Origin of the sequence: Furfurilactobacillus milii (assembly GCF_009864005.1) — a bacterium.
GTDB lineage: Bacteria > Bacillota > Bacilli > Lactobacillales > Lactobacillaceae > Furfurilactobacillus > Furfurilactobacillus rossiae_B.
This window is the reverse complement of record NZ_WEZQ01000006.1, coordinates 1-57,671: the sequence shown is the minus strand read 5'-3', so window position 1 is coordinate 57,671 and position 57,671 is coordinate 1. Positions and strand designations below refer to the sequence as shown.

The 57,671-nt window shown below is 43.5% G+C and carries 59 protein-coding genes and 1 tRNA gene; 42 read left to right on the top strand and 18 right to left on the bottom strand.

The window, feature by feature from the left end; translation table 11 throughout:
- Positions 1–33 precede the first annotated feature (33 nt).
- On the bottom strand, positions 34–1,098 hold the full coding sequence (locus GB993_RS05795) for an ABC transporter permease (protein WP_161003451.1): 1,065 nt from the start codon (positions 1,096–1,098) through the stop codon (positions 34–36).
- Between the two features lie 190 nt (positions 1,099–1,288).
- Here GB993_RS05795 and GB993_RS05790 point away from each other — a divergent pair, with 190 nt between their 5' ends.
- Both GB993_RS05790 and GB993_RS05785 read left to right on the top strand, forming a co-directional pair.
- A complete protein-coding gene (locus tag GB993_RS05790; protein WP_161003450.1) occupies positions 1,289–1,522 on the top strand; it encodes a hypothetical protein in 234 nt (77 codons plus the stop codon).
- 244 nt (positions 1,523–1,766) lie between these two features.
- A complete protein-coding gene (locus GB993_RS05785) occupies positions 1,767–2,753 on the top strand; it encodes an aldo/keto reductase (protein ID WP_161003449.1) in 987 nt (328 codons plus the stop codon).
- A gap of 83 nt (positions 2,754–2,836) precedes the next feature.
- Here GB993_RS05785 and GB993_RS05780 read toward each other — a convergent pair whose 3' ends face one another.
- Together GB993_RS05780 and GB993_RS05775 are read right to left on the bottom strand one after the other, a co-directional pair.
- Entirely contained in the window at positions 2,837–3,331 is a 495-nt protein-coding gene (locus GB993_RS05780) for a GNAT family N-acetyltransferase (protein ID WP_161003448.1), read from the bottom strand.
- Between the two features lie 139 nt (positions 3,332–3,470).
- Positions 3,471–4,430, bottom strand: coding sequence for a helix-turn-helix transcriptional regulator (locus GB993_RS05775; protein ID WP_347877350.1), 960 nt, complete (start codon positions 4,428–4,430; stop codon positions 3,471–3,473).
- 118 nt (positions 4,431–4,548) lie between these two features.
- Here GB993_RS05775 and GB993_RS05770 point away from each other — a divergent pair, with 118 nt between their 5' ends.
- The 7 genes from GB993_RS05770 (at position 4,549) to GB993_RS05740 (ending at position 8,367) form a co-directional block, all read left to right on the top strand.
- Positions 4,549–4,824: a Mor transcription activator family protein gene (locus GB993_RS05770; RefSeq protein ID WP_161003446.1), complete on the top strand. Its 276-nt coding sequence runs from the start codon at positions 4,549–4,551 to the stop codon at positions 4,822–4,824.
- Between the two features lie 73 nt (positions 4,825–4,897).
- Complete coding sequence (locus tag GB993_RS05765; protein ID WP_161003445.1) at positions 4,898–5,161, top strand: Mor transcription activator family protein; 264 nt, start codon at positions 4,898–4,900, stop codon at positions 5,159–5,161.
- Between the two features lie 128 nt (positions 5,162–5,289).
- Positions 5,290–5,559, top strand: coding sequence for a Mor transcription activator family protein (locus GB993_RS05760; RefSeq protein WP_017263001.1), 270 nt, complete (start codon positions 5,290–5,292; stop codon positions 5,557–5,559).
- Positions 5,560–5,572: 13 nt separating this feature from the next.
- Positions 5,573–6,178: a DUF805 domain-containing protein gene (locus GB993_RS05755; protein WP_161003490.1), complete on the top strand. Its 606-nt coding sequence runs from the start codon at positions 5,573–5,575 to the stop codon at positions 6,176–6,178.
- A 12-nt stretch (positions 6,179–6,190) separates the two neighbouring features.
- Positions 6,191–6,823 (top strand): hypothetical protein, encoded by a 633-nt coding sequence (locus tag GB993_RS05750; protein ID WP_161003444.1) that lies wholly within the window; start codon positions 6,191–6,193, stop codon positions 6,821–6,823.
- A complete protein-coding gene (locus GB993_RS05745; protein WP_161003443.1) occupies positions 6,824–7,762 on the top strand; it encodes a zinc ribbon domain-containing protein in 939 nt (312 codons plus the stop codon).
- Between the two features lie 20 nt (positions 7,763–7,782).
- On the top strand, positions 7,783–8,367 hold the full coding sequence (locus GB993_RS05740) for a hypothetical protein (RefSeq protein ID WP_161003442.1): 585 nt from the start codon (positions 7,783–7,785) through the stop codon (positions 8,365–8,367).
- 176 nt (positions 8,368–8,543) lie between these two features.
- On the opposite strand, the gene GB993_RS05735 is transcribed toward GB993_RS05740, so the two are convergent.
- A tRNA-Asn gene (locus GB993_RS05735) sits at positions 8,544–8,615 on the bottom strand.
- 237 nt (positions 8,616–8,852) lie between these two features.
- On the opposite strand from GB993_RS05735, the gene GB993_RS05730 reads away from it, so the two are divergent.
- Positions 8,853–9,680, top strand: coding sequence for a mechanosensitive ion channel family protein (locus tag GB993_RS05730; RefSeq protein ID WP_161003441.1), 828 nt, complete (start codon positions 8,853–8,855; stop codon positions 9,678–9,680).
- A 17-nt stretch (positions 9,681–9,697) separates the two neighbouring features.
- Here GB993_RS05730 and GB993_RS05725 read toward each other — a convergent pair whose 3' ends face one another.
- From GB993_RS05725 to GB993_RS05710, 4 genes are read right to left on the bottom strand one after another with little or no spacing between them, the layout of a single operon-like run.
- On the bottom strand, positions 9,698–10,594 hold the full coding sequence (locus GB993_RS05725; protein ID WP_161003440.1) for a polysaccharide deacetylase family protein: 897 nt from the start codon (positions 10,592–10,594) through the stop codon (positions 9,698–9,700).
- Positions 10,575–10,892 (bottom strand): hypothetical protein, encoded by a 318-nt coding sequence (locus tag GB993_RS05720; protein ID WP_161003439.1) that lies wholly within the window; start codon positions 10,890–10,892, stop codon positions 10,575–10,577. Before GB993_RS05720 ends, GB993_RS05725 begins: the two co-directional genes overlap by 20 nt.
- Entirely contained in the window at positions 10,892–12,106 is a 1,215-nt protein-coding gene (locus GB993_RS05715; RefSeq protein ID WP_161003438.1) for a glycosyltransferase family 2 protein, read from the bottom strand. Before GB993_RS05715 ends, GB993_RS05720 begins: the two co-directional genes overlap by 1 nt.
- A gap of 18 nt (positions 12,107–12,124) precedes the next feature.
- Positions 12,125–13,270: a family 20 glycosylhydrolase gene (locus tag GB993_RS05710; RefSeq protein ID WP_161003437.1), complete on the bottom strand. Its 1,146-nt coding sequence runs from the start codon at positions 13,268–13,270 to the stop codon at positions 12,125–12,127.
- Positions 13,271–13,618: 348 nt separating this feature from the next.
- Between GB993_RS05710 and GB993_RS05705 the strand changes: the two genes are divergently transcribed.
- The 8 genes from GB993_RS05705 to GB993_RS05670 all read left to right on the top strand — a co-directional run bounded on the left by GB993_RS05705 (position 13,619) and on the right by GB993_RS05670 (position 21,999).
- Positions 13,619–14,554, top strand: coding sequence for a phosphate/phosphite/phosphonate ABC transporter substrate-binding protein (locus GB993_RS05705; RefSeq protein WP_161003436.1), 936 nt, complete (start codon positions 13,619–13,621; stop codon positions 14,552–14,554).
- A gap of 71 nt (positions 14,555–14,625) precedes the next feature.
- The gene (gene phnC / locus GB993_RS05700) at positions 14,626–15,408 is read left to right on the top strand and encodes a phosphonate ABC transporter ATP-binding protein (RefSeq protein ID WP_161003435.1); all 783 of its coding nucleotides are present in this window, start codon (positions 14,626–14,628) and stop codon (positions 15,406–15,408) included.
- Positions 15,405–16,190: a phosphonate ABC transporter, permease protein PhnE gene (gene phnE / locus GB993_RS05695; protein ID WP_161003434.1), complete on the top strand. Its 786-nt coding sequence runs from the start codon at positions 15,405–15,407 to the stop codon at positions 16,188–16,190. The genes phnC and phnE (GB993_RS05695) overlap by 4 nt, the downstream gene beginning before the upstream one ends.
- Entirely contained in the window at positions 16,187–16,993 is an 807-nt protein-coding gene (phnE, locus tag GB993_RS05690; protein ID WP_431188878.1) for a phosphonate ABC transporter, permease protein PhnE, read from the top strand. The genes phnE (GB993_RS05695) and phnE (GB993_RS05690) overlap by 4 nt, the downstream gene beginning before the upstream one ends.
- A gap of 19 nt (positions 16,994–17,012) precedes the next feature.
- Entirely contained in the window at positions 17,013–17,948 is a 936-nt protein-coding gene (locus GB993_RS05685) for a nucleoside hydrolase (RefSeq protein WP_161003433.1), read from the top strand.
- Positions 17,949–18,206: 258 nt separating this feature from the next.
- Positions 18,207–20,579, top strand: coding sequence for an ATP-dependent DNA helicase (locus GB993_RS05680; protein WP_162854065.1), 2,373 nt, complete (start codon positions 18,207–18,209; stop codon positions 20,577–20,579).
- A 1-nt stretch (position 20,580) separates the two neighbouring features.
- The gene (locus tag GB993_RS05675) at positions 20,581–21,195 is read left to right on the top strand and encodes a uracil-DNA glycosylase (protein WP_161003431.1); all 615 of its coding nucleotides are present in this window, start codon (positions 20,581–20,583) and stop codon (positions 21,193–21,195) included.
- A gap of 162 nt (positions 21,196–21,357) precedes the next feature.
- Positions 21,358–21,999, top strand: a complete 642-nt coding sequence (locus GB993_RS05670) for an SDR family oxidoreductase (protein WP_161003430.1) — start codon at positions 21,358–21,360, stop codon at positions 21,997–21,999.
- A gap of 141 nt (positions 22,000–22,140) precedes the next feature.
- Here GB993_RS05670 and GB993_RS05665 read toward each other — a convergent pair whose 3' ends face one another.
- The gene (locus GB993_RS05665) at positions 22,141–23,001 is read right to left on the bottom strand and encodes a VOC family protein (protein WP_161003429.1); all 861 of its coding nucleotides are present in this window, start codon (positions 22,999–23,001) and stop codon (positions 22,141–22,143) included.
- 117 nt (positions 23,002–23,118) lie between these two features.
- On the opposite strand from GB993_RS05665, the gene GB993_RS13180 reads away from it, so the two are divergent.
- From GB993_RS13180 to GB993_RS05645, 4 genes are all read left to right on the top strand, one after another.
- Positions 23,119–24,471, top strand: a complete 1,353-nt coding sequence (locus tag GB993_RS13180; RefSeq protein WP_161003428.1) for a GHKL domain-containing protein — start codon at positions 23,119–23,121, stop codon at positions 24,469–24,471.
- A 1,160-nt stretch (positions 24,472–25,631) separates the two neighbouring features.
- Positions 25,632–26,786, top strand: coding sequence for an MFS transporter (locus GB993_RS05655; RefSeq protein ID WP_161003427.1), 1,155 nt, complete (start codon positions 25,632–25,634; stop codon positions 26,784–26,786).
- Positions 26,787–26,803: 17 nt separating this feature from the next.
- The gene (locus tag GB993_RS05650) at positions 26,804–27,679 is read left to right on the top strand and encodes a GNAT family N-acetyltransferase (RefSeq protein WP_161003426.1); all 876 of its coding nucleotides are present in this window, start codon (positions 26,804–26,806) and stop codon (positions 27,677–27,679) included.
- 743 nt (positions 27,680–28,422) lie between these two features.
- On the top strand, positions 28,423–29,349 hold the full coding sequence (locus tag GB993_RS05645; protein WP_161003425.1) for a cation diffusion facilitator family transporter: 927 nt from the start codon (positions 28,423–28,425) through the stop codon (positions 29,347–29,349).
- Positions 29,350–29,433: 84 nt separating this feature from the next.
- On the opposite strand, the gene GB993_RS05640 is transcribed toward GB993_RS05645, so the two are convergent.
- The gene (locus GB993_RS05640) at positions 29,434–29,652 is read right to left on the bottom strand and encodes a P8 family protein (RefSeq protein WP_161003424.1); all 219 of its coding nucleotides are present in this window, start codon (positions 29,650–29,652) and stop codon (positions 29,434–29,436) included.
- 134 nt (positions 29,653–29,786) lie between these two features.
- On the opposite strand from GB993_RS05640, the gene GB993_RS05635 reads away from it, so the two are divergent.
- Together GB993_RS05635 and lplA are read left to right on the top strand one after the other, a co-directional pair.
- On the top strand, positions 29,787–30,101 hold the full coding sequence (locus GB993_RS05635; RefSeq protein WP_161003423.1) for a DUF7671 family protein: 315 nt from the start codon (positions 29,787–29,789) through the stop codon (positions 30,099–30,101).
- A gap of 442 nt (positions 30,102–30,543) precedes the next feature.
- Positions 30,544–31,572, top strand: a complete 1,029-nt coding sequence (gene lplA / locus GB993_RS05630; RefSeq protein ID WP_161003422.1) for a lipoate--protein ligase — start codon at positions 30,544–30,546, stop codon at positions 31,570–31,572.
- A 552-nt stretch (positions 31,573–32,124) separates the two neighbouring features.
- Here lplA and GB993_RS05625 read toward each other — a convergent pair.
- Positions 32,125–34,428 (bottom strand): cation:proton antiporter, encoded by a 2,304-nt coding sequence (locus GB993_RS05625; RefSeq protein WP_161003421.1) that lies wholly within the window; start codon positions 34,426–34,428, stop codon positions 32,125–32,127.
- Positions 34,429–34,831: 403 nt separating this feature from the next.
- On the opposite strand from GB993_RS05625, the gene cysE reads away from it, so the two are divergent.
- Both cysE and cysK read left to right on the top strand, forming a co-directional pair.
- Positions 34,832–35,404, top strand: coding sequence for a serine O-acetyltransferase (cysE, locus tag GB993_RS05620; RefSeq protein WP_161003420.1), 573 nt, complete (start codon positions 34,832–34,834; stop codon positions 35,402–35,404).
- A complete protein-coding gene (gene cysK, locus GB993_RS05615) occupies positions 35,397–36,314 on the top strand; it encodes a cysteine synthase A (protein WP_161003419.1) in 918 nt (305 codons plus the stop codon). Before cysE ends, cysK begins: the two co-directional genes overlap by 8 nt.
- Positions 36,315–36,364: 50 nt before the next feature.
- On the opposite strand, the gene GB993_RS05610 is transcribed toward cysK, so the two are convergent.
- The gene (locus GB993_RS05610) at positions 36,365–36,952 is read right to left on the bottom strand and encodes a MarR family winged helix-turn-helix transcriptional regulator (protein ID WP_161003418.1); all 588 of its coding nucleotides are present in this window, start codon (positions 36,950–36,952) and stop codon (positions 36,365–36,367) included.
- A 124-nt stretch (positions 36,953–37,076) separates the two neighbouring features.
- On the opposite strand from GB993_RS05610, the gene GB993_RS05605 reads away from it, so the two are divergent.
- From GB993_RS05605 to GB993_RS05585, 5 genes are all read left to right on the top strand, one after another.
- The gene (locus tag GB993_RS05605; protein WP_161003417.1) at positions 37,077–37,514 is read left to right on the top strand and encodes a hypothetical protein; all 438 of its coding nucleotides are present in this window, start codon (positions 37,077–37,079) and stop codon (positions 37,512–37,514) included.
- Between the two features lie 381 nt (positions 37,515–37,895).
- Entirely contained in the window at positions 37,896–38,741 is an 846-nt protein-coding gene (locus tag GB993_RS05600) for a hypothetical protein (protein ID WP_161003416.1), read from the top strand.
- Positions 38,742–38,807: 66 nt separating this feature from the next.
- Positions 38,808–39,932, top strand: a complete 1,125-nt coding sequence (gene mutY / locus GB993_RS05595; RefSeq protein WP_161003415.1) for an A/G-specific adenine glycosylase — start codon at positions 38,808–38,810, stop codon at positions 39,930–39,932.
- 7 nt (positions 39,933–39,939) lie between these two features.
- Positions 39,940–40,773 (top strand): ribonuclease H family protein, encoded by an 834-nt coding sequence (locus GB993_RS05590; protein WP_161003414.1) that lies wholly within the window; start codon positions 39,940–39,942, stop codon positions 40,771–40,773.
- Positions 40,774–40,796: 23 nt separating this feature from the next.
- Positions 40,797–41,225, top strand: coding sequence for a hypothetical protein (locus GB993_RS05585; RefSeq protein WP_161003413.1), 429 nt, complete (start codon positions 40,797–40,799; stop codon positions 41,223–41,225).
- Between the two features lie 63 nt (positions 41,226–41,288).
- Here the strand turns inward: GB993_RS05585 and GB993_RS05580 are convergent, their stop codons facing one another.
- Positions 41,289–41,969, bottom strand: coding sequence for an SDR family oxidoreductase (locus GB993_RS05580; protein ID WP_161003412.1), 681 nt, complete (start codon positions 41,967–41,969; stop codon positions 41,289–41,291).
- A 267-nt stretch (positions 41,970–42,236) separates the two neighbouring features.
- Between GB993_RS05580 and GB993_RS05575 the strand changes: the two genes are divergently transcribed.
- Positions 42,237–43,112: an alpha/beta hydrolase gene (locus GB993_RS05575; RefSeq protein ID WP_161003411.1), complete on the top strand. Its 876-nt coding sequence runs from the start codon at positions 42,237–42,239 to the stop codon at positions 43,110–43,112.
- A 553-nt stretch (positions 43,113–43,665) separates the two neighbouring features.
- Here the strand turns inward: GB993_RS05575 and GB993_RS05570 are convergent.
- Together GB993_RS05570 and GB993_RS05565 are read right to left on the bottom strand one after the other, a co-directional pair.
- On the bottom strand, positions 43,666–44,043 hold the full coding sequence (locus tag GB993_RS05570; RefSeq protein WP_161002202.1) for a hypothetical protein: 378 nt from the start codon (positions 44,041–44,043) through the stop codon (positions 43,666–43,668).
- A 56-nt stretch (positions 44,044–44,099) separates the two neighbouring features.
- Positions 44,100–44,831 (bottom strand): demethylmenaquinone methyltransferase, encoded by a 732-nt coding sequence (locus GB993_RS05565; RefSeq protein WP_347877349.1) that lies wholly within the window; start codon positions 44,829–44,831, stop codon positions 44,100–44,102.
- A 155-nt stretch (positions 44,832–44,986) separates the two neighbouring features.
- Here GB993_RS05565 and GB993_RS05560 point away from each other — a divergent pair, with 155 nt between their 5' ends.
- The 7 genes from GB993_RS05560 (at position 44,987) to GB993_RS05530 (ending at position 51,135) form a co-directional block, all read left to right on the top strand.
- Positions 44,987–46,744 carry a sensor histidine kinase gene (locus tag GB993_RS05560; RefSeq protein WP_161003409.1) on the top strand — a complete coding sequence of 586 codons (1,758 nt, stop codon included), beginning with the start codon at positions 44,987–44,989 and terminating at the stop codon, positions 46,742–46,744.
- Positions 46,725–47,459, top strand: coding sequence for a LytTR family transcriptional regulator DNA-binding domain-containing protein (locus GB993_RS05555; protein WP_161003408.1), 735 nt, complete (start codon positions 46,725–46,727; stop codon positions 47,457–47,459). Before GB993_RS05560 ends, GB993_RS05555 begins: the two co-directional genes overlap by 20 nt.
- Positions 47,460–47,776: 317 nt before the next feature.
- Positions 47,777–48,232, top strand: coding sequence for a CidA/LrgA family protein (locus GB993_RS05550; RefSeq protein ID WP_017260747.1), 456 nt, complete (start codon positions 47,777–47,779; stop codon positions 48,230–48,232).
- A gap of 15 nt (positions 48,233–48,247) precedes the next feature.
- The gene (gene lrgB, locus GB993_RS05545; RefSeq protein ID WP_017260748.1) at positions 48,248–49,027 is read left to right on the top strand and encodes an antiholin-like protein LrgB; all 780 of its coding nucleotides are present in this window, start codon (positions 48,248–48,250) and stop codon (positions 49,025–49,027) included.
- Between the two features lie 245 nt (positions 49,028–49,272).
- Positions 49,273–49,731 carry a CidA/LrgA family protein gene (locus GB993_RS05540; protein ID WP_161003407.1) on the top strand — a complete coding sequence of 153 codons (459 nt, stop codon included), beginning with the start codon at positions 49,273–49,275 and terminating at the stop codon, positions 49,729–49,731.
- A 9-nt stretch (positions 49,732–49,740) separates the two neighbouring features.
- Positions 49,741–50,520: an antiholin-like protein LrgB gene (gene lrgB, locus GB993_RS05535; RefSeq protein WP_161003406.1), complete on the top strand. Its 780-nt coding sequence runs from the start codon at positions 49,741–49,743 to the stop codon at positions 50,518–50,520.
- A gap of 93 nt (positions 50,521–50,613) precedes the next feature.
- The gene (locus GB993_RS05530) at positions 50,614–51,135 is read left to right on the top strand and encodes a GNAT family N-acetyltransferase (protein WP_161003405.1); all 522 of its coding nucleotides are present in this window, start codon (positions 50,614–50,616) and stop codon (positions 51,133–51,135) included.
- Between the two features lie 443 nt (positions 51,136–51,578).
- Here GB993_RS05530 and GB993_RS05525 read toward each other — a convergent pair whose 3' ends face one another.
- The gene (locus tag GB993_RS05525) at positions 51,579–52,691 is read right to left on the bottom strand and encodes a glycerol dehydrogenase (RefSeq protein ID WP_161003404.1); all 1,113 of its coding nucleotides are present in this window, start codon (positions 52,689–52,691) and stop codon (positions 51,579–51,581) included.
- 256 nt (positions 52,692–52,947) lie between these two features.
- A complete protein-coding gene (locus GB993_RS05520) occupies positions 52,948–53,577 on the bottom strand; it encodes an HAD family hydrolase (RefSeq protein WP_161003403.1) in 630 nt (209 codons plus the stop codon).
- A 165-nt stretch (positions 53,578–53,742) separates the two neighbouring features.
- Here GB993_RS05520 and GB993_RS05515 point away from each other — a divergent pair, with 165 nt between their 5' ends.
- The 3 genes from GB993_RS05515 to GB993_RS05505 all read left to right on the top strand — a co-directional run bounded on the left by GB993_RS05515 (position 53,743) and on the right by GB993_RS05505 (position 56,388).
- Entirely contained in the window at positions 53,743–55,170 is a 1,428-nt protein-coding gene (locus GB993_RS05515) for a C69 family dipeptidase (RefSeq protein ID WP_161003402.1), read from the top strand.
- Between the two features lie 332 nt (positions 55,171–55,502).
- A complete protein-coding gene (locus tag GB993_RS05510) occupies positions 55,503–56,216 on the top strand; it encodes a zeta toxin family protein (protein ID WP_161003401.1) in 714 nt (237 codons plus the stop codon).
- Positions 56,206–56,388, top strand: coding sequence for a hypothetical protein (locus GB993_RS05505; RefSeq protein ID WP_161003400.1), 183 nt, complete (start codon positions 56,206–56,208; stop codon positions 56,386–56,388). Before GB993_RS05510 ends, GB993_RS05505 begins: the two co-directional genes overlap by 11 nt.
- Positions 56,389–56,479: 91 nt before the next feature.
- On the opposite strand, the gene gap is transcribed toward GB993_RS05505, so the two are convergent.
- Positions 56,480–57,487: a type I glyceraldehyde-3-phosphate dehydrogenase gene (gap, locus tag GB993_RS05500; RefSeq protein WP_161003399.1), complete on the bottom strand. Its 1,008-nt coding sequence runs from the start codon at positions 57,485–57,487 to the stop codon at positions 56,480–56,482.
- Positions 57,488–57,671 lie beyond the last annotated feature (184 nt).

The window sequence follows — 57,671 nt, the reverse complement described above, 5'->3', positions numbered from 1 at the left end:
GCTCAGCTTCTCCCAGGCTTCGGCACCACTCTTTTATTTAATTGCCGTGACTGGGTTAATTTTGGCAATCGTGTGCCAGGATAGTAGGGATCCTAGAATAGAAGCGAGGATTAATGAGATGGCATAAATGCCGAGTTGTGGGTAGTTTAGTGCAAACGGCATACCTGTTGGGGCGATGGCGCCGATGCCAATCGTGATCAATAATCCGACGGCGACACTGATCACGCTCATAACGGCGGCCTGTGTCACAACGCTAGCAAGGATGTGACGCGTCCCGATTCCTTCAACTTTCAGAACGCCAAACAGTGACTGCTTTTGTAAGGTTAGAACGTACATAAAAATCCCGATAATGGCCAGTGACATGGCGAACAAGAAGTAGATCATTGTGTTTAAAGTTGTCTGTTCAGCACTGTAACCAGGCAGATTTTGAATAAAATCATTGATTGGGAGCCGTTGTAAATTGTGTTTGTTACCGGATAATTGACTGTTTTTGGTGATAATGGCATTAATTCCAAGAGGCTTCGTGACAGGGGTGCCAGCGGCCTTAATTTTAGCCAGTGTGGCCAAGTTCATATACATGGTTGGGGCAATACTGTATGTGCTCTTACCGTAACTGCCGACAACGGTTAATTTTGTGTCGTTCGATCCCAAACGGACCTTGTCACCAATCTTAATCCCTTGGTCCTTTAGGTTTTGTGAAATGATGATTTGATTATCACGTTGGACTTTATGGCCGCTAGTAACCTTAGGCATAATGAAGCTGTTGTTGGCAGTTCCTAGCGCGGAAATGTCAATCTTGTTATTACTACCAACTTTGCGAACGACGGTACTATCCAGTGCAATGTTTGCGACCTGCTTACCCTTGACGTCATTAGTTGCATCGGTGGTTAACTGTGATGCCATGATGTTTTTGTTAGCATCTTTGTTCAAATAAACGTATTTGGCCTGCCATTGATCGACTGCTAAACGGTTCCCTTGAGAGAGACCACCAGCCAATCCGGCTAGAATGAAGACAACAAGCGCAATCAGAACCATCACACCAGTTAACAGACTATAGCGTAACTTTTCGTAGCGCATTTCTTTTAGCCCTAAATACATGATGATTTCTCCTTTTTCCAGTAGATTTGCTTTCATTTATCAAGTGATAAATAAGATTACAACTAATTGTACGCTTTTTCCTAAGAAATGCAATTTGAGTGCTTTTTTATCATAATTTGGTGTGCAAAATAATTGTTTTAACTTAACCTAAAATATTTTTCCTGCTATAATGTCATTGGAGGTGGAGTCCATGACAACGATTTATGTGGCACCAAATGTGAAGCAGCAAAGCGTTGAATTGTCCGATGGCAGTCGTGGTGAAGTTGAGGCAGAAACTGAGGGCGCTGGTCAAACCCGATACAGTTTCGATTTTAATTATCATTTGCATCCTAGTTTTTGGGTTGATCGTCCGTTACAAAACGGTATGACGGTAAATGTGCAAACGTTGGACGGGCCTGAAAAGTTTCAAATTGAATTACGTTGATTGTTTTATATATTTATTGGGTCGAGCGTACGTGATTATATATAAGATTGGCAACAAATCTGCTTTAAGTAGTAGGTTAAATGAAAGAGCATCAATTCACTGATATCACAGTGATTGATGCTCTTTTATAGTGGGTTGGGTTTTCCTGAAAACGTTTGCAATGAAAATGGGTAAAAGCCTATAATTGACAACAGTATAACCGCGTCAAATCGGCATTGGCCGCAATTATAAGTGGAGGCAGAGTATGTATTTAGCAAACGAACATCGGTATGAACAGATGATGTATCGGCGAGCAGGTAAGAGTGGCTTGAAATTATCCGTTCTCGGTCTCGGATTCTGGCACAATTTTGGCAGTGTGGACGAGTATGAGACCCAAAAGCAGATCGTCCGAACGGCGTTTGATGCAGGCATAACCTATTTCGATTTGGCGAATAATTATGGTCCAGTGGCAGGCAGTGCTGAAACGAACTTTGGACATCTGATGGATGAAAACTTAAAACCCTATCGTGATGAACTGGTTATTGCCAGTAAGGCTGGACATCGTATGTGGGATGGCCCCTATGGTGACGGTGGTTCGATGAAGAATATTTTAGCAAGTGCCGATCAGAGCCTTCAACGTATGCACTTGGATTACGTGGACATCTTTTATTCACATCGCCCGGATCCTGACACACCGGTTGAAGAAACGGCATATGCCTTAGACAAGCTGGTACGGGAGGGGAAAGCCTTATACATTGGGATTTCGAAGTACAATCCGGAGCAGACAGCTGCCATTGAGGCGGTCTTTGACGATTTACACACGCCATACATTGTCCATCAAGATCGTTACAATCTGTTTGATCGCCACATTGAAGATGGTTTGCTAGACAAATTGGCGACCGACCAAACTGGACTAGTTACGTTTAGCTCGTTGGCACAGGGCCTGCTGACGGATCGTTACCTGAACGGCATTCCTGAAGACTCACGTGCGCATCGGTCCACGAGTCCGTTTTTGCATGAGGATCAGGTCGAGCAAACACTGAGTACGGTTAAACGGTTGAATGAAATCGCCCAACAGCGTGATCAATCGTTGGCCGATATGGCAATTGCCTGGTTATTGCATCATCAACAAGTCACAAGCGTGCTGATTGGGGCTAGTCGTCCGCAACAACTTAGAGACAACTTGGGTGCCTTAAAACACTTAGAGTTTAGCGATGACGAGTTGTCTGCCATTGATGCAGCTTTGAAATGATTTTGGATAGTATAAAAAAGCGTTTGAACTGATGACTTCATTTAGAAGCCATTACGTTCAAACGCCTTTTTATTATGCAGTAATTAATAGTGACGGCCCAAAATGATTAGGTCGCGAGGAGTGCCAGCCATATTAGCGATTTTTGGCAAATGTCCCCACTCTTCATAGCCAAACTTATGGAACAGATGCAGGCTGGCTGCGTTGGAGTCGAAAATGTAAGCTACTACGCTGGTGAAATGAAGGTTGGCAACCTGTCGTGCTAGTAACGACATCACCTGACTACCATAGCCGTGACCAGTCGTTTGTTGATCTAAGTAAATCGAAATCTCGGTCGTATGAGCGTACCCACCGCGCCCATAGAAAGGTGACAGGCTGACCCAGCCAATGATGTTATCGTCATCTTTAACCATCCAAATGGGATAACTGTCTGATTGGTGCGCTTCGAACCATGACTGACGATCATCAATGGTCACCGGCGCTAAATCAGCAGTGACGGCATGGCTGGGGATGCTCTGGTTATAGATGCTAACAATAGTGGGAAGATCGGATTGGGTGGCAATTGCTAAGGTAAGGGACATGTGGAGGACTTCTTTCTAACAGATTAAATTTAATTATAGAAATACTAATTGTGATGTGACAATGATGAAGGCTAAAACGTAATTAAAAAGATGAATTGAATCTTTTTCTCATTTTGAACTTTGACATAAAATACGTTCATTAGTCGTCATATTTATGAAGCATGGCGTGAAGTTCATCCCTTATTTCATCGCGCAATTTTGTCGGTTTTAAAACGTTTACCAAATTGCCTTGACTAAGTAACCACATTTTAGCGCCGGTATCGTATGTTTTTGCTTCAATCAGAACGCAATGACGGACTGAATCTCTTTTTTTTACAACGGAGTTTGGAAAACGATCTAAAGCAGCTTCAACAATGCCAGAAAACTCAAAGAGAAGGGTGATTGTCTGACCAGGTTGCATATATTGAATCTGTTGGCGTAACTTACCATCTTCGAATCTGTCAGCGTAGTTTTGAGTTATTTTCTTGTTAATCTGATGATAATCCTTTATTCGATCAGCTCGAAAGAAGCGATTACCTTTTCCCTGAGGATTAAATGCAATTATATAAAAATAGTATTCGGAAAAAATGACCGATTCTGGCAAGATAATGTATGTTTTATATTCACCATGTTGACGTTGATAAGTTATTTGGACTGCTTGTTTTTTAATAATAAACTGACTAAATTGCCAAATTGTTCGTAGAAGTGGTTGATCATGATGGACTGGAAGGTAGTAGAAACTTTCATTTTGAATAATCGGTCGAATTTCATGCTGTTCTTCAGGCGTTACAAGATTCAATAAGCCGTTCACTGTCGTTTTCATTTCTTTACTCGTCAAAGAGCGACTAGCCAATAATGTTTTGATAATGACTAAAATAGATTGTTTTGAAATGCTATCTTGGTCTGTCTCTAAAACATAACCGTTTAGACCTCGCTTGTACTGCATTTGGTAGAAAAGCTGTTGATCATCAATGAACTGACGAATTTGACTAAAGTCTCTTTGAATAACACGTGCGTTCACATTAAATCGTTTAACTAAATCTTGTTTGTGGACCACTAGACCACTTAATAATTGTTGAAAAATAAATAACTGTCGGTATGCTGCATTCAATATGTACACCGTCCTTGAAGCGACTTGAATTTGAAATATTATTCAGGTCATTTTTATTTATAAATAGACTTATTGTGTCTATGCAAAATTTTAGACTGAATTTACTGAGTATACAAGGAGGCCAGATATGAACGAGATTTATATGTGGAAACAAATTTATCAAGAATTTTATGAAAGTGTTGGTAAAGAGGCAACGTTAAAGATATATCAAACTTATTCCGGCAATCAAATTAGTTTCCCGAAACGACTATTGAAGCCCCAATATGAGTACGAACAAATTATGGACGAGTATAGAAGTGGTCTTACAATAACAGATTTGGCAATTCGACATCAGTACAGTGAAAGAACAATTTATCGAATCGTTAATAGGAGCAAAGGCAGCCGGAACACCTTCAACTTGTAATGACATTTACATTACAGGAGTCATTATGGGTCTGATAATCTTATCTTAAAAATTGATTAGTGGGGGTCATCATATGGATGTGACGCCAGAATTACTTCAAGAGTCATATGCACAACTAAATGAAGTTTTGGGCACCGAACAAATGATGAAAGTGTTTGAGATATATCGTGGACGTCAAATTTCGTTTCCAATGCGTTTATATGACCGAAAGAAGGTAGCCCAAAAAATCATTGCTGAGTATAACGGGCATAACTTAGTGCAATTGACTCATAAATATGATTATTCTCAACGATGGATTCGCCAAATGATTCGTCAAAATGATTCAAAAACGGAATGATTTTGCATAGTTCAGGACGAATCTCGTGAAATCTTCACTACGTTTATACGGACATGTGCCTTGCGCGCCGCGTTAGTAACTGCACAAGGTTGTTGCTATGATGAAAAACGAAGGTGAGGAGGGGGCTTATGGACAAGCAAAAAGTTGATCCTACCACATTACCGGACGTATATCGGCGAATCTATGATTTGCTGGGTGAAGACAAGCTGTTATTATTGTGGGACGCATTTAAGGGTGAGGAGATTAATTTTCCAATTCATTTAAATGATCGTGACAAGGTAAAGCCGAAGATAATTGAAAGTTACAATGGTTCAAATTTAGATGCCCTAGCAAAACAATATGGTTTTACCAAACGCTGGGCTCGTCAAGTAATTAAATTAGCAAAAAATAATAGTTGAGGGGAACTTTATCATGGAAGAAACGAAATTCTGTACAAATTGTGGACAAAAAATTAGCACACAGGTTAAATTTTGTCCTTTTTGTGGCGCAATACAAAATAATGAAGAAAATGATTTTTCTAACGGAGCGGCTGAAAGTAGTGCTCTTAAAAATCAGTCTGTGAGCCAAGAGCAAGTCAACAATGGCAGTGGCTCTAGTGCAACGGTGATTAGTCCAAATGAAAGTCACAAGAATGATTCAACTAGTGATACATTTGCTTCAAAATCGTTTGCAGCCACTAAGGACGCTTTAAACAAAGTATTTGAGTTTAGTGGACGGACATCGCAGACCGATTATTGGTATGCGCAGGTCGGATTGACAGTTATTGCAATATTGGGCCTTATTCCGATATTTATTCCAATTATCGGTGTCATATTGATGACACTGATTTATGTGGCACTGGCCATCGTTTCAATTGCTTTAAGTATACGTAGATTTCATGATACGAATCGATCTGGCGGATACTATTGCCTGATATTTATTCCAGTCATTGGCGGCCCTGTTTTACAAGTGTTTATGGCGGAGCCAGGCAATGAGTATAGTAATCAGTTTGGGTCAGAGCCTGTGAGCTTAACGTAGTGGGTGGATGCAATGAAAAAAGGTCCAAAAATATTAATTGCAATAATCATTTTGGTTGTTTTTGTTACTGGAATAGTTGGAATCAAGAATCAGTTCATTATTTCAAAGGATCAATTGGCTGCCAACATCACTAAAGCCACTCAAAATGAAGACGGTGATTTGTTTCTAAAACAGTTTGATAAGGATAGCCAAAATTTAGGGTTTGCCAAACTAGGGGCACAGAGTGTTGTCGAACAATGGCATAACCATGCTTCAGTTCCGACAGCGGAAATCGGGAAGCGTATCACGGACGGGCATACAATTGCTGGTCCATCCGTTAAATACAAGTTTTATGTAGAGTCAAAGAAAGTATTTGGGTTGTTTGACTCATACTACTTGGCAGCAAAACCAACATCTGTTCATTTTATGACAACGGATGATACAGCAAAAATGCGAATTACCATTACAAATGGTGGGAAACATATAAAGGCTACCGCACAAGATTTTAGAAATGGGCTGTTTCCCGGGAAATATAGTTTTCATGTTGACAGTCCTACTGAAGATGGGCGAAATCAGTCTGGTGATTTTTATGTAGACGTTGCCGGTAGTGAAAATCGATTCGATATGGTCCTTTACTTTATTGATTCAGATTCAGAAGGGGAATAAATGAAAAAATGTGCGAATTGCGGGCATTTAAATCCCGACTCAGCAAAGTTCTGTCAAAAGTGTGGTACGCCTTTAACCAGTAATCCACACAGTGATAGCAGATCGAATAATGATCAAAATAATGCAAAAGTTGTGCGCAAACATCATGGCTGCCTTTGGCTAGTCTTGATAATGATAATTTTATTGCTTGTCTCTGGGCTGGGTTATTGGCTTTACGATACTGGTCGAATCAACATTGGGGGGATGAATACTGAATCAAAAAGTCCCCATCATGATAGTGAAGCAAGTAGTTTGAAAAAAGAAAATGAGCGTTTGAAAAAGACTAAAGAAAGCGTTGCGAACACGAAATCTACGAATTTAAGTTCAAGTACAAACTCGAGTTCGAGTGCCACAGCTTCGACGCAAACAAGCTCTAATGATGTTACACCATTAAGTTCATCTCAAAAATCTGCAATTTCATCTGCATTTACAAGCTGGGCGGCTCATCGGGCCCAGATGGGAAATATGGCTGTTAGCGATTGGTATTTTGATCATGGATCAGCTGGAGATTCTGATTGGGTGGCAATGACTTCTGATGGAAAAGTGTTGGTGCAAGATAACGGTAATCCTGGTTCTGCAAACTACAAAATTCAAGCGATCGGTGGCGTTGTATTTTACTCAGCTAAGGATGGAACAACAGGTCTAGATAGTGGACTAAACAGTGGTAGCAATGCTGACGGCTATTCAACAAATATGAGCTTTAGCAAGCCGATTAGTAAGTATTTATTAGCTAACAATGGAGTTGTCTATGAGCTTAAAATATCTGCTGGTACAAGCGCTTCGCCGACTACTGGTTTTACTAATGGAGAAGGTGCAGGCGATGGTAATCAGACTTTCCAAGTCTCACAAGATAGTGCCGCTCAAAATGAATTAAAACAGTTAATTTCTCAAAATAAGTGAACTGAGAGGTAAGATTTAAAATGAAGAAAGCGGTCCTAGTAGCTGCGGCGGTCTTACAATTAGGCTTGCTGGCAGCATGTAGCAGTAATAATTTGAACAGTTCGAGTAATAAATCAGACGTGGCTAAAAGCAGTAGCTTAGCTAGTTTAAAGCGAGAAAACAAACAATTAAAAGCGAAGAGTAAGAAGGAGGCAAACTCCTCAACTCAGAGCTCGATCAGTACGGAAAGCGATAGTGTTAGCTCTGATGCAAGCAGTGCTAGTACTAGTTCAGCAGTATCGATTGCAAGCAGTTCATCACAAGCACAATCTTCTTCCACCGTTCCAACGGGCCCAGCTGGTGAAACTGCCCAAAGTATGCGTGATTCTTTAGCTAGTCAGTTTGGCTGTGATTCGGCGGCGCTGGCCTCGGTACCAGATAGCACTTTAGTTCAACAATATACTGCTTCTGAAGGTGCTGGAGAAGATATTGCGGGGTTCTATAATCGAATTCATGCAGCGTACCCAAGTATAGGCGGCAATGTTATGGGACAGAATCCTGAAAGTAATAGTACCGATAGTAGCGTTGATAGCAACGATGACAATAACGAAAATGATGATGATTAAAAAACATGGGCAACCACAATTAAATGTGGTTACCCATATTTTTTGAGTCGTGCAGACGATATTAATGCTGGCCCGTGAAAAGATGGGAGACCAATAAAAAATCTCTACAACACATGATGACTAAAACCATGCATTGCAGAGATTAACAAATTCCTAGTAAAATTAAGGTTCAAAAACTGCTCGGGTTGGAATCGAACCAACACACTTTCGATTAACAGTCGAACGCAGTACCATTGTGCCACCGAGCAATATCAATCAAGTTGATTTGTTAATAGTATCAAGCAACTTATGAGAAGTCAATGAGTAAATGAGGAAAAATAGAAGAAATCGTTTTCTAGGCCAATTCATTAGGATGCAACAGCTGATAGTCCTGTATTTTTTCAAATTTTCCTCACAAACGATTAACTCGCCTCAAATTGAGCTGATGAGTATGCTAAAGTTGTGATTAGTAAATCATCACAGACGAACTGGAGTAGCAAATGATAATGATGACTGTAGCAAGCTTTAGCGAATTTTTTGAACAGTTTAAGTGGCGGACGTTTGGTCCGCATCTATTGAATATGATGCTTCAAATTTTATTGTATTCGGTTCTTTTTTGGCTAATCAACCGAGCAATTATCTTTTTGATTGATCGTAGTTTTGGCAGCTATATGAAGAATCGGCGAATTAACCAAAAACGAGCGGAAACGTTACATACCTTAATTCGCAATACAACGCGTTACATTGTTGTCTTCTTTTTTCTCTATACGATTTTGAGTGTTCTTGGTTTTCCAATTGGAACGTTGATTGCGAGTGCTGGAATTGTAACGGTTGTTGTTGGGCTAGGTGCTCAGGGCATTATTCGTGACGTGATTGCCGGTTTTCTGATCTTAATGGAACAACAGATGGAAGTCGGCGACAACGTCATCATCAATGACACGACATCGGGACGTGTAGTTGCGTTTGGCCTGCGTTTGACAACAATTAAAGATGCTGATGGTGGTCTGAATTACATCACCAACAGCAGCATTACCACGATTACAAACCAATCACGCACAAATATGCGAGTTCAAATTGATTTGCCATTAAAAGCCGATACGGCTACGAATCAGGCTATTAAAACCGTTAAAGCTGTGAATGACCGCCTGTTACCTAAACACCCAGAGGTCGTTGGGCGTGCGGTTATTCAGGGACCAACGATTTTGCCTAAGACCCACCTGCTGGCAATTTCAGTTACGATGTATGTAAAAAACGGGGACCAGAGCAATGTCCGATCCACGTTTACAACGAGCTATTTAAATGCATTGCATCAAGAAGGGATTGAATTGCCTTAGGCTAGCCATTTTCATGCTTACAGTCGCGTTTGCTTTAACCACTGGTGAACGCTGGGCCAACTATTTGTATTAATAATCACCCGCGGCGTGTTTTTCAGATCCGTGTTTTCATCAACAATACCGGTGTTTAGCGTGTAGATGACCTCCAGCGGCTGACGTTCCAAAAATTCTTGAACCTGTGCATCACCACTACCATAAGGATACGTAAAGATTGGCGTTTCGGCGTCAATCTTTTTTTGCATCACGTTTTGGCTAGTTGTGTAATCACGTTTGAAACGCATGAAGTTGCGGGGAACGTTGAAGATTGGTGTGCCGGCACTATTCAGATAATGCATGTTGTTAGTATGCACGGCAAATGTCACCAAGTCGCCAGCCTGTTTTCTCATGGTCAGGATCTGCGGCCATGTTGCCAGCTTGGTGCCTGCTCGGTAGGCGCCAGTATTGCCAGTGATGATGGAAACTGTAAACGGAAAGTGGTGTTTGATCATCACTGGGGCCGCGTTATCCACAGTAGTTCGATCGATATCATCAAACGTTAAGACAACGTAACGGCCATGAATGCGTCGGTGTGATTCCACCATTTGTACCATTTGTGCCGTGGAAATTACTTTAACGTGTTCACGGGCTAAAGTGGCCATTTGCTTTTTGAAGTCGCTGAGATTGACGTTGAAATCGTGAAACTGACTGTTGGGGGATAAACGTTCGTCCAATTTGACTGTTTTGTTGTCGTTCAAGATCCGGTGATAACAGAAAACCATGATCCCGGCAGGCTTTTTTTCATCATGAGTGGAAATAGCATAGCTAGGTTTGTTACCTAGCTCGAATGCAATATTGCGTTTAACGCTCACCGCTAGCGCGCCCAAAACGAGTAGTAAAAAGCCGGCTAAAATCCATTTACGCGTTGTCTTGCTCACGATGCTTTGCCCTCCGTTTCAAAGTATTAATGTGCAGTGTGCCGAAAAAAGTGATCAAAACGGCAACAATGATGACGAGAATTGCCAGTGTTTTGTACAAATGTAGTGATAAATTCAGGACAAGGTAATCCGAAACGAGGGCATCAGAATAAACGCCCAGTAAAAAACAGACGTTGATGTAGATAATGAATCCAGTAATTAACCAAAGTACTAATAAAATCGCTGCCCGACGCAGACGTGCCCAAATTGATGGCCGTTTGCGGATAATCAATGAACGAGGATCTTTTTGTTGACGCATTATAACCCCCGATCTGGACTGCGCCATGTGCCTGCATGGTGCGGATCCAAGAAGAATGATGCTAGTGCTGATAAGCAACTGATCAAATTGATAAACCAGTAGAAAATAATGTAAACGGGCAACAATAATAAGTCTTGCCAATCGATAAAATCAGACTGTTTTGAGTCCGCAAAGCCGATTAGAAATTGAATGATGCTGATCAGCACTAATAAAAATAGCACCACGCCGTCCATAATTAATGTTTGTGTGAAGGCAATGGTAAATACATAGAAAAGTAGTACAAACGCACAGGCTAATGCCCATGTATCGCTGAGAACCATGTCTAATAATAACCACTGCGCGCTTAGTGGGCCACGTAATAACATGCCTTTATTGCGCCAGAGTACTTCAAAACCACCTCGAGCCCATTGTTGTCGTTGATGAACTAGGGCACCGACATGTTCGGGCACCAAGATCCATGCCACGGCGTCAGGGCAATAGCTAACTTGCCATTGGTGCTGATACAAGCGCCATGTGATGTCGATATCTTCAGTCAAAGCTTGTGGATTCCACCAGCCGACTTGTGCTAGTGCTTCACGTCGGTAGGCGACCACCACGCCAGAAACGGTGGTAATGTGGCCGGTAATAAAGGCCTGACCACGTTTGATAATGTCGATGACGCCGATATATTCCAATAATTCAAGGCGTCCTAATAAACTAGTTCGGTTGCGGACAATAGGTTTACCGGCGACGGCGCCAAGTTTTGTATTATCGTAGAAACGCGCAAGCATTGGCTGCAAAACATCGGCATCGACGTAGCAGTCGGCGTCAAGACACAACAAGAATTTACCATGAGCCTGTTTCGCGCCTTCATTAAGGGCGTTGGCTTTGCCGCGGTTAGGCATTAATGGGACAAGCATGATGTCACAACGTTTGGCATATTGGCGCGCCAGTTTTTGCATAACATCAAACGTATTATCGTCGCTACCATCGTCAATCAGGATTAATTCGATATGTTGATAGCTTAATGCGGCGACAGACTCGACAACTCCGCTAAGGGTCGCGCCCTCGTTATGCGCAGGGATAAGGACTGAGACCAAGTCGTTTGGTTGACCAGCGGGCTGATTGACTAGTGGAACAGTTCTCTGCTGAATTGAAAAGAAGATCGAGCTGATGATCCAGATAATCGAAACAATTACCGGATATAAAATAACGTATGTGCTAATTAAATTCATGATACTCCCCGATGATTGTTAGATAGGTTGTCGTGCAAGTTGCAGAAATTGACTCAAGAATTTTTGAGAAGCCTGTAACACTTGTTTGTCATTGATTTTGCTGTGGGGATCCTTATCTGCCCAAATGGACACGCTACTGCCGACAATATTGTGCAGTGTGTTCAGGCTTGAGTCGTTGTCGTTATCCCAAATGGTCGGATCCCAATTTTGTTTCATGTCAGAAGTCATGTAAGTGACATTGCTGGATTTGACGTTCTTTTTGGACAAGTTGAAATAAAGATAATAATCGTTATAATTCAGCACTTTGAAACCGTGATGAATTAACTCTGGCATTGTGGCCCATGCTTTTTGTCGTTCCTTGCCTGGCGCACCTTTTTCATCGGCTGTCCAATTCCAGTACGTAATTTGAATATGTTTGTCATATTGATTAAGAGCCTGGCTAATGTACCCATCGTTCCACGCCTCGGGGATGAATCCCAGGGAGCGAACGTTTTTGGCAAGAGCGTTCAAATAGGCGATATAAGGCTTGTTAACACCAGTTTGATCGGTAAATTCATCGCCACCAAGGTGAAACCGCATGTTTTGCTGACCGCTGAATGACTGAGCCACCTCAGTATCTAGCCGTTTAACAAACGTTGTACTGGCCTTATTTAGATGAAACTCGCGACCGTAGCTTTTATTATTGTACGTCAATTGGTCAACTTGTTGCGTTTGATGATTAGCTCGCATCGTTTTGACCATGCCGTTGATATGAGCAGGCGTATCAACTTCAGGAATTAACGTCACGTGCTTTTGTTTGGCAAACGTCACTAGATCAGCAACTTGCGCTTTACTGTAAAAGGCCTGATGTGTTGTGTTGTTGCGCCAGACACCATTAGTTTGGGTCGCATTGGCTAACCTTTGACCAACCGTTTCGTTTTCAATTGCAAACGACTGTGCGTCACTAAGATGCAGTTGAATAAACTGGCCATGGTTTTGCGCAACCTGTGAAATAAATGATTTGATGGTATCTGGTTGGTAATAACGGCGGGCAACATCAAGTGTGAGCCCATTGAACTGACCATTTTCGCGTTGTTGATCAGCTGCGTAAACGTGGATTTGCATTAAAGAAATGGTAATAACGACGATAAACGTAATGAGTAGCGAACGATGTCGTGATTTCATAATGTTCTCCCCTTCATAAAAGCATCGTTTCATATCATACTGCATGACGAGATTGAATAATTGAAAAAAATCAAAGCTTTACGTAAATGGTTCGTTTTTCTAAGTAAACTTTAACAACTAATATTTATGAGTCTTTGTCTGTATCAATGAAAAGCAGAATAAGAAAGTTCGTTAAAATGGGAAATAAAACCTTTTACAGAATATAAAAATAACAATTTAGTATTAAACACAAACTATTACACTATTTATACATTAGAAGTTCGTGAATTACGTTGAAATGTTATGAAAATGTCGTTTACAATAACTCGTGTACTTAAACACCAAATTTTGTGAGGGGGATTCACACGAATGCATCGTAATTTAAAACGATTGTTGATTGGTTTGACCAGTACGCTAGCTGCCGCCACGTTAATGACTTTCGGACATCCAGGCACTGCATCGGCTAAATCTACATACACACCTAAATCTTTGACCGTTCAGTTTGTACCATCTTCAAACGCTAGCTCCATTGAGGCTAAGGCCAAACCATTGGAAGGTTTACTTCAAAAACAACTTCATGTACCGGTGAAGGTTAGTGTTTCGACTAACTACAATACGATTGTTGAAGCAATGGGATCAAAGAAGGTTGACGTTGGCTTTTTACCACCTGATGGATACGTTCAGGCTCACAAGATGAATCATGCAAAAGTGCTTCTGCAAGCACTGCGCTATGGCGTAGATGAACCAAGTGGCAAGAACAATAAAAAGTTGGTTAACTATTATCGTTCAATGATTTTGGTTAAAAAGAATAGTGGTATTAAGTCGTTGAAGGATTTAAAGGGTAAGAAGATTGCCGTACAGGACACAACGTCAACTGCTGGTTATATCTTTCCAGTGGCAGAGCTGGCCAAGCACGGTGTCAACATTAAGAAAGACAATATCAAAACTGTCACTGTCACAGGACATGACCAAGGTGTGATGTCGGTGGTTAACGGGAACACAGATGCGGCCTTTGTCTTTGCCGACGCACGGCAGATTGTTCAAAAAGATGTTAAGGATGTTTTCCAGACCACTAAACCACTCTACCTGACAAACAAAATTCCTAATGACACGATTTCCGTTCGTGGCGATATGAGTCCTAAATGGCAAAAAAAGATTTCTCGTGCCTTTATCAAGATTGGTAAGTCTAAGGAAGGTCGCAAAATCATTAAGTCGGTGTACAGCCATGAAGGTTATGCACCAGCCAAGGACAGTACCTTTAATATTATTCGCAAGTACGACAAACAAGTTAAAGATGCTGAATAAGATGTAGTTCGAATCATAAGGTGAACGGGGCTAGCTTCGCTCACCTTATTTTTGTGAAGAGGTAAATATTTATGACTAAACCGGAATTGAAACCGGTAATTGACGTGCAACATGTTTCTAAAATTTATGACAATGGCACAAGCGGGCTGGCCGATATTAATCTACAAGTTAAGCCCGGTGAGTTTGTTGTTATTGTGGGACTTTCGGGTGCTGGTAAGAGCACGCTGATGAGAAGTCTTAACCGTCTGCATCAAGTGACAGAAGGGCGTGTGTTAATTGATGGTCAGTCGATTACTGGAGCAAAAGGAAGAAAATTGCGTCAGTTGCGCCGTGATGTGGCAATGATTTTTCAAAATTTTAATTTGGTTAAGCAGTCAACGGTGCTTCGTAATGTTTTAGCTGGCCGGTTGGGCTATTATCCAACGTGGCAAAGTAGTCTAGGACTCTTTAAAGAAGCTGATAAGCAACGCGCTTATAAAGCATTGGAAAGAGTTGATTTATTGGATAAAGTGTATCAGCGCGTGGATCAATTATCCGGCGGTCAGCAACAACGGGTTGCCGTTGCCCGAGCCTTTGTTCAAGATCCTAAAATTGTTTTGGCAGATGAACCGACTGCTTCTCTAGATCCTAAAACGGCTCATTTAGTCATGAATGATCTTAAAAGCATGAATCAGGAGCTCGGTAAAACCGTGGTGGCCAATTTACATTCAGTTGCCTTGGCTAAAGAATACGCAACTCGAATCATTGGTCTTCGTGCAGGACGGATCGTCTATGATGAACCAATTCAGAATGTGACGGACGCCGATTTAGCGAATATTTACAACGGGGATTCGTTAGTTGGTGAAGGTCAATGAAACTTCCAAAACAAACAGTTGTTCAACGGTTTCACGTTCGTTTCTTTGGCAGTTTGATTGTTTTATTGGGTTTACTGATTGCCAGCAATAATTTTTTGAAGCTCGATTTTAGTGCGCTCATTCAGAATTTTGATCAGTTTCTGGCGCTTTTTAAAGAGATGCTTCATCCAGATTGGAAGTCAGCACCGTTTGTTGTTCAGCCCATGCTGGAAACCATTCAAATGGCGCTAATTGGTACCACGCTTGGAACCCTTTTGGCGATTCCAGCGGCCATTGTTGCAGCTCGTAATGTCGTTACAAACAAATGGATCACAGGTTTCGTACGAATTATTTTTAACATGATCCGCACCTTGCCAGATTTATTACTTGCGGCGCTTTTTGTAGCAATTGTTGGTATTGGACCATATGCTGGTGTGCTAACACTGACGATTTTTTCTTTCGGGATGATCACGAAATTGTTCTACGAGTGTATTGAAACGATTGATAATGGTCCGCTTGAGGCTATTTTGACAACCGGTGGTAAGCGCAGCGCGATGGTGGTGTTTGCCATTTTACCGCAGGTGTCTAGTCGCTTTATTAGCTATATTCTCTATACCTTTGAAATTAATGTTCGAGCCTCGACCGTATTGGGATATTTAGGTGCAGGCGGTATTGGCCAGCAATTACAAACATCGTTATCACAATTTCGTTATGACCAAACTGCAGTGATTATTTTAGCAATTTTAATTGTGGTTTTGGCTATTGATGGTCTTAGCAATTTTGCAAGGGAGCGTCTTCAATGATGGATTCAATACAACATAGGTCAGCTGGCGTTTGGCATCGGACGAAATCATGGTTTTGGGGATTGCTACTCGTTATTGTCTATGGGTGGGGACTTTTTGGTATCAATTTCAGTAAGGTCCAATCATCGGCAGGGGCAGTTACCAAGGCTGTATTAATGGGCATCATTCATCCTGATTGGCATTATGTTTATCAAGGGAACGGTGAGGACTTAGTCAGTGTGATGCTCCAGACATTGGCCATTGCTTTCGTTGGCACCATTATCTCAGCACTGATCAGTGTCCCGTTTGCTTTCTGGGCGGCTAAACGACGTCGCCATCACTTTTCAGTATTGTCTACGAGTGGCCGAATCGTGCTAGCGGTTGTGAGAACTTTTCCAGAAATTGTGTTGGCAATTATGTTCATTAAAGCAGTGGGGCCTGGTGCATTCGCCGGTGTGCTAGCACTTGGTGTTCATTCGGTAGGGATGTTAGGGAAACTATTTGCTGAATCAATTGAGACTATTGATGCAGGCCCTGGTGAGTCCATCGTTAGTGTCGGTGGGAATGCTGTGAACGGTCTTGTATTTGCCATGTTACCGCAAGTGTTGCCTGCCTTTGCTTCATATAGCCTTTATCGATTTGAAATCTCAGTTCGTTCCGCTACTATTTTAGGCATGGTTGGTGCTGGCGGTGTTGGCACGCCACTATTGTTTGCAATTCAGACGCGTTCCTGGAATCGAGTCGGCATAATTCTCATTGGCATTATTATCACAGTGACGATTATTGATTACTTGTCAGGATGGTTACGAAAGCAGCTCGGCTAAAGGGAAAGGAATAAATGATATGAGAGTTTATTTTAATCATGATGGCGGTGTTGATGATTTAACTTCCTTGTTCTTATTACTCCAAATGCCAGAAGTAACACTACTTGGCGTTGGTGTAATGGGTGCAGACAGTTATGTGGAACCCGCCACTTCGGCTACCCAAAAGATTATTGATCGTTTTGGAAAAGGACAGACTATTGAAGTGGCTTGTTCGGATGCTGGGACTCAACATCCATTTCCAACGCCTTGGCGCCTTGAAACCTTTTCGATGACTGCACTGCCATTACTCAACGAGCACGAGCCAATTAAAACACCGTTACGGGGCGATTCTGCAGCGGAACATTTACGGATAATTCTGAGCGAGACTTCCGAACCAATCACATTATTATTCACAGGTCCATTGACAGATTTAGCGACAGTCATTCGGGTACAGCCTGAATTAACGAATAAAATTAGTCGATTGGTCTGGATGGGTGGTACATTTCTTGAACGTGGTAACGTTGAAGAGCCAGAAGCTGATGGGCATGCAGAATGGAACGCCTTTTGGGATGCAGAGGCCGTTAAGACAGTGTGGGATAGCAACATCGACATTGACATGGTTGGGTTGGAAAGTACCAATAATGTGCCACTAACATCTGCTGTTCGACGTCACTGGGCACACCGTCGTCAACAAGTAGGTTTTGATTTTCTGGGCAACAGTTATGCATTAGTGCCAGAATTACGACATTTTGTCACAAATTCAACGTATTTTTTATGGGACGTTTTAGCTACCTGCTATTTAACCCACCCGGAAATAACAACGACCAAGTTGGTTCACGGGGATGTCATTACAAACGGGCCATCACTTGGACGGACGATATTGACCACTGATGGTCGACCAATTAGATTAGTGGATACGGTAAATAATGCACAGTTCTTTGATTTAATTGATGCTTTAGCTTCCGCCGCAAACTAAGCACAGTTATTAGTGCTGAGGTGACGTCACAAGGTGTATTAAGTCAGCAGCCATCCCTCACAAAAGGCTGTGTTGATAAAATTTGTATTTGGTAATAACGGCAAATGGGTCCAACTCTAATGAAGAGTGGGCTCTTTTTGTTTATTTAGAATGAAAAGCCACTCGTGATTCACTGCCGTTTAACTTCTGAATTAAATTTTGCCTTGTGATAGAGTAGACGGAGACATTTTCAAAAGAAGCGAGGTGAGTGACGTGGCGATGATTAAATTAGGCATTCGGGAACTGGTGGAATTTGTCCTTCGCAGTGGTGATCTCAATCCACAGACGGATGCCAGTACCAATACAGCACTCGCTGGCGCCAACATTCACCGTCGACTGCAAAAACAACGGCTTAAAGATCATCCCGATTATCAAAAAGAAGTGGGCCTGAAGACTACCGTGACGATGAATGATCAAAGTTATAGCATTCATGGTCGAGCTGATGGTATTTTCGAGGTGGGTGATCAAGCACACATTGAAGAAATCAAAACGTCTGATTTAGTGTTTGAAGATGTGCCGGACAGCACATTGACGCTCTACTGGGGACAGGTCAAAGTCTATGGTTATCTGCTGATGAAGGACCAGCAACGTGACCATGTGACATTGCAACTGACGTATTATCAGACAAACGAAGATAAGGTGACGACTCAAGAACAGGAATGGTCGTTTGAAGAGTCTCAAAAATTCTTTCAATCTCTTATCGATGAGTACGAGTCTTGGTTGATCTTACGAGCTGACATGCGTACACAGCGCGATCAAACGATTGCGGCCTTAAAGTTTCCGTATCCGGCTTATCGCACAGGTCAACATGAGCTGGCCGTAGCGACTTATAAATCCATTATGCTTAAAAAGCAGATGTTGGTCGAGGCACCCACGGGCACAGGTAAAACGATATCGACGCTGTTTCCGACCATAAAAGCAATGGGGGAAGGGCTCATTCAACGGACATTCTACCTGACTGCCAAGCAAAGCACTCGGCGTGTGGCAGAAGATGCCTTATCCTTAATGGCTACCCAAGGTCTTTCGCTGAAGAGTATTACGCTAACTGCCAAAGAGACCATCACGTTTCCCGAGGAAGTCGACATTGCCCCAGCAGATAATCCATTTATGCTGGGGTACTATGATCGGTTAAAACCTGCTTTAATGGACATTTTGACACATGAGCAGCAGATCACTCGTGACGTTATTGAGTCATATGCACATAAACATACGCTAGATCCATTCGAGTTTTCACTAGATGTCAGCTTATTTTGTGATGTTATTGTCTGCGATTACAATTATCTGTTTGATCCGTTAGTATACTTACAACGATTTTTTAGTGAACCTGATGAGGATAACTTCTTCCTCATTGATGAAGTTCATAATTTGCTTAGTCGGGCGCGAGAGATGTATTCGACTAGTGTTGATGAGCAAGAAATCAAGGACCTCAAACCATTGTTTAAAGGGGACAAAGGTTTTCACCGCCACGTTAATGCATTGATTAAAACCTTTAAGGCGTTGTCATCATTGCTGGACGATGAACATTCAGACGATCTTACTATTCAGCCGCCGCTAACCTCATTCGTCGAGGAATTACAACATTTTAACGATTTCATTTCTGACTGGCTGCCAAAACAAGAAGATAGTGAGGAGCTGCAGAAAGTACTAGATGCGTATTTTGCCTGCCTAGATTATGTTCGGTTAAGCGATAATTATGGTGAAGAGTACCGAACGCGATTATTTCAAACGAACCGTGGTCTCTGTGTGAGACTAGTTTGTCTGGATCCAAGTACATTCCTTAACCAATCAATGCATCTAGGCCGGGGCGCTGTCTTATTCTCCGCAACCGTGACGCCGCTCAGCTATTATCAACAGGTCTTGGGCGTTGACGAAGACGGGATCACATATCAGTTGCCATCGCCGTTTGAACCACGGCACCAAGCAATCTTGGTAGCGAATTATATCCAAACGACATATCGTCAGCGGGACGCCAACTTGACAAGGATTCTAACGAGTATTCATACACTAGTTGCTGGCAAGATTGGCAACTATCTTATTTTCTTCCCATCATACGGCTATTTGACGACCGTTGTTGGAGCGTATCAGCAGGCCTACCCAGATGAGCGGGTCATCAAGCAGGAACCGGCGATGCAAAGTCAGGATCGAGATGCTTTTTTGGCAAAATTTAAACCAGATGCTACTCAGTCACTAGTTGGGTTTGCCGTGCTTGGCGGCATTTTTTCTGAAGGAATTGACTTACCTGCAGATCGATTGATTGGTGTGGGTATCGTAAGTGTTGGTTTGCCCGGCTTGAATGTAGAAACTGACCTTATTCGGGATTATTTTGATGGAACAAACGGTCACGGTTTCGAGTACGCGTACCAACTTCCTGGGTTGAATAATGTACTGCAGGCGGCTGGTCGATTAATTCGCAGTAGTCACGATCAGGGAATTGTCCTGTTGATGGATCAGCGTTTTAGTCAGCCACGTTATTCGAACTTGTTCCCACCGCATTGGCGATTTTGGCGGGGGGTCAATAACGTGCAGGCCCTTTCAGCCTGCATTGATGCATTTTGGAAACAGGCGAAATTACCGCAAACAAAGGAGTCTTAAGATGGCAACGTTTTTAACACCAGCGCTTATTCAGCGTGCTCATGAATTAATTGATGCTAATGATCATTTGGAAGGATTTGTGCCAGGCGAGGGGTCATTGACACCCAAATTAGTGCTGGTTAGTGAAGCGCCTGGTGCTAAGGAAGCAGAGCTTAGTCATGGCTTTCAGGGACCAGCCGGTACGGAATTGAACAAGTGGTTGGCATCGTTAGGGATAACCCGAGATGAAATTTATATGACAGGGGCAATTCGAGCCAGACCATTTACCGAAACTAATGGCCGTAAGCGAGACCGTCAACCGACACAGGCAGAATTAAAGGCGTTTGCGCCGTTACTGGATCATGAATTAGCCGCATTGCCATCCGGTACTTTGCTTGTTCCACTAGGAAATACTGGTTTACAACGACTACTTGGCAATAAAATGAAGATCACACAAGTCCATGGTGAGTTAATGAAAATGCCAATTTTGACTTTTCATGTTGCCATCAATCAGTTCAAGCCAGGAACACGAACGTATTCACTGTTTCCATTGTTTCATCCGTCATACGTACGACGTTTTCCAAGTAAGCGAACACTTGTTGAAGACGATTTAAAGATGTTAAAAACGTTACTTTAATCTTCATTCGATGAACGTTCCACAATTATTGCGTCTCTGTGCCCAATGATTATGGAACGTTTTTTATCAAAGGACTTGAAGTGCCTTTGGTTGAATTTTTAACTGTAATTATTATAATTACAATTGAAATCGAAAATAATATGACCATTTAGGAGGTTCGTTATGCAACACGTTTTAATTTTAGGTGCAGGTGGAAAGATTGCAAAGTTAGCTGAGACCATGTTGTTGAACGAAACGGATGCAGATTTAACCTTATTTTTGCGTCACCCTGAAAAGATTACGGTTAGTGATGAACAACGTGAAACAGTGGTTACAGGGGATGCGGCTAACACAAGCGACCTGGCTCAGGCGATGAAGGGGCAGGATGTTGTTTACGCTAATTTAGCTGGCTCAAATATTGAGACCCAGGCTCAGCAGGTTGTAAAGTCGATGGACGAAGCAAAAGTTAATCGGTTAGTTTGGATTTCAACACTAGGTATTTATGACGAAGTTCCTGGTGCGTTTGGCAAATGGAATCACCAGATGTTAGATGATGGTTATTTGCCAACTTATGCAGCGGCGGCAAAAGTGATTGAGGCCTCGGATTTGGATTACACAATTATTCGGCCTGCATGGCTGCAGAATCAGGATGAAGTTGATTACGAACTGACGAACAAGGGTGATGCTTTTAAGGGAACAGAGGTATCTCGTAAGAGCATTGCTGCAGTTGTGACTAGTTTAATTAAGGACCCAACGATTCACATTCGTGCTTCTCTAGGCGTTAATAAACCTAATACAGACGGTGCTAAGCCAAGCTGGTACTAGTTTTTCTGCATTACCGTTTAAGTTAGTAGAGCCGTTTAGTTACCAACTGTTGAAAAAAGCACCATAATAAAGGGACTACCAGTCTTTGTCACACTAGTTGTGTTGACTTTGATTAGTAGTCCCTTTTCGATGTTTTTGTTGTTACCCAGCGTCATAATAAACAAAATTAAGCCTATTTTGATCCGGGTCAAATAACTGAATTCGTCCATCTGTTTGGTCGAACAACCATTGCTGTTTCGTTAATTGTTGCTTTAGAGCCAGCCAAGAAGAATGCGCGCCGACATCAATAGTGAAATCCATCAGTCCCGTTTGATTCGACGCCATTTTCGGATAAGGTCCGTGCCAATCGTTTAATGCAATGTGGTGGTGATAACCATCGGCAGCTAGAAACGATGCATGGGGTACTAGCCAGTCCTTTAGCCCAAAGCCCAAGACCCGCTGATAAAAATCAGTGCTGGGCCGCAGCATGCTTACCCGTAAATGAATGTGACCTAAGCGTGAGCCGGAGGCCAATCCTTGCCATTGATTATTGGCTTCATGTAGCAAATCGTTGGTGTCCAATGGAATAGTCCGTTGCGGCATACGGCCATCTGGCAGAATCAGCCAGCTTGCTTGTGGCAAATCGTAATACACCTCGACAGCGTTCATCTCTGGATCCCAAACGTACAGGGACTGGCTAAAACGATGGTCCGCTGCCAAAAATACTGGGACGTGATTTTGTTGATAGTGCTGGAGTGTATTTGCAAGATCACGACGTGTTGGTTGAACCCAAGCGGTGTGATAAAGGCCGGTTGTGTGTAAGTTGCGAATAGTGTCGTAGCCTTGCTCGAGCGTTAGTCGGGGACGCCCGTCGCCAGGGATAGTTAACACGGCCATTTTTGACGTTTGCTGTAAAATTATGAGGCCAACCATTTTTGTATAAAAGTCGGTCATTGTACCGAGATTACGAACACGTAAAGTCACGTGAGCCACTTGTGTTTGTGGTGAAATTTGGAATGTCATCGGATCACACTTTCTTATAGTACGCATTTTGCGCATTTTTGGCTTTTAAATGAACAGTTGAATCTAATAAAGAAGTATATGATTAAACTAGAAGTTTATGAGTGAGAGGATGAGGATGTGCTTAACACCATTGTTTTTTTAATTACGAGTCAAAGTGCATTACTAACCTGGCTATTTTTCAGTTTGGCAATGCGCGAAACGATCACTAAGCGTCAGGTATGGACGTGGTTTGGACTGACCTTAGTTGCTGAAGCGGTCGGGATTGGCATCATGGCATGGGCGCCAAATTGGCCGCATGGATTTTCAAGCATTTTGCCATTTTTCCTAATCAACAGCTTGATGTTGGCCTGGACCACTAAGATAAAGTGGGTGACGGTGGTTCCATTGTTGGTGATTTTTGATTCATTTCGGCGGTTTGTTGGAGGAGTATCGGGATTGTTGATTCAATTCTTTTTGACCCCTACGCTGACAATTTATACACGGTCCATTTTTAAATCTAATTTTAATCTGTCGATGGAATTAAACCAATTAATTGCTGTTGCGATTGGCTTTATTGTGTTTATAATTCTTGGCCTTTGGGCAGGTCGGTTTAGTAACCGTTATCTTCTACTTAGACGACTGATTGCATTACAACCTGATGGTTCAGACTACACATTGGTCGCCATCTACTTTGTTGTTTATTTCGTTTCACTATCCGCAGCATTGCAACAGAAATTGCAATTATTGACAGACCTGACGATGATTTTGGGAATGCTGCTAGGCGGCTTTTATTATTATCTTGTGTTATCACGTTCTGAGCAAACGCGCAGTGAACAGTTGCTGGAAAACTTGCGGGGCTATGATGCTTCAGTTAGTCGAATGAATGAAGAGATGCACCGCGTATCACATGACTACCAAAATATCTTGTTAGGTCTCAGCTATTTCGTTCGGCGTTCAAACGATAAGGAATTGCAACAGTATTTTGCTCAGGTGACGCATGATAATGACCAACGTATTGCCAGTATGAGTAATGGGGATATTGAACGGCTACGGTATTTGAGTAGTGGTTACGTAAAAGGGCTGGTTTATTCAAAGTTACTGGAAGCCGAAAAGCGACACATTAAGTTTGAGGTTCGCATCAATGAAGAAATCAAATTACGTGAAGAGCGTTCTGTGGACTTAGTACGAATCTTTGGAAATGTTTTAGATAACGCACTTGATGCCGCTGCGGACAGTGATCAGCTCGTCAAGCTGAGTGCGACGCCAACCGATGCATGCAACGTGTTTCAAGTGACAAACACGATTCCAAAAAATGCAAAAATTGATTTGAGTCATGCGTCACAAATGGGTGTCACTTCTAAAAAAGGACACATGGGAATTGGTATGAGCAATATTCGACGTTTGGCCCGTCAAGGAATCAAGGTTGAACAAACAATTGATGGTCAGCAATTTACAACGACGATTCATGTGCCAAGAGCACAAACAAAGTAGACTACAGTGTTAGGATATTTTCTCGGTGTTTGCTAACAAGCATTAAACATAATGGCGTCCTATTCCTAGACTGGGGAATGGGGCGCCATTACGTTTAAGCAGCTTTATCAGAATTTAGAGTACGATATTCCTCACGTCGTTAATCGCGAACACGATTATGCTATGGTCTTACTTGACTCTACACTTTTGATGTTCACGATGGCAACTGAGACAGACACCAAGTCTTTTGCAACACAAAAAAGGCTCCGAGCCTTCTCTACCCGGAACCTGTTACATCAAGGAAAGATCCTCAATCGGCGTGACATTCGTTTTACAATTCGGAATGAGCTAACACCTCAATATTTAATTTACGTAACGCCGTGTCCTGACCTACCTGCCCACTTGTAAACTGTCTGCTAATGTGGGCGGAGCAGTAATCAACATTACCACTGGCCGCTCATCACCATTTGATCGACAGGCAAACGGCGGTATCGGTATCACGCGTGGAACACATATGACTCTGTATCGGCCATACACCTCCCAAGTGAATCCTTTACGGTTTTGGTACGGGAAACGCAGAAACTCAAAGCATCGGGTTTCTTTTATACAAACTTGGTCATTGGTATCGCCTGCTTAGAGAGTTGAAAAACAACCAACATCACATGCTCAACTTGAAACTTTGGTATAGAACTTTTGAAACAGATGAAACAAAACTTGTTGGAGCTTTAATTCGGGTAGCTACCATAACCTACTAGTCACCAACTTTTGGCGCGGATGGCTAATTGCGTCATCAATGCGCGATAGATGTCTTTCAACATCGTAACTTTACGTGGCCTGCGGACTACCGGCTGAAAATGCCGGGGTAGCAATCAAACTGTCAACCGTGGTTCCAAGAACCAGCCCGGCACAGTTTCTATGAGAAGGCGTCGATTGAGGAGGTAATTCCTTTCCTCACAAGTATAGTAACACGAAACGTAACCGCTTACAAAAGAAAGACTCGCCAACTTAAGAAATTCTTTTAAATTGTTTTGAGCGTCATTTCAAAACATTGGTATACCAACGATATGAGAATTTGTCATTGTAAATGTTTATTGTTTTGCCATAATAGGTAGCAACCGGTTTAACCGGATTCATGGAAGGCGTTTGACAAACGCTGTTCTTGCGGAAGGATGTTTTGTCATGTGTTAAAGCACAAGTGGGTGTTACTCATCAGCATGTTAATCAACATGGGGATTGGACTAGTGATGCCAATTACCACAATCTATATTCACACTGTTCTGGGAAAGCCGCTGTCGGTAGCTGGCACGACGTTATTATTTTTCTCAGGTGCGTCGATGGTCGGCAACGTCATTGGTGGACGGTTGTTTGATCGATGGAGTCATAAAGGTCCAGTCATTGTTGGCCAAACGGTCGCGTCATTGTCGTTATTAATTATTGGACTGTCGCCAACTTGGCCATTGTATCCGATTGTTTTGGTGTTTTATGGGCTAGGCATAGGGACGGCGTTTGCGTCCTTCAATGGTCTGGTTGCAATCCTGCAGGCTGATGAACCTTTGATGTTCAACTATTCGTTTCTCGCGGCAAACGTGGGGATGGCGGTTGGTTCTCTGAGTGCCGGCGTCTTGTTTGCCATCAGTATTCACCTCACATTTCTGGTACCAGGCATCTTGTTTGGTCTAGCTGTCCTCATTGACATTTTCAAACTGGAGGACGGGAACGCTCAAGTAGTTAAAGAATCGACGAATAATGTTGTTTCCAAACCAATCGATGGTGCGCTTCGTTCAATTGTTTTGATTGCGTTCGCTTTCTTTGTGATCTGGATTGGATACTCACAGTGGAACACTAATTTATCCACATACATGACTAGTCATGGAGCCACTGTGGCTGAGTATAGTGCTTTATTCACGCTAAATGCTGTTATACTTGTACTGATTCAGCCGTTTGGCAACCGGATACTGCCACGTATCTTTCCGCGCAAAAAGTACCAAGTGATTTTTGGTACGGTAGTATTTGCCTGTTCCTTTTTAATGATTATTCACCAGCCACGCTATATTAATTTTGTGATGGGGATGTTGTTGCTGACGTTTGGTGAAATGATCGTAATGCCAACGATTCCGGCTTGGTTGAATGAATTTGCGACGCCAGACAACCGGGGTACCATTCAGTCCATCAGTAGTCTGGCAGGCGGTTTTGGTCGGGCTGTCGGACCTTTACTAGGTAGCTTAATCATTGAAGCCACGTCATATCCTGCCATGTTCCTGTGGCTATGTGCCGCTGATATTGTTGGTGCGGGACTGCTGATACTGGCCGTCGACAAACAACCGAATGGCAAATAAATCTTAATGGAGTTCTTATGGTGATCAAACGATTTGAAACGGCATCAAATACATGGATGACTTATTTAATTGACCATAATCACGAGCCTACTTTTTGTGGTTTTGTGTCAGATAATGTCGATGAAATGATTCAGGATATTTCTGAAATGGATGATCACTACTTTCTTTGTAGCATCGACGAAGACAAGTTAACTGGGATTTTGCTAGTTGAACGATATCAGGAAAATAGCCGCTGGATTGCCGAGACATGGGGTCCGTTTGGAAATGACTTTAAAAGCAGACAGATGCTGGTGTGCTACCTGTATGAAAGAGAATCGTCAGAAATTCATTTTTTCGGTACGAATTTGACTCAATATTTTGCAAAGCTCAGTCGAAAAAATCGTTCACTTAAAACTACTGGTCACAGACGCTTGATTGCGGACGTCACTCGACTTAGTCAATTAGCTACAGGCGACACTTGTCACGTAGAAATGCAAACGTATCAGCTTAGCCATGACGCAGTATTAACAGATACAGTGAAGTCTGGCTGTCTCAAACTATTCAATGCCAATTTTCCTGGTGGCTCAGCTGCGTTTGACACAATTTTGGCTGACTATGATCAATCGACGATGATTTGTTGTTTTTCTAATCAACAAATTGTTGGATTTAACCTGTATGCGCGTGATGGTGAAGATCTATTCCTTAACTATATTATTGTGGATGACCACTATCGTCATCAGGGAATCGCTCGTTCATTAGTCAAAACGATGTGCCTTCAAAATCTCGACCAAAAGAAAGTTCACTTAAATTGGCCGCTCAGGAAGCAGGCTGCCGGAGACTTTTATACGGGTCTCCACTTTAAAGCAGAGCGGACACTTGAAAGTGTTAGTGTTCAGGCAAAAATAAATGACTAATTAAGCGACATCACTGTGGATGATGTGTGCAAACTATATCAACAGCTAATGTTAGTGTAGCCAGACAGAGGTGCAGTTTCGTAAAGCAATACTTGGTGACAAGGTTTTGGTCATTGAGCATTGCGGGACGGGCTTGAGGACATCGGCTTTTGATGGCCTCAAGTCGAGGAAGAAGACAGTGTCCTTCGGGATGAGACCGGTCCCATGAAACGGAGCCTCTGCCTAGCGGAACGCTCGTTAATCTTCAAAATAAAAGTAAAAAATACGTCCACCGGCGTCGTTTGAAAACGGCATTCGGTGGACGTATTTAGTGTAAACAAACATTACTTGCTGAACTTATCGTCACGAACGAACAGGGTGACTTCAACACCATCAACATTGATGGTACGACGTTCTTCTTTGGCTTCTTGGCCTTCTGGGAATTCTTCTGCCATGTATGTTCACCTCTTTCAACGGTTATGAAAATTCATAACACAAATCTCAATTACAATTATTATTGTAGTCGTTTCACTGAAAGTTTGCATAATTTTGTGCACGAAAGTGGCAATCTTAATCGGCAGATTATTTGAATTGGCTGCCAACTCACTTTACTTGTTTCGTAATCTTAAAGTCGCTAAGCTGGATGGCGAAAACAAAAATGGAGTGCGACAATTATCAAGAATCATATTGGACGACATTTAGAACGAGAACAAAATAATTGGCTGCAAACGCAAGCCGCTGAAATTAGCAAACTTGGCGGGGCCATGCGACATTTGAGTCTGAATTTGGTAGCTTATTTATCGATTTCAGTTATTGAGTACGCATTGGCAGAAATGAGCCAATCACAAACATTACGAGCTGACGCATTTAACAATTTATCAGGAATCGTGTCGAGTCTGCTGCTGATGCTGGGCATACATATCGCTCGGGATACAGACGATGATGCGTTTGATCGCGGCATTAGTATGACCAATCAGCGACAAACGATGGGAACGATGCAGCGAGTTAGATTCACTCGGTTCCGTGCTGAAACGATTTTTACGCTTGTTACCGGTATCATTATGATTGGTATTTCTCTGCAGGTTATCTACAGCGGTATTCGTGGACTTATTAATCCGGATACGCGGGTTGTTCCTCAACCGGTGGCATTGATTGGGGCAGCTATTGCCAGTGTCATCATGCTGATTGTGTGGTATCTGAACCGGCAGGCTGGCAGAAAGTTAAAGAACGCCGCATTAACAGCTTCCGCGCAAGATAGTTTAAGCGATGCGTTCACCAGCATCGGGACGTTTGTATCAATTGCTGGAGCATTGTTGTTTAATCTATCATGGCTGGATGGTGCGGCTAGTATTGTGGTTGGTCTGTTTATTTTATTTGCAGGGTTGAAGATTTTCTTGGATAGTAGCCTTAATTTAGCAGATTACTTTGACCCACGAATGGAGGCCACATACCGTGACGCGATTGAAGATGTGGACGGTGTGCGCGGCGTGGGTGAATTAAAAGCTCACTACAACGGTAATCTTGTGACATTAGACGTCATGATCTATGTAGATGCAGAGATGAATATTTTGGACAGCTATGGTTTGAGCGAGCGCATTGAACGTTTGATGCGTCATCGGTATGGCATTACTGATACTGACGTGGCCACTGTGCCCGACCCTGCAACTATTCGCAAACACAAGAAGCATTAGGTAGACAAACAAAATACCAGTCGGATGAACGATAAATTCGTCTGACTGGTATTTATTAATGGAATGTTTAATTGTCGCTCGCGACTACTTCTTTAACAACTTTTCAACCGCTGCCTTAAGTTCGTCGTCCTTCATGGACATGTAAGGTGCTACTTCGTCGGCCGTTTTGTTGGTGTCGTGCGTATCCTCGTCCATGTAGTGGTTCCATACTGCGTCGCGAATCGGTAGGGTGCTGTCGCTCCAGTCAAACACTTCGTTCATTGGTTGATCTAGTAACTTTGTCATTTCAACTGCTTGTGCCATGTTGAAATCAGCCTCCCTTTCTTTTATGATCACCATCTATGGTAGTCCTTTTTGACCAATGTGAACCAATTAATTGAAACTTTTTTTGAAAACGATGTGGTAACATCAAAATAGATAATTTGGAGGATTAACAAATGAAGGGTAAGTACGAAGTGACACGATTTGTCGGCATTCCGATGACGACTGATGATAGTGGTAAATATGTTGTGAGCGGTGATGGCAAACCACATGAATGGCGGGTTGGCAAACATACGAAGGGAAAGTTCGATCATTTGGGACAACTGTTTCTAACTGAAAACAACTTGATGGTGGCCATTATTGCGGCTTATCCAGTGCCATTCAAAGAACGTCACCAGTGGACGCCGATGCAACGGTTCACCAGCGAGCGTATCAGTGATGACCTCGTTGAGCAATTACGTTCCTCAAACAATATTACTGACGGGTTGTAGGCATTGCACTTCCGCTTCCGGTTGCCAACATTGACACGCTCGCCGTGGGACCGGTTCAAGCCCGAAGTTCACGGTCTTTCACCTCGCCGCCAAGCCTCGTGAGGCCCGCGAGTCTTGGCGCCCGCCCGTAACCTAAATTCGGATAAACCACCGAATTAACGTTACCTTCACGGCTTGGTATCAATGTTGGCGCCCTCTCGCTCATATAAGCGTTATTCACTTTGCTTCACTTTGCTTCAATTTGCTTTGTTGTCTGTTGATTCAAACGCGTTGCTATTCGACAGTTTACTTAGTCAAATCAATAAATGAACTGTAAATGCAGGTAGTGGGGACCGCAACGGAAGTGCACATCATTATTTTCTACAGAAGTATTTTATCCGAATTGAAAAGGCTTACAATAGAACCAATCTAGTCACGTTGTGAAGCCAAGGGAGGATAAAGCATGTTTTTAATTGATGTTAGTCGCAATGGCAAACCGGTGTATGACCCGATTGTTAATCAGTCGTTAGACAATTATTTAGTAAACGATCTGCGTCTGCCAGGGCACGGTCTTATCGTGTATGTAAATCAGCCGTCCGTTATTGTTGGGGTTCATCAAAACGCCTATGCAGAAGTTGATCTGCCATATTTGAAAAAGAAAAATATTAAGCTAGTGCGCCGCACTTCTGGTGGCGGAGCGGTATACCATGATTTTGGTAACATTATTTTTGAAAACATTGTTATCGGTGACACGAGTAAGTTTGGTCATTTCGATGCATTTGCCAACCCAATTCTGGATGCTCTTCATGATATGGGAGCAACGGATGCACAACTGCGTGGTCGTAATGATATGGTTATCGATGGGAAAAAGTTCTCTGGCATGACGATGTTTAAAGTTGGCGATTCATACGCTGCCGGTGGGACATTGATGTACAACTTAGATTTGACAGCGGCGAGCGACGTACTGACACCAGAAGCTGACAAGTTGGCATCAAAGGGTGTTAAATCGGTTGATAGTCGGGTGACCAACATCATGCCGTACTTGAAGCCTGAGTTCCAAAACCTAGATATTGAAGCATTTCGAGCTGAGCTATTAAAGCGATTGTTCCATGTTGACGACGTAAGTAAAATCGAAACTTATCACTTGAATGACCATGACTGGAAGATCATCGACAAACGGCTAGCTGGTAAGTACGACACCGATGCTTGGAACTATGGTGAGAATCCAGGTTTTGATGAATATCGCTCCAAACATTTTCAGATTGGCACCGTGGCGTTTAACTTTACGCTTAAAGATAATAAAATTGCCGATTTTAAAACATATGGTGATTTTATCAATGGCGGTGATCCAGCAATTGTTGATAAGGCAATGCTTGGTGTTGCTTACACCAAGGATGGTCTAACAGAAGGACTCAATGCCGGTAATTACAAACAGAATATTGGCGACATTGATGTTAATGATCTGGTTGATTTGATCTTAGAAAAAGAATAGTTGTGAATGCGGCTTATGGTTGCCAACATTGACACGCTAGCCGCGGGACCGGTTCAAGCCCGAAGCTCACGGTCTTTCACCTCGCCGCCAAGCCTCGTGAGGCCCGCAAGTCTTGGCGACCGTCCGTAACCTAAATTCGGATAAACCACCGAATTAACGTTACCTTCACGGCTTGGTATCAATGTTGGCGCCCTTCAGCTGACATAGTAGCAAGTTTCGGCTAACTTTCGTTTACCTTTTTGATGGGTAAATCAGCGAACGCTGAAATATTGACTATAGGAGTGGAGCTGACTGAAAACAGAGTTCCGTGTCGGCAACACTTGGCGGCGGGAACTTTGCCGCTTAGTGGTGCAGGATGACTTATGAGACGTGTACTTCGGCTCATAATCAAGGTTAAAGACTCCGGGTTTCAGGAGGCTGAGACCGGTCCGCATGGAACGGCGTCTTCGGTCAGCGTAACGGCAGTGAGCCGTTTAAAAAGAACAGCCAACCTGCTGAAATTACATCAGCAGATTGGCTGTTCTTTTGTTCTTAAAAGGTTTGAAGGAAAATTTAACTGTCGCTTTCCGCATTCTTCATGTAGACCATTTGATCGTAGGACACTTGTTCCCGCAACGTTTTGGCCATATTCATTGAGATTTCATCGGCGCTAAGCGCGTCTTGAATATACTGATACTCGGCCTGAAAAGCGGATAGGAAAAGTGAGTTGATGGCCTCGCTTTGGTCCGTTTGATCACGACTGAATCGTTGCGAACGCTTAATGTAAGAATCACGAACAGCGTTGATGGCCGCCGGGTCACGCGTAATGTCTTGGTTGAACAGCCACTCCATGGCCGCGTCGTTACCAAGTTTTTCGATGGTTTGCATTAAACGACGGGTATAGGAACGAGCTGCATGAGGATTATCATGGAGAACCTGAATGAGGGCGTTGGTGGAAGCCGTGTCATTCTTCGTCAATGCTTCAGCAGTGGCACTAGAGACTGCCTCTTCACCGCTAAGACTGGCCGGCAAAGCGTTGGCTGAACGAACGGTTACCGTAGCAGAGGAAACACTCTTTGCCGCACTAGCAGGTTCTGAGGACTTATTACTTGTAGCCGCAGCGTCACTAATCGATGTCGATTCGGTCGCAATCTGTGTCTTAGATGTAACGTCCCTAATCGTATCAAGGGGCGCGTCAATGACCGTCGTTGTTTGATCTGATTCGTTTTGATAGGAGGCAAGATGTTGCTTGTACATCTGTCGACCACGTTTACGAATTTTCCGTTGCTTGCCAGGGTGAAGTAGCCGCATTAACACAAACTTCAAACGTAATTTAACCTGGGTACTGACGGTAGCGTTGGCTCGCCGACTGGTGATCATTAACAAGTATTTACGGTATATTTGTTGTTCGCTGGTGTTGAGATTACCATTTTCAATTTCATCGTTGATGGCGTCTGCTTCCGCTTGAGCAGCGCCGTCAAAGAGAGCCGAAACGGTCTTTCTGTCAGGTCGATGTAGGGTGCCCTTTTCATCAACCAGTGTTTCGATAACGGTGTGACGAGCGGAGTTGTTTGGCACATTATTCTTCAGCCAGGCAATCGCATAGTCCAGCATGTTTTGGTGTGAGACCTGAAAGTCTTCTTTATTGTCGTCATCTTGTTTAGGTAAAATAAACGGAATTGTGAATAAAGGAACGACTAGACTGATTAAAATAATGATCGCAGAGATGAAGATAAGCTCATTACGCATCGGGAAAGCTTCACCGTGCAGTGTTAAGGGCAGCGAGAAAGCCATCGCTAATGTGACGGTCCCATGAACGCCACTCAATGCTAACAACGCTGCAGACTGGTTGGGATCTTTACGAAATGGTAAGTTGAGAAAACGGCGAATCCAAAGGAACCGAATCACGATCATCAATAAGTAGATGCCGACGGCTAAACCAAGCAGGATTAAGATTGAAACTTGGTGTTTGGTGAACAAATTGTCCATAATCGTTGGCAGACTCACGCCAAGAAGAACAAACACAAATCCGTTTAAAATATCTGTGAGTAATCCCCAGACGCTTGAGCTAACGACCTGCATTTTGGTAGAGGTTAGGTGTAATTGGTTTCGCTCGATACCATGAATTAGGCCAGCTGCAACAACGGCTAAGATACCGGAAACACCGAGTTCTTCAGCAACATAATAAACTAAGAATGGCGTCAACAACTGGATTGGCACACTGGTAGAAGCATTATCAACGTTCCAGTGAATTAAGCTGATGCGTAATCCAACAATGGCCCAACCGAGGATCAAGCCGACTAGAATCCCACCGAAGAAAGTCTCCAGGAACGTTAGCACACCACTAGCAGGTGAAAAGTTACCAGACGAAAAGGCTGTCAATGCTAGGTCAAAAGCTACAATACCAGAAGCGTCATTGAAGAGTGATTCACTTTTCAACGTTTCCATTAATCCAGATGGCAGCTGCAGATTCTTCGTAATTGAACTAACTGCCGTTGCGTCTGTCGGACTAACGATGGAAATTAACATAAAGGCTAATGGTAGTGCGAACGCCGGGTAAATCCAGTGGACACCGAAGCCAACAACAATAACGGTGGTAATCACCAATAGGATTGCCAACGACAGCGTATCAGAAAAATTGCGTCTCAACCGGCTGTTTGAGGTTTCCTGCGCGTCATTAAACATAATGGGTGCAATGATCGCAAACAGAAAGATTTTTGGATCGAACTGATAATGATGATAAAAAGTGATGAATGATAACGCAATTCCTGCCGCAATTTGGTAGAACGCGAGCGGAATTGCAGGGTACTGGTTATAAACGATTTCAGCAGCAATAACGGCCAAAATCAAAATACCAATAAAGAAAGCTAAGCTCATATTTGTTCACAAACCTTACGTTGGATTTGGTCTTATTATACGCGCGAGTGTTGTAAAAATGTTAGCCAGGACGTTTGACAGATAATGTGTAAATTGTTGACTTACAAAAGATAAGCACGTATACTACGATTATAAAATTTATGGAAGAGGTGTTAGCGATGATGAACATGAACTGTTGTAGCGGATTGATCAACCGACCAAGTTTATGGGGAAGTCTAACAACCGCTAACACATCTGAATTGTTTATGTCGTAACTGGCATTCAACAATTAATATCAAGAAAATTTTGTTAGCATTCACCCATCTGCTTGGTTCTAGGGCCAGGACAGGTGTGGTGGATGCTTTTTTGTTTATCTGCATCCCCGTAGGAACGCATAATTATCAGTAATGGAAAGGAGGTTACCATGTTTAAGACGGTTGACCGTATTATTAAGGAAGACCCGGCGGCACGGACGCGTTGGCAGGTTATGTTAACTTATTCGGGATACCAGGCATTGGTCGGATACCGATTGGCGCACTGGCTCTGGGGCAGGCAACATTTATTATTTGCAGAGTTAATTAGCCATTGGACACGTCATCATACCGGCGTGGATATTCATCCGGCGGCGACTATTGGCGAACGGCTCTTCATTGACCATGGCATGGGTGTCGTGATTGGGGCAACCGCAGTGATTGGCAATGATGTGACGATGCTTCACGGTGTCACATTAGGTTCGCGTCATGATCAGCCAGGCAAACGACATCCGACCATTGGGAGCCACGTACTCCTTGGCGCCAATGCGATGTTGTTAGGCGATATTACGGTTCATGACTTTGCTAAAGTTGGCGCTGGCGCCGTTGTACTTCACGATGTTGGCACTGGCAATACCGTTGCTGGTAATCCGGCCAAGGTCGTTCGAACATGGCATCCCAACGAACCAGTTACTCATTTAGAAGACACTCAAACAAATACAAAGGTAGGTCATCAACATGATTAAAAAAGAAAACATTTTAGATTATATCGGTCACACACCAATTGTTAAGCTCCAACGTTCGGTGCCAGATGGTGCCGCTGATGTTTATGTGAAGTTGGAATTCTTTAACGAGGCTGGTTCCGTTAAGGACCGTATCGCCTTGAAAATGATCGAAGCCGCAGAAACGGCAGGTACTCTAACGCATGGCATGACGCTCATTGAACCTACTTCAGGAAACACAGGGATTGGGATTGCTGCGGTGGCCGCCGCTAAGGGCTACCATGCAGTGCTAGTTATGCCAGATACGGCCAGTGAGGAACGTAAGCAAATTATGAAAGCTTACGGTGCCGAATTAATTGAAACGCCTGGTAGTGAAGGCATTACTGGTGCCATTAACTTGGTGAATGACAAACTTAAGGAAGGTGGCTACTTCCGTTTGGGACAATTCATTAATGAACTGAACCCACAGGCACACTATGAAACAACTGGTCCCGAAATTGTTGACTACTTTGACGGCACGCCGGATGTTTTTGTTGCCGGAATTGGCACCGGTGGCACAATTTCAGGCACGGGTCGATTCCTGAGAGAGACTAATGCCAATGTTGAAATCGTTGGGGTTGAACCGGCTGCGTCGGCCGTTTTAAATGGCGGTCAACCGGGCAAACACCCGATTCAAGGAATTGGGACTGGTTTTGTACCGGATATTTTGGACACTCATGTGTATGACAGTGTCACCGATGTAACTGGTGAAGACGCTGTTGCTACTGCGCGGTTAATTGCACGCCAAGAGGGAATTCTGTTGGGCTTCTCAGGTGGTGCAGCCGTTTGGGCAGCGATTGAACGTGCTAAAACATTGGGTGCAGGTCATAAAGTGCTTGCTTTAGCTGCTGATAATGGCGAACGTTATCTCTCAACTTCGCTTTATGCAGATTAATAAATTCGTGTTGATAACCACTGACGGTTCAGTCTTTTAACCGTTGGTGGTTATTTGTTTGGATTGACATCATTAGTATCACTAGTTGGTTCAGCATTGTCGTTACGGTGCCGCATGGCAACTAAAAACCGAACGATGACATCTTGTTCTTCTGGTGAAAATTCATTTACGACAGTTTCCTTTGCTTCTTTGTCATCATCCTGAATCCCATGGGCCAAAGAAAGTAGCCATGTGCCGGCATCCGTCAGGCGATAAAACTTTTCTCGCCGATTTTCTGGATTAGTTTGTTCATCGACTAAGCGTCGTGAAATCAGGCGTTTGAGATATTTGGACAGCGTGCCTGGTAAAATGTCGAGGGCGTCACTGATACCATGTGCATTGATTTTGGGATGTGCTTGAATTGTTTCCATAACATCGCGAAGAGGTCCACGGAAATGTTGGTCGATATGATTGGCCCAGTCTTGCATATTACGTTGATCATGGTGATTATGATGGCCCATATTTCCTGGTCCACCCCCAAAACGTTTGTGCATCATCATGGCTTGCTGAAAACGCATGTCAAACGGGTGGTTGGCCGTTTCAAAATTGAGCAGGCCCGTATAAAGATCGTTGATTTCTTGTGCACGTGAATGGTCCATATCCATTCCTCCATTTGAATTAATATATTTATTTTACCGCGAAATGTTTCTTTTGGAAACAATAGGTGCTATACTCGTTTTTGTTTCCAAGAGAAACAATCATTTTTTAAACGGAAGTGATCTTATGGAATTAGCAGAAGCAACTCGTTTTGATATGGTTTCTGTTGTGGTTAACGCGGCCACAGAAAATATTGACGCGTTTGATTATGCTTTGCAGACGGCAGTTCATGATAACGCCAGTCTCAACATTATTGTATGGATAGATGATGATAATTTAAGTGTTTTTAATGCATTGAACCCAAGATACGTTCGCAAACAACATGATCAGGCTGATAAGTTTGCAACAGATTTAAGTGATGTTGCTAAAGCGATGGGTGCCAGGAGCGTGAAAGCTTCCATCAAGCGAGGTAGTAATCTGGCTCGGTTAACGGAAGAAGTGTACTGCACTGATTTTTCGTTTGATGTATTGGTGATGAGTTCGGATCATCATGATCACACCCAGATTCGGCGGGCGGTAAATCAAGCTAACGACGAATTAGAAGTGGCAACTGTTGTTCTTTAATATGATAACTAATCAGAAAGACACTTCCATATTAAGTGTCTTTTTTAGTGTCTTGAAAGAGGAAAAATGTTAACCGTTCCGCCAGACAGGGACGGCCGTTCTGTGGGACCGGTCTCAGCCCGCTTTGCGGTCTTCTACCTCGATTCAGAGCCACAAACCGTCTCTGAAGTCGCCCTGCAATACTAAGCGGCCGTAAAGCGCTGCTAAGGATTGCTGTCACAGAACTATGTCCCTGTCTGACTACACTACTAATACCCTTCGGAAGTCTGACAAAATTGATATTAACGGTTCTAAAACTAAACCGTTTGTTTTCAAATGTTTGACTTATAATTTTATATGGAGAGTTAAGGGAAAATACATATTCAGGGGAGCTATTTAAGTATGAAAAAGACTGTTGTACTGCTGATATCAACAGCTTCGTTACTTATGCTGACTGCTTGTGGTGATTCAAGCAATGGACAGAATTCTAGAGATGCGTCTAATAGAAGCGAGAAGGTTGTTAAACATTCCAAAACAAATGTGAGTTCTCATGCTGATTCGTCAACTAGTGATGCCAGTCAAGACTCAAATCAAAACGGTGAATCGGCGAATGACAATGACCAAACTGACGCATTTATTCAGGCACCTTGGACATTTGCGACAGCTTCATCGTTCCTACAAAAGGTGTACGGCGCTTCGTCTGAAGGTCATGAATATATTGGTTTAGATGTCATTGATTTAACGGGAGTGTCTGACTCATCGTATGCTTGGCCTTCGAACAAAATACCAGGCAATAGTATCTTTGTTATGTACGTAAACAAAAGTGGTGCCGGTGATGGTGGAATTGTGTTGACAAAAAACAATAACCATACCGTTACAATTATTTTAGGCAGTGGTGCAGCCTCTGAGCCTGATATGAAACTGGTTGTCGATGCTAAAAATGGCTCAATATTAAGCAATGAAAACTTATCTGGAAATTATGAAAACATGTTGAGTTATTTTGGCATTCAAACTCATACAGAACAGGATGAAGGTGATTCAAATACTGATTCGCAAAGCGATGCAGATTCGACCGATGATGACTCGTCAGATTCCGTGAGTGATGATTCGCAAAGCAATGATGATAGTGATTCAAACGATGACACTTCGGATTCTCAATCGAGTGAAGATGACAGTATTTCTCAAGATAGCAATAATAGTGTCAGTGTTGATTCTGATAACGTGGATTCGAATGATAATGGCGATTAGGGATGCACATCAGTGAGCTGAAATATGCTAAGATAACACCACTAACAAGCGGATGGGAGCGCAGCAATGGAACAGTGGTCAGAAGAAACGATTGCAGCGTTTCGAAAAACATTATTAAAGTGGTATGACGAAAATAAACGGGATTTGCCATGGCGTCGTGATCATGATCCGTATCACGTGTGGGTATCAGAAATTATGCTGCAACAAACGCAAGTGAATACGGTTATTCCTTACTATGAACGTTTTATGAGCATGTTTCCTACAATTAATGATTTGGCAGCGGCTAAACCAGAACAGTTATTGAAAGCGTGGGAGGGCCTTGGCTACTATTCAAGAGCCCGCAATCTGCAACGAGCGGCACAGGAAATCGTCGACGACCGGAATGGTGAGTGGCCGACAACGGCTGCGGGTTTGCAGGAACTGACTGGCATTGGTCCGTACACGGCGGGCGCGATTGCCAGCATTGCGTTTGGCGAACCAGTGGCGGCGGTCGATGGGAATGCCTTTCGGGTATTTGGCCGCTTGCTGATGATTGACGCTGATATTACCAAACCGGCAACTCGCCAGCTGTTTGCCGAGACGATTGATCAAATTATTGATCCACAGCGGCCTGGGGATTTTAATCAAGCCATTATGGACTTGGGCAGTAGCTACATGACAGCGAAAAATCCGGATGTTGCTCACTCACCAGTAAAAGCGTTTGACCGTTCATACGAAACGGGCCATGTACTTGATTATCCGGTTAAAACGGCCAAGCCGCGGCCAGTACCAGTCGATTATGTTGCACTAGTCATTCACACACCTGCTGGGTATTTAATGACGAAACGACCATCGACGGGATTACTGGCCAACTTATGGACCTTTCCATTGGTTAAGGTAAGCGATTTGTTGAAGGATGATGAGCAGGAAACAGACTTGATGGACGTCGATATCGTGTCACGTGCTGAGCAGGCGTTCGAAACGGAAACGGAAATTCCGGTTTCTTTGGCCTTGATTGGTGGCCGCGCTGTGACACACACATTCACCCATTTGAAGTGGCAAATTCGGCTGGTTTCAGCGGAGTTATCAACAGTCCCAGATATCAGTTTGTTCGCGGGTGAAATTGTGGCTGAATCGGCGTTTGATCAATATCCGATGCCAGTTGTCCAACAAAAGCTGTGGCGACGTTGGCAAGCTGCATCAAAAAAGTGAGGTTATTATGGCAGGAAAAAAGTTTTATGCAGTCGCTCATGGCCGCAAAACAGGCATCTTCACAACTTGGGCCGCCGCTAAGCAGCAGGTTGACGGGATGGCTGGAGCACGATACAAGAGTTTCCCAACGCGTGACGCCGCCCAGCAGTGGTTGGATGCTGGTGGGCAATACACTGCGTCGGGACGTAAACCGGCAGCAACAGCTTCACGGCACGTTACAACCAGTCAACCAGTAACAGAAAAAATTGTCATGTATTCTGACGGTGGTTCTCGAAATACGGGTAACGTGGCTGGTGGGCACGTACGACAAGGCGACAAGGCGGCGTGGGCATACCTGATTAAAAAAGATGGTCAGCAGTATTACGATTCACTGGGTGAATTTGGCGCAACCAACAATAAAATGGAAATCACCGGCTTATTGCGAGCGCTACAGGCTTTACAACAGTCAGGTTTGAACAAAGAACCGATTTTGGCTGTACTGGATTCAAAATATGTTCTGGATGCGATTACCAAACGTTGGTTAGCCGGTTGGAAACGACGGGGATGGGCACGCAGTAACGGTGCGCCACTGGCAAACAAAGAGCTGTGGCAAGCAATGAGCGACCAGTTGACAGCCTTTCCACATCTACGTTTTGAGTGGACAAAGGGTCACGCCGACAATTCTGGTAACGTGTTTGTGGATGAACTGTTGAATCAAACAATGGATGCCATGAATGGGGAAAATCCGATCGGCAAACGGTCCGAAGTGAACCCGTTAGCGACAATTACGGACCAAGCAGTGGCTGATGGTTACTCCGGTAATGCTGCGTCAGATGATTCTGAACAAATGAATTTATTTTAAGACTTTTAGAGACAGGTGAGGGTATGAATAAGTGGCTACAGCTCGTAATTTCCTATACATTGGGACTGATCTTCTTTGCCTTTTTTACCTTGGTAGCGCATTTGAAACCAGCTGGTGGCTTATTTTACACACTTACGGCGTTTGATTATGGCAATCTTGTGAATTGGCTACTGCTTTATCCGTTTGCTCGCGCGAGTGTTAGTCGCTGGCGCCAACTGCGACGGCAGGGCAAAACTGTTGATAACCGAACATTTATCCGGCGTGCCTATGATGAAAATGGCGAATCCTTTGCGCAAACGGAATACAACAGCGCGTGGGCTTCACATGGTTCTCCAAACGGTGGTTCAGCGCTGTTAACATTTATGCTATATGGACTAGTTTATATTTTCGCAGCTGTCGTCGACGTTTGGCTTGTGATTCGGTTTGTATTTGTTAAGCGCCAAAAATCTTAAATAAACGAAAATGGTTCAAACACAATAATCTGCGTTTGAACCATTTTCGTATGAATGTACAAATTAATAGTCCTCTTTAATGAGGTCGTGATAGGCCAAATCGACGGGCTCACGTTCTGTAAACAGTTTGTAGTAAGCCTTCGCAATGTTAACAGGGTCCTGATTTTCACGGTGTCCGTCACGGATATACGTGTTGATCGTGACTTGGCCGGCAAAAATGTTGGTCTTTGCTAAATCCTGATTGAGGGCCAGGACGAAATTCTTCATTGCCGCTTTTTCCATGCTTTGCAGAGGTGCGCCTGTTGATGGTTTGGTGGCCGCAATGCTGTTAGTGAACAGCAAGGCCGTTGGTTGTGAACTTTCAAGTAGGGCTGGAATGACCGCGTGAGCTACTGCTACCGGCGCAACTGCACCAATCAGCATGCCAGTTTCGGCTGTCTCGGCTGTGAGCGCGCGTGGCTTAATGCCAGGACGGAACGTGGCGTTAAAGATGACAGCTGTCAGTTGGCCCAATTGTTTGACCTGATCAAATGCTTCATCAATAGTGGCTGCCTTCGTTAGATCAACTGGAAAAATAGTGGCGTTGATCTGCTGATGTTGAAGGTCATCGGCAGTTTGTTTAAGGATATTTTCATCGCGGGATAGTAAAGCAATTTGGAAGCCTTGACGGCCAAAAAGTGCGGCCTGAGCTTGGGCTAATCCAGTTTTACCAACACCGACGATTGCAACAACGGGTTGTGTCATATTAATCCCCTCCAATTCACTTTCAATATATGTTTGGCAACAGTATAGATGATTGATCAGAAAAACTCAGAAAATAATGCTCGTTATTTCGACAAAACAGAATAATTGTTAGCTGACGGTTTGTAAACGAGCTGATTATTCTCATTGTGGCAAACTTAATTTGCTGTTAAGTCACGCGTTGCGACTGGTCACAAGGATTCGAAAGCGTTAAAGTTAATTAGAAATAAACGGCTGAGCGGGAAACGTCAGCGATGGGGAGGTTTGCACGTGCATCGACGGATTTGGACAATTACCAGTGCGCTCGTGTTAGTGCTGGGCGCAAGTTTTGTGTTGTTCCATAAAGTAACCAGCATTGGCGTGACTGCCGAACCGCTGGAGAGTAGCGAAGTTAACAAGAGTGTTATGAAAACGCACACGCCGACAATCTTCATGCCTGGTTGGGCCACTTCGGCTAATTCGTTTAACGCCATGATTGGTTATATGCAAGGTGAACGCACTGCAGGCAAAGTTATGCGAATCAATGTCGACTTTTTTGGTCGCATTCACGTGATTGGCCGTCTTAAAAAAACGGATATTAATCCGCTCATTCAAGTCACGTTTGATCGCAATCTGGGCAATAGTTATCAGCCACAGGCCAAGTGGCTCAATCAGATTCTGATGTTGCTCAAACGTCGCTATCACGTTAATGAATACAATGCCGTTGGCCATTCATGGGGCGGCAGTGCGATGGTGACTCAGTTGATTCGCTATGGTAACGATAAGCGATTACCAAAGTTGCATAAAATGGTATTGTTGAGTGCACCGGTCGATGAAAGTATTGATCGGCCTAAAGATGTATTACCTAGCGGAAAGCCTAAACGTTCATCGCACAGTTATCGTCAGTTGATCGCAGACCGCAACAATTTGTGGGCTAATAGTCGGGCTCAAATCTTTAACGTCTATGGCTCTGCTAACGGCGAAGATACAGACAACTCCGTGCCTATTGTGCAGGCACAGGCTTTGCGCTACCTTGTTCGCGGCATTGTGCCGCAGTATCACGAGATTTTAATGAACAATACCAATCATCACCAAATTCACACCACAATCCGTAGCTACAAGCTAGTCACCAATTTACTCTTTGGCAAACCGGGTAGTAAACCTTAATCTTTAAGCTGATTCTTGTCTTACGCCTCCGGTTGGCAGCATTGACACACTCGCCGTGGGACCGGTTCAAGCCCGAAGTTCACGGTCTTTCACCTCGCCGTCAAGCCTCGTGGAGTGCCGAGTCTTAACGACCGTCCGTAACCTAAATTCGGGAAAACCACCGAATTAACGTTACCTTCACGGCTCGGTGTCAATGCTGCCGCCCTTCGGCTCACATAGAAGCTAATTGCTGATTTTAAGTACTTTCTAGTTATGGGGAGGTTGCACTGCTTATTTTTGGAACAAGAGTGAAGGCAGTGAGAAATAGAGTTCCGTGAAAGCAATGGTTAGTGGCCGGTTTTGCCACTTAGCATTGCAGGACGAGCTTCGAGACCTGGGCTTTGGGCTCGAAGTCGAGGGTGAAGCCTAGGTTTTCATAGGCTGATACCGGTCCCATGGAACGGCGTTTCTCAATGACGTAACGGCAGATCACGCTAACATAAAAATCATGTTTGTAATCAAAAAATCCTGTTAATTAGTGATAACTAATCGACAGGATTTTTATGTGAATGGATTAATGGCGTGACGCGCGTAAGTTGCCGCGTTGATGGTTTTTAACTGTGTGAGCCTTAAACCGTGGCGTTGACGCTTCACCGACAAACTTGAAGTGTTTTAGCTGCCCATGAAATGGCTGCCCAGCTGCTCGCGTGCGTGCCCACTTGTCCATTTCATCGGCCATGTTGATGGCCGCATCATGACGTTGTGGCGCATTTTCAGTCAAGGCTGCTTGGGCAATATCACTGCGTAGAGCAGCAGTTAAGTTGTGATTATAATCAACGAGTTCTTGCGTAATCGGAGCATCTTTGTAGCGGTTAAACAAACGTTCAATGTACCGCATTGCATCCTTGCTATCTTTGGGCTGATAATACCGATCTTCTGACACGAGCGCCATCCTTTCTGTTAATACAATGGCTCCAGTTTAACGAAATTTCTAACGTTAGTAAACGGCTACTTTGCCGGTTTAACTCCTGTATGACAAGCCGCCGCGCCAAACGTAAAGCGACGGTAATGGACGTCTTTAAAACCGGCTGTTGTGAACGCTTCGGCCAACGTTTGATAATTGGCAAACGCCTGGGTAGTCCGCTGAAGATAATCATAATCATCATGAGCATGGGCAAATACGGCTCCTAACCACGGCATGACGGTACCGAAATACCACTGCCAAACGGGTCTAATAATTGGTGCAGTTGGTTGAGAACTTTCCAAGCACACGAGCTGACCACCAGGGCGTAGGACACGTAGCATCTCTGTTAGACCGGCGTTTAAGTTTGCTAGATTGCGCATGCCAAAACCAATTGTAATCAGATCAAAACTGTTATCGGGAAATGGCAAGTGAAGCGCGTCACCAAAGGAAACGGTCGCTTCATTGGTCAAATTATTGTCAGCAATTTTTTGTTGAGCCAGCTTAACCATTGCCTGACTAAAGTCGACGCCAATGACTTGTCCACTGCGGCCGATACTGCTGGCCAGCGCAACTGTCCAATCGCCCGTCCCACAGCACAAGTCAAGGACCGTGTCGCCAGGTAAAAAGTGGGCTTGACGCATGGCATATCGCCGCCATCTGTGTTGTAAACCAAGAGAAATAATGTTGTTCATGCGGTCATAATCTGGCGCAATGCGAGTGAAAAGAGCCTGCACGCTTGCCGGATTTTTTGGAGTACTTTGAGTCAATTTGCTCACCACCAATCGAATAGTTTTAATATATGCTCTTTAAGCCCGACACACAAACGTTTTTAAAGTTGCCTCTGTTTCACAAGTTTTCGCGCGGGTATAATTCAATGGGGCACAAAAAGATTAACAATAATGATACAGGTTTACAAAGACAAGGAGAAAGCATGTTAACGCTATTTTTGTTACTGATGCAGCGGGTTGGGCTGATCATTATCCTCGCCTTTCTTTTGGTAAATGTCAGTTATTTCAGACAATTAGTCAAAGCTGATGATGCATGGACAGCGAAGGGAATGTTGATTCTCATTTTCGCTGTTTTTGCGATTATTTCGAACTTAACGGGGGTTGAAATTACTTCCCACAACACGTTGGTATCAACAACATGGCTAACAGGTCTACCAGCTACTGATTCAATCGCCAACACGAGAACTTTAGCGATTACGGTGTCCGGCTTAGTTGGCGGGCCACTGGTCGGCACGGTGGTTGGGTTAATTGCCGGTGTCCATCGTGTAATTCAAGGAAATGGCTCCGATCTATTCTATATTTTCAGTTCAATTATCGTTGGTTTTCTTTCTGGGATGATTGGCAAACGTTATCTCAACGAGAGCCGATATCCAAGCATGACGACGTCAGCACTGATTGGGTTGATGATGGAATCAGTCCAGATGTTGTTTATCTTCATTTTCAGCGCCTCTGGCTTCAGTTTGGTAAAACTCATCTTTTTCCCCATGATGATTTTAAATAGTGCTGGCACGGCCATCTTTATGTCAGTCATTTCAGCTTACATTAGGCAGGAAGAACAGTTGCGGGCTGTGCAAACGCACGATGTGTTGGAACTGGCGGACCGGACATTACCATTCTTTAGTTCCGGTTTAACCGAAAACAACGCTCAACAGGTCGCGACCATCATTCGTAATTATACAAACTTTGACGCAATCGGCATTACGGATACGACGGACGTTTTGGCTCATGTGGGGCCAGGAAGCGACCACCATATTCCAGAAAAAGAAATCAAGACAGATTTATCCAAACGGGTCATTGCGACCGGTCAGATGCGAATTGCTCATTCTAAGGCTGAAATTGGTTGTCCGCATCCGGGCTGTCCGTTGGCCGCCGCAGTGGTGATTCCCCTGGTCGTTCAAAATCACGTTGTGGGTACGCTGAAGATGTACTTTACCAATCCGAAAGATTTAACGCCGGTTGAGGAACAGTTGGCAACGGGTCTCGCCTCAATTTTTTCGAGTCAATTAGCATTAGGGGCTGCTGAGGAACAATCAAAGCTCGTCAAGGATGCTGAAATTAAGTCCTTACAAGCTCAAGTAAATCCCCACTTCTTCTTTAATGCGATCAATACGATATCTGCGTTGATGCGAACGGACGCTGACAAGGCGCGCACTCTGTTGCTACAATTATCCACGTACTTCCGAACAAATCTGCAAGGTGTCCGGCAAACGGAAATTCCGTTGCGTCAAGAACGCGAACATGTTGATGCATACCTATCGCTGGAGCAAACGCGATTCCCAGATAAATACGACATTACGTTTGATACGCCATCGGATGATGAAGTATTGATTCCACCGTTTACCATTCAGGTGTTGGTTGAAAACGCGATTCGTCATGCGTTTGATGACCGACGATATGGTAATCGGGTGTGGGTAAAAGTTGAAGCCCAGCGCTATGCGACTGAGATTAGTGTCAGCGATAATGGTTTCGGGATTGACCAAGATGTTTTACCGCAACTTGGTCATCAAGTGGTAACTTCTACGAATGGTAGTGGTACAGCGTTGGAAAACTTGAATGCGCGGCTGGTGGGCCTTTATGGTCCAAACAGTCAGCTACATTTTAAAACATCTTCAACTGGTACGACGGTAAGTTTAACAATTCCAAATAAGCAGGAGGCAATTCATGAAAGTCTTAATCGTTGATGATGAACCGCTCGCACGTAACGAGCTGGAATACTTGCTTAAACAGAATTCACTTGTTGATCAGGTGTCTCAAGCAGAATCGATAAGTCAGGCGTTGGCACAATTATTAACTACTCCCAGTGACCTCGTTTTTCTCGACATTTCTCTGAATAACGAAAACGGTTTTGATTTGGCAAACAAACTTGATCAGTTGGCGAATCCACCGTTAGTGGTCGTAGCAACGGCCTATGATGATTATGCAGTTCGCGCATTTAACATCAATGCGGTTGATTATGTGCTTAAACCATTTGAGCAACAACGAATCAATCAGGCGTTATCAAGAGTTGACGAGGTGCTTCAACTTCGGGAAGAGGCCAATCCAGTTGCCAAAACCAAACCACGTAAACAACTGGGGATGATTTCAATAACCGAAAACGAGAAGACACGTGTTCTTAAGCAGGGTGACATTCTCGCTGGTTTCGTTGAAAATGGTGAGTTAATATTGACGACCAAGGACGGTCGCTTCCACACTCATCAGACGTTAAGCTGGTTGATGACGCGATTGTCAGAGGATCAGTTTATGCAGGTACATCGCAGTATCGTCGTGAATATCACCGCTATTTCCGAGGTCGAACCGTGGTTTAACCATACCTATCAAATTAAGCTGACCAATGGCGACAAGGTGCCGGTCAGCCGTTCCTTCGTTAAGTCGATGAAAGATCGATTGAACATGTAAGTATATCCGCCACGAATATTGGTGTAGATGTCGCTTGCGGTTGTCAACATTGATACGCTCGCCGTGGGACCGGTTCAAGCCTCCCAAGTTCGGAGTCTTTCACCTCGCCGCACAGCCTCGTGAAGTTAGCTAACAAATGTGTCGCAGTAAATCACTTCCCGAGCAGGGTATTTCAGCTGGTAAAATGTGCGTTTGACAAGTGAATCACGTTTTTTTGTGAATTGGCGACTACACTTTAAGTGTTAAAAAGAGTGCTGGTACGGCAAGTTTTGTCGCTACTAGTGACACTATTCACAATAATGGAAAGGACGTTTGTCATGGCAGAAAATAATAAATCTAAGACGGCGACATCAACTAAAAAAGATGCGCCCATTCTGGTTCAAATCGGTATTTATGCCACGGTACTATTTATTTCCTGGCTCATTTCTGAGTTTGTTGCAAAGACTTTTCCAAAGTTCCCACTACCAACGCCTGTTATTGGGCTGGTACTACTCTACTTAGCATTGACGTTCAAAATTATTAAAGTGGAGTGGGTTGATTCCTTCGGTAGCTTTATGATCAGTCTCATTGGTTTTCTTTTTGTTCCTTCTGGTATCCAATTGGCAGGCACGCTTGGCATCCTTCAAAACGAAGGCTGGAAGTTAGTTATTGTTATTATTCTATCCACTATCGTATTGCTGGTTGTTGTGGCTTACACCGCGCGGCTCTTTATCTGGATCCGGGTTCACTGGTTCCACGGCGATGCAACTGTTAATCAGGATGATCAAAAGTAAAAGGAGGATTGCTTTATGTCTGTTTCAATTTTAGCGGCTGCTGCGGCACCGGTCATTAAAGGACCACTGGCTTACTTTGCGACACCATTCTTCGGAATCTTCTTGTCCATCGCTGTTTATTTATTGGGCCAATGGTTATTCAAGAAATTTAACGGGTTCTTCTTATTTCAGCCATTATTTGTTGGGATGGTCCTGGGGATCATTGTGTTGGTTATCATGGCCAAAATGTTGGGCATGGATACGGCCAAGTTCTACACCACGGCTTACAAGCCCGGCGGTGACATTATCTTTTGGTTCTTGAACCCAGCAACGATTGCGTTTGCCGTTCCATTGTACAAACGTAATGATATTGTCAAAAAGTTCTGGTTGGAAATTCTATTATCATTGATCGTGGGGGCGTTCGTCTCACTGTTCGTCATCTTCGGTATTTCCAAACTGTTTGGCCTCAGCAATGTCGGTATTGCATCCATGTTGCCACAAGCTGCAACGACTGCGATTGCATTGCCAATTTCAACAGCTGTCGGTGGTAACGCTGCTGTAACGGCGATGGCATGTATCCTGAATGCGGTTATCATTTACGCATTGGGTGGCTGGCTTGTTAAAGTCTTCCGTTTGAACTCAGATCCAATTGGGACTGGGCTTGGCTTAGGAACTTCTGGTCACACAGTTGGTTCAGCATTTGCTTTACAGTTAGGATCCGCTCAAGGTTCTATGGCTGCCATTGCGGTGGTTATCATCAGTATCGTTATCGATATCGTTGTGCCAATCTTTGCTGCCTTAGTTGGTCTCGGTTAATTTAAAATGGTTTTATGAACGTCGCCAAACAAATAAGTTGGTGACGTTTTTTTGTGCGCCAAAATGGTAATAATGCTATTGAAAAGACTTACTTTGTGAACAAACTTAACGATTGTGTCGTCCTCTAAGAAAACGGTTACAAAACCTATGGTATTAGTATTCATAGCATAAAAAATCCGTTATAATTCTGTTCAAGAAGAGTTTTGTTCACAAGCATAGACAGACCTTTTTGGAGGCGAATAGAGATGACAGCACAAGGCAGTAAACATCCACAAAAAACGTCGCATCGCGCACCAATTCTGATTCAAATCGGAATTTACGCAACTATTCTTTTTATCTCATGGCTCATTTCTGAGTGGGGTAACAAGACATTTCCTAAATTCCCGTTACCGACACCGGTTGTGGGATTAGTTCTCATGTATCTAGCGTTAACGCTGCATATTATTAAGGTAGAGTGGGTTGAGGATTTAGGTGCTTTTTTGATTAGTATTATTGGATTTCTGTTTGTCCCGTCTGGTATCCAACTGGCAGGAACGCTCAGTATTTTAGAAAATGAAGGTTGGAAGTTAATTGTCGTTATCATTATCTCAACTGTGATTTTATTAGTTTCCGTGGCTTATTGTACCCGCTTCTTTATTTGGCTCCGCGTGCACGTTTTGCATAAGGATGCGCAGGTCGATGCGGATACCAAGGACGAAGGGTAGGTGGCAAACATGACAAGCACATTTATTTTAGCAGCCGCTGCACCAGTCATTAAGGGACCACTCGCTTATTTTGTAACGCCGTTCTTTGGTATCGTATTATCAATTGCCGTTTATTTATTGGGTCAGTGGTTATTTAAAATTTCAAAAGGTTTCTTTTTATTTCAACCATTATTTGTTGGTATGGTAATGGGTATCTTAGCGTTAGCAATTCTTGCAAAGTGGCTAGGGATGGACACCGCTGCTTTTTATACGCAGGCTTACAAACCCGGTGGTGATATCATTTTCTGGTTCTTGAATCCAGCTACTATTGCCTTTGCGATCCCTCTATATAAACGTAACGACATCGTGAAAAAGTTCTGGCTCGAAATTTTATTGTCATTGATTGTTGGTGTCTTCATTGCACTATCGCTGATTTTCTTAGTTGCTAAAGGATTTGGCCTCAGCAAAGTGGGGCTGGCATCCATGTTGCCACAAGCCGCGACAACCGCCATTGCGTTGCCGATTTCAACGGCCATTGGCGGCAATGCGGCAGTTACAGCGATGGCATGTATCTTAAATGCTGTGATTATTTACGCACTGGGCAACTGGCTCGTTAAAATTTTCCGTTTGAAGTCTGATCCAATCGGTACCGGTTTAGGGTTAGGAACTTCTGGACACACCATCGGCTCGGCGTTTGCTTTGGAGTTAGGCACGATCGAAGGCTCAATGGGGGCCATTGCGGTGGTTATTATTGGCATCGTAGTTGATCTGGTAGTACCAATTTTTGCAACATTGGTTGGGCTACGATAAAAGTTTCCTATTTTTAATGGTTTTCAATTGACGGTTTTACACATTGCGTTCGATACTTAAGGTGTAAGTAATCCTTGAGGGGGGCGACGCAACGTGGAAATTCGGTTAGCACGGGCTAGTGATGTTCCAGTAATTGCCAGAATTCACGTTGACAGTTGGCAACAAACATACTCAGGTTTGTTGCCACGCAAGGTGATCGATCAGCATTCATATCCGGACCGTTTGGCTCTGTGGGAAAAAATCTATCAGTCAGACCGCACGTTAGTTGCCATTGATGAGCACAGTGGGCGTTTGTTAGGCTTTATTACCGGTGGACCGCAACGTTCGCATCCAGAGATGACGGATTATCCAGGCGAAATTTACGGCTTATATGTCGATCCTAAATTAGAGCATCAGGGTATCGGGACGCGGTTGTTTTATAGCAAACGGGCGGAACTGCTAAATGAACGTTTGCTACCGTTTACCATTGATTGCCTCAGCAGCAACGTGCCAGCGCTCGGATTTTACCAGTCGCATGGTGGCGAGTTGTTGAAGTCTGGGACGTACGTAGCTAACGGTTGCGATTTTGAAACACAAGTCCTGACATTTAACATGCGGGTGTTGGGCTTGGACTGATTGACTGCTATTTCGAAAAAGGAAAGAACCAAAGCAATGTGGTTTTTCACTGCCTTGGTTCTTTCCTTTTATTTTTGGCTTAAAACTGTGACGTCTTTGTCGTTTCAAGTTCATCTTTGTAGCAAGAATGGCGCTTACGGTTGTCAATATTGACACACTCGCCGTGGGACCGGTTCAAGCCTCCTGAAACCAGAGTCTTTCACCTCGCCACACAGCCTCGTGAAGTTCCGAGTCTCTGCGGCCGTTCGTGATGCAAATTCGAATGATTCTCTCGAATTAACATCACTTTCACAGCTCTGTATCAACATTGATGACCTACAGCTAACATTGTTCGCAAAAATTACCTAATTGTTAAAAAGATGGCCATACAACAGAAGAACTAACATTGCTGGAATAATCACTATTTTAATATTCGTTCTTTCAATGGCTGGTCTCGTTAATAGTTATTTCTCGGCATACTTTTCTTTGAATGCATGACTGTATGCATCAACGCCCCGCATTGCTTGTACGATGTCGTCAGCGGTTACTGTGAATGGCATTCGGTTCATAGTATCGGCTGGTGACGTTGCCCGTTCACCGACTTTTAACAATTCTTCGTCGGTCACGTTAGGAATTTTTAAATCTTCAAACGTAGTTGGCAGTCCTAGAGACAGATCAAATGATAGATAGCGGTTGAATTTCTCTTCACTACATCCTTCTAGGAAGAGCTGCGTTAATGTACCAAAAGCCACTTTTTCACCGTGCGTCAAATCATGGATGGGACCGTCAAGAACAGTTAAGCCATCATGAATCGCATGTGCTGCAGCTAATCCGCCACTTTCAAAACCAACACCGCTCATTAAGGTATTAGCCTCGATAATTTTGTTTAGTGCGGATGTGACCGTGTGTTTCTTTACAGACTCAATGGCGAGGTGACCATACTTGAAAAGTGTTTCTTCACATTTTTGAGCAATGGCGTTACCAACTAGAGTCTGTTTGGCGCCTAACATGGTTTCGCTGTCACCTTTTGCGACAGCTTGAGACTCAACATTTGTAGCAAGTGCGTCAGCAATTCCTGATGCTAATAAACGGACTGGAGCTCCGGCGACTAAGCGCGTGTCGACAAGTACAAGGTTAGGGTTCATATCATAGAAGCGATATTCCTTAAAGGAGCCGTCTTCATTATAAATAACTGACAGCCGCGAACATGGGGCATCGGTGGACGCTAAGGACGGTAAGATTGCGACAGCAACGCCAAGATTGTCCGCAACGGCTTTCGCAGAATCCAAAGTTTTACCGCCACCTAGGCCAATAATGAAATTAACAGCAGCTTTTTTACCTATGTTTGTAATTCGATCGATTTCTTCCGGAGAAGCTTCACCTTGAAATTTGGCTCTGGTTATTGTGAAGCCGTTTTTACCTAGATAGGATTCAAATCGTTGACCAACAATATCGTAGACCATGTTGTCAGAAATTAAGACGGCACGGCTACCGAACTTTTCCAAGTATTTAACACTATCAAACAGCACATCCTTACCCTGAACGTAGGATGATGGACTACCAAACATTTGCGTCATAATAATTCTCCTATTCATTAAAAGAGCTGTAATAGATAATTGGAAGCGCTTTCCAAATATACGATAAAATATTCACAAAATGCTCAAGCACTCTGTGTCAACTCGACTTCTAGAAGGTTTCGTAAACTCATAGTAATGTATGAAACGCGTTTCATGACAAGCTTTTTTATGACTTTTGTAAAATACTTGATGATTTTGAACGTAAAAAGACCGTCCATCTCATGAATGCCAAGATAGGACGGTGTCGACTAAATATCTAAATTAAATTAAGTAAATCATGTGGTTTATCTAGCACTTCTTCACTGTCGCGAATGAGTTTTTGATCCTTGGGGCCGCCCCAAGTAGCTAAAGCAAATGCTAGCCCAGCGGCGTGGGCTGCCTGTAGATCGTAAATGGTGTCGCCGACATAGATAGTTTGTGTCGGGTCAAGTTTCATTTTGTGAATGATGGCAAACAGGGAGTCTGGCGCAGGTTTGCCGCGTTCCACTTCGTCAGCAGTAACGTGATCATCCATGTATTGATCGAGCGGAAAGTTTTCGACAAGATCGCGTTGGTACTCTGATGCGGCCTTAGATGTCACGATAGCGGTCTTTAGACGCGGATTTTCATGTAACTGTGCAAGTGCGGAGGTGATTCCTGGGTAGACACGCATGGTGTCATATGTATCCTTTGTGTACGTTTGCCACGTATCGAGTAACCCATCGATTTCGCTGTCAGGAATGCCAATTTCTTGTAAGGCGATTTTGCCAGTCGTACCAAATGTCGGTGACAGCTGATCATAGTCGAATTGGCGACCGCTGGCGGCTAGTGCACGCTGCATAGACAACATGTACATTTTTTCGGAATCAATCAGTGTACCATCCACATCAAACACAAAGTTTTGCATAAATAATCCTCCATACCAGAATATAAACGGAATTTACCATCATTATAGCAGACTGCTGTTTTTGACAGAATTTTCTAGTCCCGTCCGCTGTTGTGAAAACCTGACTGGGTGCGTTAAAATGGCAGTTAAGTAATTAAAAATGTACTGGAAGGATTGAGTAAATACATGAAATGGGATAAAGCTTGTACGACCGTTTTAGTTGGGAAAAAGGCGTCCGTTGATGGCTCCGTAATGGTAGCACGTAACGACGACACATTCTTGCCAATCACACCACAAAAGTTTGAAATGAAACCAGCTGCTAATGGTCGCCATGAGGAATTAGCATCTACTCAGAATGGTTTTAAGGCACCACTACCAGAAAGTGGTTATCGTTATCAAGCGACGCCAAACGTGGACGTTCAAAGCGAAGGTATCTATGACGAAAGTGGCTTCAATGAGAAGAATGTTGCCATGTCCGCTACTGAAAGTGTTTACGCCAACGAAAAAGTTTTAGCTTATGACCCATTGTTGCCTGATGGTATGGCTGAAGACACCATGCAAACGATGGTTCTGCCATTCATCAACTCCGCTAAAGAAGGGGTTGAGTATTTAGGTAAGTTGGTTGCCAAGTATGGCTCACCAGAAGGTAACGGGGTTATCTTCGCTGATAAGAACGATATTTGGTACATGGAAATCGTTACTGGTCATCACTGGGTTGCTTCCCGAATTCCCGATGATGCCTACGTCGTTGCTGCTAACCAGGTTGGTCAGGAACAAATTGATTTCGATGACCCAGACAACTTTATGTGGTCTGACGGTATTCGCGAGTTTGTCGATGAACATCATTTGAACCCCGATAAGACTGGTTGGAACTTCCGGCACATTTTTGGAACGGATACCGAAAAGGACCGTTACTACAACACACCACGGGTTTGGTTTGCGCAACGCTACCTGAATCCAGAAATCGAACAAGATCCAGAATCCAGTGATTTGCCATTCATCAACCACGCCAATCGGTTGATCAGTGTTGAAGATGTTGAGTATATTGAAGGCTCACACTATAACGAAACGAAGTATGATCCACTCGGTCATGGTTCCGATGAAGACAAATTGCGTTACCGGGCAATTTCATTAAACCGGACACAGCAAAGTCACGTTTTGCAAATCCGTAACGATGTACCAGAAGCGTTGTCTGCCGTTATGTGGATTTGTATTGGTATTCCTGCCTTTACGCCATATCTGCCATTCTATGCCAACGCAACGGATACGGACCCTAGTTACAGCAACACATCCATGACGTACAACGTCAAGGATGCTTACTGGATGTACCGGACAGTTTCAATGCTGACAGAAAGCCACTACAGTCACTTTGTCCAAGACGATGTTGACTATCTTAAAGACTGCCGTGAAGAATTACGTCGCTTGATGGACGGAATTGATAAAGAGGCACAGGCTAAGGGCTTGACTGGCAACGCTTTGACAGCCTATCTGACAGAGCAAAACCACCACATCGTTGATGTCATGCGCGATAAGACGATGGCCATCATCGGTCACTTTGTCACTGAAGGACTCAACCGCTCCAAACTGACATTTGATTTTGACATTAACTTGTAGAATTGTGAATTGATTTAAAATGACCCACATACTGGCCTTTGCCGGCATGTGGGTCATTTTGTTTGAACCAGTGACCACGTAAAACAATTATTGTTTATAGGCGACAAAAATTGGCGAATATCGATTAAAAAGTAGTCAGTATTACAAAATTTGTGTATAAAGCGTTTATTATTAGTCGAAAATATCCATTTTTCATTTCTAGGCGTCCCTAATTTACTTCCGGATTTCAGTTTGCTATGTTAGTCGCATAGAGGACGTGGAACTGTTCGAACTCTGGTTGATGTTGAAATGTTGGTTGCTGTGTGATGAAGGTTGCAGGAGGATGCGGAACGATGGCAGGGGAGAAGGATATTCGTTTTATGAGCGAGGACGAACTAAAACAACATTGGCGGGAATATGCGAGTGCGCACGAGGATGAGTTCCTAAATCCGATATTTTCAGATGTTAGAAAGAAGAAAAACAAGTGGGCAATACTGACCGCCGGTGCGCCAGGATCTGGAAAGTCAGAAGTAATTGATAGTATTTATGGTCCAGTAATGCAGGATTTTGTGCACATAGATGCCGACGATTTTAGAAAACTTTTTCCGAAATATAATGGTGCTAATGCGGCTGACTATCAGAAAGGTGCGACGAAGTTAGTTGACAGGGCGTTTAGAAGGGCCTTAAATGAAAATCAGTCGTTTATTCTTGAAGGTACATTCAACTCCCAAAGCTCAGCTAGTAATATTAAGCGTGCGTTGAATCATGATTATTCTGTTAGGATAGTCTATACTTACCTTGACCCTGAAATTGATTGGCGGTTTGTTGTTCAACGAGCTATAAAAACTGGTCGCCAAGTTCCCCAAGCGGCATTTATTAATGGTTTCCTCAATATTCCGCAAAATATCGCTCAGATTTTAGATAAATATGGAGATCGAATAGAAATAGAGATGTACGCAGGTTTGGGGCATCAACAACATATTTATCGTGGCGTGGAAGCTGTGATAGAACACTTGCCAAATGACATTTCGAGAGACAGGCTGGAGGCAATAGTCAATGGAAAATAAAGATCAGAAGTTTATGCGTGAACTAGTTGAAAAGTATCATAACAATTCAGATGAATTTGAAGATAATGCTACTGATGAAGAGAAAGAGGCCTACATTCAGGCCGGTGCAAGAGAGCGTAGCAGAAAAATTTTAGACGTTCTTTATCCAAACAAAAATGAAAAAGAAGCCTAGTTGTTATTAATTAATGTGGCTCTAAAAAAAGAAGGAAACAAGCTGATGATCGCACAAGGCCTGTCTCCTTCTTTTTACTAATGAATGTTATTTATGCTACAGCTTCTTTTTTCAGAATCCGAATCATGTTGCAAACAAAACCGAATTCATTGTCGTACCAAGTATGTGTCTTAACGACTTGGAAATCACCATTTTGAGTCACTTCTGTTTGTGTTGGGTCAAAGACAGCACCGTGGGTGTCACCGATGATATCACTAGATACAATTTCATCTTCGTTCCAACCAAACGCAGGGTTGTTCTCCGTGTAAGGTTTGATGGCTGCATTGACTTCATCGGCAGTCACCTTTTTATCCAAAACGGAGACCAGTTCACAGATGGAACCGTCAATAACAGCAACCCGTTGTGCGTGACCATTTAGACGGCCTTCAAGTTCGGGAATCACCAAGCCGATTGCACTCGCTGCACCTGTTGAATGAGGAATAGTGTTAGACGATGCGGTCCGGTTTGGCCGGAAGTTTTTACCCTTAGGACCATCGAGTAGATTCTGTGAGCTAGTGAAAGCGTGAATCGCGGTGATCGTCCCAACTTCGACACCGAATTCCTTGTTCAGGAAGTAAGCCATTGGTGCCAAGGCATTGGTGGTACAAGAACCGACAGACACGATTTGATCATCATGAGCAACCAAGTCATCATTAACCCCTTCGACAAGAGTCTTGATTGGGCCGGCTGGAGCGGAAATGACTACTTTCTTAGCACCGGCGTCTAAATGTGCTTGGGACTTGTCCTTCGATGTATAGAAGCCTGTACATTCAAGGACGATATCGACACCATCGTTTGCGACCCACGGAATTTGTGCGGCATTACGTTCAGCGTAAACCCGAATCTTTTTGCCGTTAACAACTAATGAATCATCGGTGGAGCTAACGTCGGCATCAAAAATACCAAAGGTTGAATCGTATTTAAGTAGGTAAGCCAGCATTGCTGGACTCGTCAAATCATTAATGGCGACCACATTTAAATCAGGATCGTTAAGCGCCAACATCCGCCGGAAGGAGTCCCGACCAATGCGTCCAAAACCGTTAATACCAATATTTGCCATAAGTGTAACCTCCTAAGCTAAGCACATGTTAGTAAATCTTTTTCACTACGACGCAAGGGTACCAAATTTTTGATAATTAAGCTGTTTTGGTAGATTGTAAAATTAATCCGAACGCTGTTCGGACAAAAAAGATCAGCTTCCTTTAAAATGGTGTTTACCACAAACCCATTTTTTAGGAGCTGAT

Bases quoted from the DNA above. Each gene is read 5' to 3' on its own strand.
- GB993_RS05795 (WP_161003451.1), bottom strand. From the start codon at position 1,098: ATGTATTTAGGGCTAAAAGAAATGCGCTACGAAAAGTTACGCTATAGT.
- GB993_RS05790 (WP_161003450.1), top strand. From the start codon at position 1,289: ATGACAACGATTTATGTGGCACCAAATGTGAAGCAGCAAAGCGTTGAA.
- GB993_RS05785 (WP_161003449.1), top strand. From the start codon at position 1,767: ATGTATTTAGCAAACGAACATCGGTATGAACAGATGATGTATCGGCGA.
- GB993_RS05780 (WP_161003448.1), bottom strand. From the start codon at position 3,331: ATGTCCCTTACCTTAGCAATTGCCACCCAATCCGATCTTCCCACTATT.
- GB993_RS05770 (WP_161003446.1), top strand. From the start codon at position 4,549: ATGAACGAGATTTATATGTGGAAACAAATTTATCAAGAATTTTATGAA.
- GB993_RS05765 (WP_161003445.1), top strand. From the start codon at position 4,898: ATGGATGTGACGCCAGAATTACTTCAAGAGTCATATGCACAACTAAAT.
- GB993_RS05760 (WP_017263001.1), top strand. From the start codon at position 5,290: ATGGACAAGCAAAAAGTTGATCCTACCACATTACCGGACGTATATCGG.
- GB993_RS05755 (WP_161003490.1), top strand. From the start codon at position 5,573: ATGGAAGAAACGAAATTCTGTACAAATTGTGGACAAAAAATTAGCACA.
- GB993_RS05750 (WP_161003444.1), top strand. From the start codon at position 6,191: ATGAAAAAAGGTCCAAAAATATTAATTGCAATAATCATTTTGGTTGTT.
- GB993_RS05745 (WP_161003443.1), top strand. From the start codon at position 6,824: ATGAAAAAATGTGCGAATTGCGGGCATTTAAATCCCGACTCAGCAAAG.
- GB993_RS05740 (WP_161003442.1), top strand. From the start codon at position 7,783: ATGAAGAAAGCGGTCCTAGTAGCTGCGGCGGTCTTACAATTAGGCTTG.
- GB993_RS05730 (WP_161003441.1), top strand. From the start codon at position 8,853: ATGATGACTGTAGCAAGCTTTAGCGAATTTTTTGAACAGTTTAAGTGG.
- GB993_RS05720 (WP_161003439.1), bottom strand. From the start codon at position 10,892: ATGCGTCAACAAAAAGATCCTCGTTCATTGATTATCCGCAAACGGCCA.
- GB993_RS05715 (WP_161003438.1), bottom strand. From the start codon at position 12,106: ATGAATTTAATTAGCACATACGTTATTTTATATCCGGTAATTGTTTCG.
- GB993_RS05710 (WP_161003437.1), bottom strand. From the start codon at position 13,270: ATGAAATCACGACATCGTTCGCTACTCATTACGTTTATCGTCGTTATT.
- GB993_RS05705 (WP_161003436.1), top strand. From the start codon at position 13,619: ATGCATCGTAATTTAAAACGATTGTTGATTGGTTTGACCAGTACGCTA.
- phnC (WP_161003435.1), top strand. From the start codon at position 14,626: ATGACTAAACCGGAATTGAAACCGGTAATTGACGTGCAACATGTTTCT.
- phnE (WP_161003434.1), top strand. From the start codon at position 15,405: ATGAAACTTCCAAAACAAACAGTTGTTCAACGGTTTCACGTTCGTTTC.
- phnE (WP_431188878.1), top strand. From the start codon at position 16,187: ATGATGGATTCAATACAACATAGGTCAGCTGGCGTTTGGCATCGGACG.
- GB993_RS05685 (WP_161003433.1), top strand. From the start codon at position 17,013: ATGAGAGTTTATTTTAATCATGATGGCGGTGTTGATGATTTAACTTCC.
- GB993_RS05680 (WP_162854065.1), top strand. From the start codon at position 18,207: ATGATTAAATTAGGCATTCGGGAACTGGTGGAATTTGTCCTTCGCAGT.
- GB993_RS05675 (WP_161003431.1), top strand. From the start codon at position 20,581: ATGGCAACGTTTTTAACACCAGCGCTTATTCAGCGTGCTCATGAATTA.
- GB993_RS05670 (WP_161003430.1), top strand. From the start codon at position 21,358: ATGCAACACGTTTTAATTTTAGGTGCAGGTGGAAAGATTGCAAAGTTA.
- GB993_RS05665 (WP_161003429.1), bottom strand. From the start codon at position 23,001: ATGACATTCCAAATTTCACCACAAACACAAGTGGCTCACGTGACTTTA.
- GB993_RS05650 (WP_161003426.1), top strand. From the start codon at position 26,804: ATGGTGATCAAACGATTTGAAACGGCATCAAATACATGGATGACTTAT.
- GB993_RS05645 (WP_161003425.1), top strand. From the start codon at position 28,423: ATGCGACATTTGAGTCTGAATTTGGTAGCTTATTTATCGATTTCAGTT.
- GB993_RS05640 (WP_161003424.1), bottom strand. From the start codon at position 29,652: ATGGCACAAGCAGTTGAAATGACAAAGTTACTAGATCAACCAATGAAC.
- GB993_RS05635 (WP_161003423.1), top strand. From the start codon at position 29,787: ATGAAGGGTAAGTACGAAGTGACACGATTTGTCGGCATTCCGATGACG.
- lplA (WP_161003422.1), top strand. From the start codon at position 30,544: ATGTTTTTAATTGATGTTAGTCGCAATGGCAAACCGGTGTATGACCCG.
- GB993_RS05625 (WP_161003421.1), bottom strand. From the start codon at position 34,428: ATGAGCTTAGCTTTCTTTATTGGTATTTTGATTTTGGCCGTTATTGCT.
- cysE (WP_161003420.1), top strand. From the start codon at position 34,832: ATGTTTAAGACGGTTGACCGTATTATTAAGGAAGACCCGGCGGCACGG.
- cysK (WP_161003419.1), top strand. From the start codon at position 35,397: ATGATTAAAAAAGAAAACATTTTAGATTATATCGGTCACACACCAATT.
- GB993_RS05610 (WP_161003418.1), bottom strand. From the start codon at position 36,952: ATGGACCATTCACGTGCACAAGAAATCAACGATCTTTATACGGGCCTG.
- GB993_RS05605 (WP_161003417.1), top strand. From the start codon at position 37,077: ATGGAATTAGCAGAAGCAACTCGTTTTGATATGGTTTCTGTTGTGGTT.
- GB993_RS05600 (WP_161003416.1), top strand. From the start codon at position 37,896: ATGAAAAAGACTGTTGTACTGCTGATATCAACAGCTTCGTTACTTATG.
- mutY (WP_161003415.1), top strand. From the start codon at position 38,808: ATGGAACAGTGGTCAGAAGAAACGATTGCAGCGTTTCGAAAAACATTA.
- GB993_RS05590 (WP_161003414.1), top strand. From the start codon at position 39,940: ATGGCAGGAAAAAAGTTTTATGCAGTCGCTCATGGCCGCAAAACAGGC.
- GB993_RS05585 (WP_161003413.1), top strand. From the start codon at position 40,797: ATGAATAAGTGGCTACAGCTCGTAATTTCCTATACATTGGGACTGATC.
- GB993_RS05580 (WP_161003412.1), bottom strand. From the start codon at position 41,969: ATGACACAACCCGTTGTTGCAATCGTCGGTGTTGGTAAAACTGGATTA.
- GB993_RS05570 (WP_161002202.1), bottom strand. From the start codon at position 44,043: ATGGCGCTCGTGTCAGAAGATCGGTATTATCAGCCCAAAGATAGCAAG.
- GB993_RS05560 (WP_161003409.1), top strand. From the start codon at position 44,987: ATGTTAACGCTATTTTTGTTACTGATGCAGCGGGTTGGGCTGATCATT.
- GB993_RS05555 (WP_161003408.1), top strand. From the start codon at position 46,725: ATGAAAGTCTTAATCGTTGATGATGAACCGCTCGCACGTAACGAGCTG.
- GB993_RS05550 (WP_017260747.1), top strand. From the start codon at position 47,777: ATGGCAGAAAATAATAAATCTAAGACGGCGACATCAACTAAAAAAGAT.
- lrgB (WP_017260748.1), top strand. From the start codon at position 48,248: ATGTCTGTTTCAATTTTAGCGGCTGCTGCGGCACCGGTCATTAAAGGA.
- GB993_RS05540 (WP_161003407.1), top strand. From the start codon at position 49,273: ATGACAGCACAAGGCAGTAAACATCCACAAAAAACGTCGCATCGCGCA.
- lrgB (WP_161003406.1), top strand. From the start codon at position 49,741: ATGACAAGCACATTTATTTTAGCAGCCGCTGCACCAGTCATTAAGGGA.
- GB993_RS05525 (WP_161003404.1), bottom strand. From the start codon at position 52,691: ATGACGCAAATGTTTGGTAGTCCATCATCCTACGTTCAGGGTAAGGAT.
- GB993_RS05520 (WP_161003403.1), bottom strand. From the start codon at position 53,577: ATGCAAAACTTTGTGTTTGATGTGGATGGTACACTGATTGATTCCGAA.
- GB993_RS05515 (WP_161003402.1), top strand. From the start codon at position 53,743: ATGAAATGGGATAAAGCTTGTACGACCGTTTTAGTTGGGAAAAAGGCG.
- GB993_RS05510 (WP_161003401.1), top strand. From the start codon at position 55,503: ATGGCAGGGGAGAAGGATATTCGTTTTATGAGCGAGGACGAACTAAAA.
- GB993_RS05505 (WP_161003400.1), top strand. From the start codon at position 56,206: ATGGAAAATAAAGATCAGAAGTTTATGCGTGAACTAGTTGAAAAGTAT.
- gap (WP_161003399.1), bottom strand. From the start codon at position 57,487: ATGGCAAATATTGGTATTAACGGTTTTGGACGCATTGGTCGGGACTCC.